Source organism: Flavobacterium sp. I-STPP5a, assembly GCF_009764685.1.
In the GTDB taxonomy this organism is placed as follows: Bacteria; Bacteroidota; Bacteroidia; order Flavobacteriales; family Flavobacteriaceae; genus Flavobacterium.
Genome location: NZ_VHLM01000071.1, coordinates 1 through 57,671 on the forward strand (window position 1 = coordinate 1; position 57,671 = coordinate 57,671).

Here is a 57,671-nt window from a genome sequence, read left to right on the forward strand (position 1 = left end):
TAGAGTTACTTACTTAAAAAACACTTATATTTATAGTAAATACAAGGATATGGAAAGTATATTTCAGGGGGAGAATATTTTAGAGTTCATAAAGACATTCCCAGACGACCAAAGTTGCCGTGAATTTATAGCCAATGAGAAGTGGAAAGACGGCTATAGATGTAAACGTTGCGAGAATACGAAGTATGTTTATTTTGAAAAACACAATAAAAGAGAGTGTACCAAATGTAGATATAAAGAGAGTGCAACGGCAGGAACTCTTTTTCATAGAGTTAAATTTGGAATTCAAAAAGCATTTTGTATTGCCTTTGAAATGACTTGTACAACCAAATCAATATCCTCAACTCAAGCGGCAAAACGCTATGGAATAACTCAAAAGACTTCTTGGTTGTTTATGCAAAAAGTAAGACTTGCGATGAAGTCCTCAAAACAGTATCCAATGACAGGAAATGTACAAGTTGATGAATTTGTAGTTGGCGGAAAAGAAACAGGAAAACAAGGTAGAAGTTACGATAGCAAAAAGGCAAAAGTTGCTTGTGCTGTTGAGCTGACAGATGAAGGAAAGATAAAAAGAGGTTATGCAAATGTTATTGATGATTATTCTGCAAAGTCAATAAAACCATTATTTGACGAGCATATAAGTAAAGATGCGAATATTAAAACAGACCAATGGACAGCTTACAAAATAATAGCAAAGAGCTATAACATCGTCCAAGAAAAAAGCGTTCCTGGGAAAAACTTCAAAGAAATGCACACTATTATTCATCAGGTAAAAACTGCAATAAGAACGATTCAATCACACGTCAAAAAGGAACATCTCCAAAAATATTTAGATGAATATTTTTATCGACTGAACAGGTCAATTTACAAAGATTCTATTTTTGATAATATATTCAAACGATTAGTCTCACATCCGCATCAGGGTTGGAAGCAAATCGTAGTCATTAAGTAAGTAACTCGAAAAGATTATTATGAATACACTACAGAAATCCTCCTGCCACAACTAGAGACAGGAACTTATTTAGTGTATCTAGAAAGTGATTCCTTTGATGCAAATGAAAAAGCCTTTGCATTTAAAACTCTAACTGTTACTAATATTGCTGTATTGGCCACGCATAAAAATAATATGCAGTGGTACCAAGTTTTAGACAGAAAGACAGGGAAACCTCTTGAAAATGTTTCTGTTAAATCACCACGTGAAACACTAACCACTAACAAGAAGGGAATTGCAATTGCACCAAAAGAAAAAGAAAATGACAATGATGAAATTATAGAATTCTCCTTAAAGAATGACACTTTATCATTAGAAAAACAATATGTTTACAATACCTATGATTACGAAATTAAAGATGATGCCCCAGAGGCAATGGTAGAATTCTTTATGGACCGCGCTATTTACAGACCTGGACAAACTGTATACTACAAAGGGATTGCATTCCAAAAAAACAATAATAACTCTCAAGTTGTATCCAAAACTAGTTTTCATATTCGACTAAAAAATGCAAACTATGAAACCTTTAAAGAATTTGACGTCACTACAAATGAATTTGGTTCTTTTTCTGGAGAATTTAATATTCCAAAAACAGGTTTAACAGGTGAATTTAGAATAGAGGCAGAAGAACCCGATGATTATGAAAAAGATGTAATTTATGACACCATAAAAGACGAACATCCATTTTGGGATGTTGTAGAATTCAACCACAGTGTTAATACATTTAAAGTTGAAGAATACAAACGTCCCAAATTTGAAGTAACTTTTGAACCGTTTACCAAAACGTATCAAGTCAATCAAAATATTTTGGCAACAGGTCAAGCCAAAGCTTTTTCGGGGAGTTCAATATCAGATGCTATCGTTAAATACGAAGTAAAACTTCAAACTTTTTCTAGTAGAAATTCGTACTATAATGATTATACTAATGAAATAAGCTCCATCCTTATTGGCGAAACTAAAACCGATGCTTCAGGCAAATTCGAAATCAATTTCATAGCCAATCCCTCAAACAACATAAGCAAAGAAGAGCTTCCACTTTTTAAATACCTCATCCATGCAACTGTTACTGACATTAATGGTGAAACTCACACAACTCAAACAGAAGTGATTGTTGGATACCATACTTTAAAGTTAACAGCATCAGTACAGCCAAGTATAAAAACTAATGATAAAAATCAAATCACATTAAACAGCACCAATCTTAACAACGCATTTATTCCCACGCAAGGAGAGATTAAACTCTATTATGTAAGTCCGTTTGCCACTAAATTTAAACCTAGAATTTTTAGTCAACCAGAAATTGTGTCTATTCCTGATGAAGAATTTGAAAGACTTTTTCCTTATGAATTGAACGAAAAACAAAATGCAGTAAAGCCTGCCGAAACCTTAGTTTTCTCTACAAAAGTAAATACCGAAAAAGATAAAAAACTACTTTTAGATTTCATTTCTGATTATAAATCTGGTAATTACAGAGTAGTTTTTTCAGCTATAGACATCTTTAATAATCCAATAGAAACGAGTTCAAATTTTCAAATCATTCAAAGTAAAGACAAATTTGATTCTAGTAAATTATTTACGGCAAAACAACTTAATGAAGATCCAAAAAAAGATGGATTTGTACTAGTAAAACTATCCTCTACTATACCTGATCTGTACATCAACACAACAGGAAACTACCATGGCGATATCTATTTTGAAGATGTGTTTCATTTAGAAAACAACGAAACTATTATCAAAATTCCTCTAAAAAATGAATTCGAAAATGAAATCTGTATTGGTTTTGAATCTGTATTTGAAAATAACACTTCCCAAGACCGTTTAGAGATTTACTTACAAAAGGTGGAACCTAGTTTAAATTTCTCCGTAGAAAGTTTTAGAAATAAAATCCAGCCAGGAAGTAATGAAAATTGGTCTTTCCAATTAAAATCATCAAATACCCTTCAAGAAGCTGAAATTTTAGCCTCAATGTATGACAGCTCTCTTGACCAGTTTACAAAGAAAAACTGGAGTGACTTAAAAATAAATGACTACTACTCGAATTCATTGCGCTTCAAAAACAGTTTGGGTTTTGATAAAGAATACATTACACTTTTAAATTTAAATCCCTTTTTAAATCGCATTACTTTTGATATTGAAAACACGAATTTAATGTGGTTTGGTTTTGACTTTAATGACTCCTTTACTTCAAAAAATATTGACGAATACCGCAAGCAAATCAACAATAAAAGTAAAAAACCACTGAATGCCAAAATGATTTCGGGTTATGTTTTTGATAAAGACGAACCTCTTCCTGGAGTTGTAATCCAAATTGACGGAACAAATCGAGGTACACAATCAGATTTTGATGGATATTATCAGATTGAAGCTGCACAAGGCGAAGAATTAAACTTCTCCTATATTGGTTTTGAGGTAAAAAAAATTACCGTAACCACAAAGGTAATTGATGTTCAACTTGAAGAGTCAAGCTCAAGTTTACAGGAAGTAGTGATCACGGGATATGGCAGTCAAAAACGTAAAGCGTCAACTGGTGTGGCCGCAGTTGTTGAAGAAGCACCAGACAACGCCATTTACGCTACCGCAGGAATAGACAAACAGCTAGCCGGAACCGTAAAAGGTTTACAAGTATCAGGAGCAGCAAATAAAATAATTATTAGAGGTGCGAACAGTACATCTGCATCCATTGACGCACTTTGTATCGTTGACGGAGTAACCATGACCATGGAGCAAATAAAAGCAATTGCACCAAATGACATTATTGACATCGAAGTTTTAAAAGCCGACAAAGCCATCGCATTATATGGCGAAAAAGGCAAAAATGGTGTTATCATCATCACTACCAAAAAAGTACTTGAAGCCTTAACACAAGTAAAAGCAAGAAAAAATCTTTCTGAAACTGCTTTCTTTTACCCACATCTAAAAACCGATGACAAAGGGAAACTGAGCTTCAGTTTTAGCGCACCAGAGGCTTTAACCAGTTGGAAACTACGTTTGTTAGCTCATAACAAAGCCGCTGTTTCAGGGTATTTAGAAAAAATGATCGTTACTCAAAAAGAACTGATGATTACCCCTAATTTTCCTCGTTTTTTTCGAGAAAGAGATTCAATCGTGATTACAGCCAAAATTGCAAACATCACCAATGAAACTAAAAAAGGATTGGCTGTTTTACAACTTTTTGATGCCACTACCATGCAAGCAGTTGATGTTAAAATGGCAAATAATAACACCGTCAAAAACTTCACTATTGCAGCATTTGGAAACACATCTGTAAATTGGAAAATCTATATTCCTGAAGGTTTACAAGGAGTTCAATATAAAATAGTAGCAAAAGCAGGAGACTTTTCAGATGGCGAGGAAAACATTGTACCCGTTTTAACGAACAACATGCTTGTCGCAGAGAGCATTCCGGTTTGGGTTAGAGACAATTCAAAGAAAGAGTATTCACTTGAAAATTTAAAAAACAATACCTCAACCACGTTAAAAAACCATCAATTTACCTTTGAGTACACCTCAAATCCTACTTGGCTCGCCATACAATCCTTGCCGTACTTAATGGAATACGAACACGAATGTGCTGAGCAAACTTTTGCACGTTTCTATTCGAATGCTTTAGCGTCAGAAATTATTTCAAGCAACCCAAAAATTGAAAGTCTTTTTAAAACTTGGTCAGAAAATAAAAAAATTAACTCCAAACTGGAGAAGAATGAAGAATTAAAGTCGATAATCCTAGCCGAAACGCCATGGATCAATGACGCAAAAAGTGATGCTGAAAAAAAGAAAAACTTAGCTTTACTTTTTGATTTAGAAAAAATGAAAAATGCACAAGAAATTGCTTTTTCCAAATTAAAACAGAAACAAAAACCTTCCGGAGGCTTTGGCTGGTTTGACGGCGGAACTGAAAGCGAATACATTACAAGACATATCTTAGCAGGTCTAGGGCATTTAACAAAATTAAGCACAACGACTAACAGTACTGAAAAAATAGCACAAATTGCTAAAACAGGTATTCCATACTTAGACCAAAAGTTTTTAGAGCAACATAAGAATAGAATAACAGCATCAACTCCATCAGAAAAAATAATTTGGCACAATCCGTACTCTGAATTGCATTACCTCTATACGCGTAGTTTTTATGTAGAGCAGCAACCTCTTTCTGATACAATAAAGAAAGCCACAAAATGGTATATAGAAACTGCAAAAAAAGATTGGCTTTCCTATTCCTTGTACGAAAAAGGTTTGGCAGCAATAACATTAAATCGATTTGGTGAAAAAGATACCGCCAAAAAAATAATCGAAAGCTTAAAAGAAACAGCCTCTAACAATGAAGATTGGGGCATGTACTGGATTGCTAACAAAGCAGGCTGGTATTGGCATCAAGCACCTATTGAAACACAAGCTTTGCTCATTGAGGCTTTCGCCGAAGTGACAAACGACAAGAAAGCAGTAGACGAAATGAAAGTTTGGTTGCTAAAGAACAAACAAGTAAAGCATTGGCCTACCACAAAAGCAACTACCGAGGCAGTGTACGCACTACTAATGCAAGGAACTGATTGGTTGAGTGTAAAAGACAATACTGTGATCAAAATTGGTGACGAAAAAATACTTACCAAAAAACTTTCCGAAAACGTAAAAGAGGCCGAAACTGGATATGTGAAACTCAACTGGAAATCAGATGAAATCAAAAAAGAAATGGGAACTATTAGCATTCAAAACAAATCGAACGTTCCTGGATTTGGCGGGATTTATTGGCAATATTTTGAAGAATTAGATCAAATAAAAAATAATTCGGGAGGTATTTTATCGGTTGCAAAAGAATTGTTTATCAAAAAAAACACAGCTAATGGTGATGTTTTACAAAAAATAAATGCAGCAATTCCATTACAAATTGGAGATTTAGTTACCGTAAGATTAATCATTACGGCAAAGGAAGACATGGAATTTGTTCATTTAAAAGACCTAAGAGCCTCTTGTTTTGAACCCGTAAATGTACTATCTGAATACCAATACAAAGGAGGATTAGGATTTTACAACAGTACAAAAGATGCTGCCACGCATTTCTTTTTTGACTCCATAAACAAAGGAACCTATGTATTAGAATATGATATTCGCGTCAATAATGCGGGAGTATTTTCAAATGGAATTACAACTATTCAAAGTATGTACGCCCCAGAATTCAGTAGTCATACTAAAGGGATTCGTATAAAAGTTAAAAAATAAATTATATCCACAAAAAAATCCGCTTCAATTTCTTGAAGCGGATTTACTATTTTAAAAAGTGAAACTAGTCGTTCAACATTTTCCACAATTTGTCTTTTAATTCTGTAAGTCCTTGTTGCGCTACAGAAGATATAAACATATACGGAATATCTTGAAAAGACGCATCCAATTCTGTTTTCAATTCTGCTTTTAATTCATCATCCAGCATGTCGCATTTAGAAATAACTAATAAACGCTCTTTATCTAGCATTTCTGGGTTGTACTTGGTCAACTCATTCACAAGAATATCATATTCTCCTTTGATATCTGGTGTATCAACAGGAACTAAAAATAACAATGTAGAGTTACGCTCAATGTGTCTTAAAAAATAATGTCCAAGACCTTTACCTTCAGCAGCTCCTTCAATTATTCCAGGAATATCAGCAATAACAAAAGATTGAAAATCTCTGTAAGCCACAATTCCTAAATTAGGTTTTAAAGTTGTAAAAGGATAATCAGCAATTTTTGGCTTGGCCGAAGTCAAAACAGATAATAAAGTTGATTTACCTGCATTAGGAAAACCAACTAAACCTACATCAGCAAGTACCTTCAATTCTAAAATAACATCCATTTCTACTCCTGGTAAACCAGGTTGAGAATAACGTGGTGTTTGATTGGTTGAGCTTCTAAAATGCCAGTTTCCTAATCCACCTTTTCCACCGCGTGAAAGTATCTGTTTTTCTCCCTCTTCGGTAATTTCAAATAGAATCTCTCCTGTTTCCTTATCTTTTACAACAGTACCAAGTGGCACCTCAATGTATTTATCATCTCCATCAGCTCCAGTACTCCTATCTCCACTTCCATCTCCACCATTTCCTGCTTTGATATGTCTTGCAAATTTGAGATGAAACAGCGTCCATAATGCTTTATTACCTACTAGATAAACATGTCCACCTCTTCCTCCATCACCACCATCTGGCCCACCATATTGTATGAACTTTTCTCTATGCAAGTGCGTAGATCCTTTTCCACCTTTTCCAGATGAAACATATATTTTAACGTAATCTACAAAATTTCCCTCAGTCATTTTTTTTAGTATTCAGTTACAGTTCTAGTTTAATATTTCTCATATTAAAAACTAGGACTTAAAACTATTTTAATCTTTTAAGGCTTTCACCATTACTTTATCAATTTTCACACCATCCATATCGATAACCTCCAATTCAAATTTTTGCCAAATCAATTTCTCACCTTGTTTGGGTATGTGTGACAATTCAGTCATTATTAAACCACTTAGCGTAGTTACTTCATAATCATTTATTAATTCGTCTAATTCAAAATAAGTCAAGAAATCATGCAACGAGTAATGTCCATCTACTAACCACGAACCATCTTCTCTTTCTATCAATTGAAAATCATCCTTATAGAAATCAGAAGCATCACCTACCAATGCTTCAAGGATATCATTCAATGTTATTACCCCTTGAAAAACACCATATTCATCAGATACAAATGCATAATGAATCCCTGATTTCTTAAAATTTTCTAGCGCGACATAAGCGGTTGTTTGCTCCATCATAAAAGGAGCTTCGGTCATGATTGATGCTAAATTAAACTCATCGTTTTCAAAATGAGCAAAAATATTTTTTAAGTTAACCACACCTACTATGTCATCGTAATTTTCATTAAAAACGGGATAAATAGAATGCAACTCTTTAAGCATAAACTCTCTAACCTTTTCTTTATCTGCATGAAGTGGTAAAAAAACAACCGACTTGCGATGTGTCATTAAAGAATTGATTTTTCGGTCACCAATATGAAAAACACGCTCCACAATATCTTGTTCAATTTCTTGAACTTCTCCGCCCTCAGTTCCCTCCTTAATGATAGCTTTTATTTCTTCCTCGGTTACTTTTCCATCAGCTGTTGGTTTAATTTGCAAAACATCTAATAAAAAATCTGTAGATGTAGTAAGAAGCCAAATAAAAGGAGCTGTCACAATAGATACCATTTTCATTGGCAAAGCAACTGCCTTAGCAATACCTTCTGGATGGTTTAGTCCTATTCGTTTGGGTAACAATTCTCCTAAAACCAAAGAGAAAAAAGTCAATACTACCACAACTAAACCTACTGCAACTGGATGAGCATAGGGTTTTAGAAATTCAAAACCACTTACAAAAATTTCTACATCTTGAGTGATCTTATCACCACTGTAAATACCCGTTAAAATTCCAATCAGAGTAATACCTATTTGTACCGTTGATAAAAATTTATTGGGAGAATTTGCAAGGTCCAATGCTATTTTAGCACTTTTATTGCCTTTTTTTGCTGCTGTCTCTAATCGGTTTTTTCGAGCTGAAATCAATGCTATTTCTGACATTGAGAACACTCCGTTTAGTAATATCAGAAAAAATATTATTAGTATTTCCAATTTTTTAATGGATTCGTTTATATCTCTTGTTCTGCGTATTTCGAATTATAAATTATAAATTATCAATAACTGCACTTACTCTTTCCGTAATTTCAGCAATGGAACCAATCCCGTCTACGATGAAAAATTTATCTTGATTTTTATAAAAATCCATCAAAGGAGCGGTTTTTTCATTGTATTCTTGGTATCTGTTTCTGATTTTTTCTTCGTCTTGATCATCAACTCTACCGCTTGTTTTTCCTCTTTCAAGTAAACGCTGAATTAAAATCTCATCGTCAGCCTCAAGCGCAATAGTAGCTGCAACTTTTGACCCAATAGATTCTAAAAAAACATCTAATGCTTCTGCTTGAGAAAGTGTTCTTGGATACCCGTCAAATAAAACACCATTTGTATCTGGATGTTTATTTACTTCATCAATTAGCATTTTAGTAGTTAATTCATCAGGTACAAGATCCCCAGCATCCATGTAAACACGAGCTTGTTTGCCTAACTCGGTATCATTTTTTAAATTAAATCTAAAAACATCACCTGTTGAAATGTGAGTTAACTTGTATTTTTCTTTTAAAAACTCTGCTTGAGTTCCTTTTCCAGCTCCTGGTTTGCCAAATAAAACGATATTAATCATGTTGTTTTGTAGTTATTCTTTTAATTTATATACTTCAGGTAAGTTTCTTCCAAGTCCGTCATAATCTAAACCGTATCCTACAATAAATTTATTAGGAATTCGAATTCCGATGTAATCAATTTTGATGTCTTTCTGGTATGCTTCAGGCTTAAAAAAAAGTGTTGCAATTTTAAAATGTTTGACATTTTGTTTTTTAAACAATTCTTTTAATTCAACCAAAGTATTCCCCGTATCTACTATATCCTCAATAATAACCACAGATCTACCGGTAAAATCTTGATTAATTCCTATCAATTGCTTTACCTCATTCGTTGAAGAAGTACCCTCATACGAAGCCATTTTTATAAACGAAACCTCACATGGTTTTTTATATTGTTTTACAAAGTCAGCTACTACCATAAAAGCACCGTTAAGCACTCCTACAAAAATAGGCGTTTCATCAGCAAAATCTGCCTCAACTTGTGATACCATTTTAGCTATAGCAAAATCAATTTCTTTTGCCGAAATAAATGGAACAAATTGTTTATCGTGAAGTTGTATCATTATTTTTGTATTTAAAATAATGGGCAAAGATAGCAATTTCTCACTTTACATCTTAGAATAATTGTTACAAGAATAGGTATACTTTAAAAATTAAAATAATTCATTTATGGTAAATCAAGAGTTATATCAAAAAATACAAGAAAGCACGGCTCATGTGGCTAGTAAAGAAGTAAATTCTCATTACATCTTGAGCAATCCAGACTTGATGCCAGATTTTTTTAAAATTGTTCTTTCAACATCAGACAAAAATCATCACAAAGCTTGTTGGATCTTAGAAATGATTTTAGAAAAAGACTTGCATCTACTTTTCAATTATTTAGATCAATTTTGTGAGACCTTACATTTATATACAAACTACAGTGCCTTGAGATCCATATCAAAAATTTGCATGTTTCTATCACTGCATGCTTCCCTTACCGAAAAGCAAGAAAAACTCTTGATAGAAAGTAGCTATGACTGGCTCATAGATCCTGATGGAAAAGTAGCCACAAAGGCTTATGCCATAAGAACACTTTACCAAATGGGTAAAAAAAACTCAGAAGTACATGCTAATCTGGCCAGAATACTAACTGATGATTACACTAAATATTCATCTGCGTACAAAGCCGTTTCCAGAGAAATCATGAAGAAAATTGCTTAGTATTTTTCGGTTTGACCATTAACAAGTATCTTTGCAGGACATACAACTACTACTTACAAATAACCGCAACACGTTATTTGTAAAGAAATAAAACAACAACACAATGAACTACTTTTCATCTGATTTTAAATTAGGAATTCTAGGAGGTGGACAATTAGGCAAAATGCTATTGACCGATACTCGAAAGTTTGACATACAAACCTTGGTTTTAGAACCAAATGAAGAATCACCTGCAAGATACAGTTGCAATGCTTTTTACCAAGGAAGTTTAATGGATTATGATACCGTTTATCAATTTGGAAAAATGGCAAATCTATTAACTATTGAAATTGAAAATGTAAACTTAGATGCTTTAGACGCACTAGAATCTGAAGGTTTACCAATATTCCCATCGCCAAAAACATTGCGAATGATTCAGAATAAAGGTCGTCAAAAAGATTTTTATGTCGAAAACAACATTCCAACTTCACCTCATCAACGTTTTGTAGATTTAAATGATTTGAGAAAATCATTAGAGAAAGACGAATTAGAATTTCCTTTTGTATGGAAATGTGCTCAATTTGGCTATGATGGAAACGGTGTAAAAGTGTGCCGTTCAGCAATAGACTTAGTAAAATTACCAGATGTTGAATGCATCGCTGAACAAATGATTCCGTTCAAAAATGAGTTGGCAGTTATTGTTGTTCGCTCTGCTTCGGGCGAAGTAAAAACATATCCAGTGGTTGAAATGGAATTTCATCCCGAGGCCAATCAAGTTGAATATGTAATTTGTCCCGCACGAATTGATTCGGAAGTTGCCCAAAAAGCAATCGAAATAGCACTAAAAGTTTCTGAAGCGTTTGATCACGTTGGATTATTAGCTGTAGAAATGTTTCAAACCGAAGACGATGAAATTTTAGTCAATGAAGTCGCTCCAAGACCACACAATTCAGGGCATTATTCTATTGAAGCAAGTTACACCTCTCAATTTGAAAATCATTTACGCGCCATTTTAGACTTACCTTTAGGAAATACGGATAGCAAAGTCGCCGGAATTATGGTAAATTTGGTTGGCGAAGAAGGTTTTTCGGGTCAAGTAGTTTACGAAAACATCGAAAAAATAATGGCAATTGATGGCGTTACACCTCACATTTACGGCAAAAGAGAAACAAGACCTTTCCGAAAAATGGGTCATGTTACGATTGTGAATGGAAATATGGTTGAAGCGAGGAGAATTGCGGAGGAGGTTAAGAATAGTATTAGAGTGATTTCATAAATTAAAAGATTGAAAAATTGAAAGATTGAAAAATTGGTTTGCAACAAAATTTAAAATTCCACTCTAAAATCTTTAAATTCTTAAATCTTTAAATCTTTAAATCTTTAAATCTTTAAATCTTTAAATAAAAAATAATGAAAGTAGCCATCATAATGGGAAGCATTTCGGATATGCCAGTAATGCAAGAAGCCATCGACATATTAAAAGGATTTGACATCGAAACTGAAGTTGATATCGTTTCGGCACACAGAACACCTGAAAAATTATTTGATTTCAGTAAAAATGCCCACAAGCGTGGTATCTCAGTAATTATTGCTGGTGCTGGTGGCGCGGCGCATTTACCCGGAATGGTTGCTTCTATGTCACCGCTTCCTGTTATTGGCGTTCCTGTAAAATCGAGCAATTCTATTGATGGTTGGGATTCGGTTTTGTCAATACTTCAAATGCCTGGTGGCGTTCCAGTAGCAACAGTTGCGCTTAACGGAGCCAAAAATGCCGGAATCCTTGCCGCGCAAATCATCGGTAGTCACGATCAATGTATGTTAGACAAAATCATTTTTTATAAAGAAGGATTAAAACAAGCTGTTGACAAAGCGGCATCTGAATTAAAAAAATAATTATCTTTAATAAAAAGACAACTATGAATATTCAAACTTCAAAAATTGAGTTAGCCAAAGTTATTTTGGATATTGAAAACCCAAAATTGATTGAAGAAATTATTCATTTGATTCAGTCTAAATCTACTTTAACCGAAAAACAAAAGAATGCCATCGATGAAGCCATTTTTTCTTTAGAAAACAAGGAAGGGATTGCTCATGACTTGGTCATGGAGGAAACAAGAAATCGATATTCGAAATATTTCAAATAGTGATTGTTATTTGGTCGCCACAAGCTAAAAAAGACTATTGGCAAAACATTGATTATCATGAAGTTGAATGGTCATTTCAAGATGTTGTAAATTTTATAGACAAAGTAGACTATACAATTGCCTTATTATTACAGAACAACATTGAATTTATTTCTACAAATTACAAAAACGTAAACAAAGTTGTAATTACGAAACAAATAACACTTTATTACAAAATAAATACTAATACCATCGAATTACTCCGATTTTGGAATACGTACCAAGATTTAGAAAATTTTAAACTTTAAAACGTAAGGACAGTTCCGACTTGTCCCTTCAAATAAAATTATGAAAACACTAACCTCAACATTCAATACCAAACACAATACAGCCCCATTTTCGGCAATAAAACTAGAAGATTACAAACCTGCTTTTATTGAAAACATCGCTGCCGCAAAAGCTGAAATTGATGCCATCATTACAAATTCTGATACACCAACGTTTGAAAACACGATTATTACTTTAGATTTTGCTGGTGAACAATTGGATAGATTATCTTCGATTTTCTTCAATTTGAATTCGGCTGAAACTTGTGACGAAATGCAAAAAATCGCTCAAGAGGTTTCTCCGTTGTTGACCGAATTTAGTAATGATATTGCTTTAAACGAAGATTTATTCAAACGAGTTAAAGCCGTTTATGATCAAAAAGATTCGTTGACATTAACCACGGAGCAAGCCACTTTATTAGACAAAAAATTCAAAGGATTTTCTAGAAATGGAGCTTTGTTGAATGAAATAGACAAGTTAAAATTACGTGAAATCGATACCGAATTAGCTAAAATCAAATTAACGTACGGCGAAAATGTTTTGGCTGAAACCAATAATTATCAATTGCATATTACTAACGAAGATGATTTAAAAGGCTTACCGGATGGTGCCAAAGAAATGGCCGCAAGTTTGGCAAAATCAAAAGAATTGGAAGGTTGGGTTTTCACTCTTGATTTCCCGAGTTACTTGCCTTTTGTAACCTATGTTGACAATCGTGAATTACGAAAAGAAATTGCCATTGCTGCCGGAAAAAAATCATTTCAAGACAACGAATTCGACAATAAAGAGAACGTAAAACGTATTGTTGAATTACGTCATAAACGCGCTAATTTATTGGGATACAAATCACATTCTGATTTTGTTTTAGAAGAACGAATGGCTCAAAATCCTGAAAAAGTGCTGTCTTTTTTAAATGATTTGTTAGAAAAAGCAAAACCAGCAGCCCAAAAAGAATTTGCTCAATTAACCGCTTTCGCAAAAGAATTAGACGGAATTGATCAATTAGAAAAATGGGATGGCGCTTACTATTCAGAAAAATTAAAACAAAAATTATTCAACTTTGATGATGAGATTTTAAAACCTTATTTCAAATTGGAAAATGTTTTAAATGGAGCTTTCACTATTGCTGAAAAACTATTCGGAATTACTTTTAAAGAAGTTTTTGATATTGACAAATACCACGAAGATGTTCAAACTTTTGAAGTGTTGGATTTTGAAGGACAATTAGTTGCTGTTTTCTACGCTGATTTTTTTCCAAGAAAAGGAAAACGTAATGGCGCTTGGATGACATCATATAAATCGCAAGCTGTGAAAAATTTAATTAATGAAAGACCACACGTTTCTATCGTTTGTAATTTCACACCGCCAACAGAGACTAAACCATCTTTATTAACTTTCAATGAAGTAACGACCTTATTCCACGAATTCGGTCATGCGTTACATGGAATGTTAGCCAATACGACTTATCCGAGTTTGTCTGGAACTTCGGTTTATTGGGATTTTGTAGAATTGCCAAGTCAAGTGATGGAAAACTGGTGTTACGAACCGGAAGCATTGGCTTTGTTTGCAAAACATTATGAAACGGGTGAAGTTATCCCTCAAGAATACGTAGAAAAAATCAAAGAAAGTGCGAGTTTCTTAGAAGGCATGGCAACTTTGAGACAGATCAGTTTTGGGCTTTTAGATATGACCTATCATGGGAAATCGCAAGCGATTGAAGATGTAAAAGCTTTTGAAAAACAAGCAATGGCAGGCACTAGTTTGTATCCTGATGTTGCTGAGAATTGCATGAGCACCTCGTTTTCACATATTTTTCAAGGCGGTTATTCCTCAGGATATTACAGTTACAAATGGGCCGAAGTTCTAGATGCTGATGCTTTTGCTTATTTTCAGGAAAAAGGAATTTTCAATAAAGAAGTTGCTACAAAATTCAAAGACAACGTACTTTCAAAAGGTGGCACCGAATTACCGATGGAATTGTACAAACGTTTTAGAGGTCAGGAACCAAAAGCAGATGCGTTGTTGAAGCGTGCTGGGTTGCTATAGTTCAATGTTAAAACACATAGTAAGTTATAAAAGGAAGTCGAGGTAGTAATATCTCGACTTTTTTTAATTGGTTTTGCGTTAGGGATTGCAGTGAAAAGCCCACAGCAAGGAGGAACGACGCAGCGAGGACTTGCAACGAAAAGCCCGACCTGAAAGGGAACGCCCAAAAGGAAAATAAACTTTCATTTTTTATTGAAAGTTCAAAAACATTAATTATCTTTACACTATGACAATGAGCATTTATGCGATTTGCATTTGACCGTTTGAAAAACAATAAAATCCACAAATGAAATTCAAAGAAGTAAAAAATAAATTCGTTCAAACTTGGGGTGCATTAGGCAGTCAATGGGGAATTAACAAAACCATGGCCCAAATTCACGCGCTTTTAATGGTTTCACACGAAGCCGTTTCGATGGAAGACATTATGGAGGAATTGCAAATTTCTCGCGGCAATGCATCAATGAATTTACGTGCCTTGATGGATTGGGGAATTGTTTACAAAGAATACAAAGCGGGCGAACGACGCGAATTTTTTACAGCTGAAAAAGATTTAGACGAACTGGCTGTGAAAATTGCGAGAGAACGAAGCAAACGCGAAATCAAACCTGCGTTGAAGGTTTTAAAAGAAGTTTCTTCCATAACAGCAGACAATACTGCCGCCGAAAAACATTTTGTAGATCAAACTACTAAATTGTATGATTTTGTTCTAAAAGCAGATAATGTTTTAGACAAAATGACCGAGTATAAAGACAATTGGCTAGCAAAATTGGTTGTTAAAATAATGAAATAGTTTTTTAAACATTGTAAAAATAACATCGCAAAAACTATTCAATGAGACCACTAAAAAACAATAACAAAGAACAAATCAAATAAAAAAAATTTAATTGAAACTTTCATTTTTTTCTGAAAGTTTAAAAATAAAACTAAAAATTATGAGCTTCTTAACCGCAGAATGGAATGATTTAGCAATGTTCAATTACGAAATCGATCCGAAAATTTTAGAAAGTTATGTTCCAAAAGGAACTGAACTCGATTTATGGAACGGCAAATGCTACATCAGTTTAATCGGCTTTATGTTTGAAAACGTGAAAGTACTAGGAATTAAAGTTCCGTTTCATGTCAATTTTGAGGAGGTCAATTTACGCTTTTATGTAAAAAGATTCGAAAATGGAATTTGGAAACGCGGTGTTGTTTTCGTTAAAGAAATTGTTCCAAAGCACGCTATTACAATTGTTGCCAATACCTTATACAACGAGCATTACCAAACCTTGAAAATGCGTCATTCAAGAACTGAAAACGAAACTTCAAAAACTTTTCAATATGAATGGTTCAAGGATGCAAAATGGAATTCCATCTCCATGACAACAGAAAAAAATCCGATTCCGATTGAAGTTAATTCAGAAGCCGAGTTTATTACTGAACATTATTTTGGGTACACCAACTACAATAAAGAAAAATCAATTGAATATGCTGTTTCGCACCCAAGATGGGAACAACTAAAAGTAATTGAATCGAAAATTGACGTTGATTTTGAGAGTATTTACGGCAAGGATTTTAAATTTTTACAAGACCTAAAACCTACCTCTGAATTTCTTGCAATTGGTTCAAAAATAACGATTGAAGGTAAAAAAACGATACGATGAAAACCTTAACTAACCAAACCTTATTATATGACGAAGATTGTCCGCTTTGTCGCGTGTATACTTCTGGATTTATAAAAGCTGGAATGTTGGACGAAAATGGCAAGAAACCATACTGTCAATTATCAGATGAGGAACAAAACTTTATTGATGTCCAACGCGCCTCAAACGAAATCGCATTAGTTAATAACGAAAACAAAACTGTAATTTATGGAATTGACAGTTTGCTAAAAGTAATCGGATTTTCATTTCCGTGGATGGAGACAATCGGAAATCTAAAACCAATAAAGTTTTTTCTGAAAAATTATATTCCTTCATTTCTTATAATCGTAAAATAATCATTCCGAGTAAGAGTAATAAAGAAATCAAGTTGCAATGTATTCCTGATTTTAATTATCAGTATCGAATTTTGTACAATTTGTTTGCAACGACAATTACAACATTTGTCTTGTATAATTTTTCAGATTCTATTAGCATTTTACCGAATTCTACTATTACAAGAGAACTTATTCTTGTATTTGGTCAAATAGTTTTTCAAAGTTTATTTTTGATAAAATTTGACAAGAAAACAATCTTGAATTACATTGGAAACTTAATGACTGTTTCGTTAATGGGCTCTTTATTATTACTTCCTATATTGATTCTGAATTTAATTTTTAATGTCTCAGATTCATTAACTTTAGGTTGGTTTGGAATAACAGTTTTACTAATGTTTGTAGAACATTCACGAAGAATCAAATTATTGGAATTGCCTTTTTATTTATCAATAACTTGGGTTATTTATCGAATAATTGCCTTGGTAATCATATTAAATTTAAACTAATGAAAAAGTTAATAATTGCAGCAGGAACAGGTTTTTTAGGTCAGGTTTTAGTAACACATTTTAAAGATAAATTTGATCAAATTGTAATTCTAACTCGAGGAAAATCTACAAGTATTGATTCCATAAAATATGTGAATTGGGATGCCAAAACGCTTTCTGGTTGGGAAAATGAATTAGAAAACGCTTCCGTTTTAATAAATCTTACAGGAAAATCTGTCGATTGCAGATATACCGCAGCCAACAAAAAAGAGATTTACGATTCTAGAATTGACAGCACAAAAATATTGAATGAAGCGGTTTTAAATTGTAAAAATCCACCAAAACATTGGCTAAATTCATCAACATCCACAATTTATAGATTTTCATTAGATAAACAAATGGATGAAGTTACTGGTGAAACTGGCGACGATTTCTCGATGAACATCGCAAAAAGTTGGGAGAAAGTATTTTTTGAAACAGAAACTCCAAAAACTTTGAAAACTGCTTTACGAACTTCGATAGTTTTAGGAAAAAATGGCGGCGCTTTTGTTCCGATAAAAATGCTTGCGCAATTTGGACTTGGTGGAAAACAAGGAAAAGGAAATCAATTTATTAGTTGGATTCATGAAAAAGATTTTGCAAGAGCAATTGAATTTGTTGTCGAAAAAGAGCTAGTAGGAGTTGTAAACATTGTTTCTCCAAAACCAAGCACTAATTCTGACTTCATGACAACTCTTAGAAAAACAATTGAAATACCATTTGGCATACCAACAAATAAATTATTGCTAGAAATCGGATCTTTTTTCATCAGAACGGAAACAGAATTAGTTTTAAAAAGTCGCAATGTAATTCCGAGAAGCTTACAGGAAAATGGTTTTACATTTGAATATGAAACTTTAGAAAAAACATTTAAAAACTTAACCGAAAAATGACAACCATACAACTAACAACCAAAATAAACGCACCAATTGAAATCATTTTCGATTTATCAAGAAACATTGATGTCCATCAACAATCCACTGCAAAATCAAATGAAACCGCTATTGATGGAATAACTTCGGGTTTAATCAATTTAAACGAAACCGTAACCTGGCGTGGCAAACATTTTGGCGTTTATCTGAAACATAAAAGTTTAATATCAGCAATGGAAATTCCAACCTACTTTGTGGATGAAATGCTCGAAGGAAAGTTTAAATCTTTTAAACATCAGCATACTTTCATTCAAAAAAACGGATTTGTGATCATGGAAGATAAAATTCAATACGAAACACCATATGGTATTTTTGGAAAACTTTTTGACCTGTTATTATTAAAAAACCATTTAAGCACGTTCATTGCTGAAAGGAATTCTTTTATCAAAAAACTAGCTGAAAACCATCAAAAATAACCACCAAAATATAGGAATACTTTCTACCCAAAAAGAAGCGTAATATCTGGAACGATTCTGATTTGCGTATACTAAAAATAATACTGTCGTGATTGCCAATCCTGTTTTTAAAGCTAAAAATTCGATTCTAAAATCATTCGATAAAAATTCTAACAGTACAAATAAAAACATCAATACAACTCCTACTCTCTTTGTATGTGGCACCCCAATTTGTTGTGGAACGGTTTTTAAATGTGGGTCATCCCATTTTAAATCAACTATTTCAAAAATTAAAATCAAAACAAAAATCAGTATGTAACGTTGTATTGTAACTAAAAAAACAAAACTTGTAACTACTGTATTATTGTTAACTATGGGTAAAAAAAGCGTCACTCCTACCCAACATAAAGCCACAATATAAATTTTAATTCCAGCCCAGTTTCGGGCATTTTTCTTATTCGGAAAGAAAGGCAATGTATAGAGCAAAACGATGAATAGAAAAACAAGACCAATAATTTGTGTGAATCTTTCTAATTGAAAAAAATAATAACCCGTGGCTATCAATGATAGAAAACTGATGAATGCAATCCATTGGATCTGAGCATTAACTTTTACTATTTTATCTCTAACCAAAGCATCATATCTTACAAAATTATAGCCCACTATGGTTCCAAAAAAAGTAAAGAATGCTACACTAGTGTTATAAGAAATGTGGAACATACTGTAGGTGAGATGAACCAGCGCAAAACAAGATAATGCCACGTGAATGCTGCTATTGATGTAAAACTCAAAAATGTTTTTAAAATATCGCATTAGACAAAATTAATCAATGTGTTAATAAGAAAGGCTTTTAGTTGAAAAATTCATAGAAAATCAACTTAAAAAAGGTTATTTATAGCATATTAATATTTAATTTTACAGCCTTAAATTAAGAAACACACAACCCATTAGACATACAATGAAAACAGACGCTTTTGCTTTAAGACACATTGGACCTAGAGAGAATGATTTAACGCACATGTTAAAAACAATTGGTGCCGACTCACTAGATCAATTGATTGATGAAACCATTCCGAGTGACATCCGATTAAAAGCTGATTTGGACTTAGAACCTGCCATGACAGAGTACGAGTTTGCAAACCACATTTTTAACTTAGGAAACAAAAATAAAGTATTCAAATCATATATAGGATTAGGATACAATGCTGCTATTATTCCTGCTGTAATTCAAAGAAACATTTTTGAAAATCCAGGATGGTATACGGCATACACACCTTACCAAGCAGAGATTGCTCAAGGTCGTTTAGAAGCTATTTTAAATTTCCAAACTACAGTAATCGAACTTACGGGAATGGAAATTGCAAACGCATCTTTACTTGATGAAAGTACAGCTGCAGCCGAGGCAATGGCGCTTTTATTCGATGTTCGTTCTCGTGACCAAAAGAAAAACAATGTTAATAAATTCTTCGTATCTGAAGAAATTTTACCACAAACTCTTTCAGTATTGCAAACTCGTTCTACTCCTATTGGTGTTGAGCTTGTAGTAGGAAACCATGAAGATTTTGATTTCTCAAAAGATTTCTATGGTGCTATTTTGCAATATCCAGGTAAATTTGGTCAAGTAAATGATTATGCTGGTTTTATTGCCAAGGCAAAACTCAATGAAATTAAAGTTGCAGTTGCTGCTGATATATTGAGTTTGGTAAAACTGACTCCTCCAGGAGAAATGGGAGCCGATGTTGTACTAGGAACTACACAACGTTTCGGAATTCCATTAGGATATGGTGGTCCTCATGCCGCTTATTTCGCTACAAAAGAAGAATACAAACGCTCTATGCCAGGTAGAATCATCGGGGTAACTGTTGATACTGATGGAAATCGTGCTTTACGTATGGCTTTGCAAACGAGAGAACAACATATCAAACGTGACAAGGCAACATCAAATATTTGTACTGCTCAAGTATTATTGTCTGTAATGGCTGGAATGTATGCTGTTTACCATGGTCCAAAAGGATTGCAATACATAGCTGATAAAGTTCATGCTTCGGCAGTAACATTGGCAAACGAAATAGAAAGGTTAGGCTTGTACCAAACCAACACTTCGTTTTTTGACACTATCGTTATCAAAACTGATTCTCAAAAAATTAGAGAAATAGCAGAATCAAAAGAAGTAAATTTCTTTTATGCTGACGAAAATACTGTTTCAATTTCTTTAAACGAAACAACAAGCATTGCTGATTTGAATACCATCGTTTCTATATTTGCTGAAGCTACTGGAAAACCAGCTACAACAATTTCAGAATTAGCAACCGAAAATCAAATTCCGTCTCAATTAGAAAGAGCATCTACGTTTTTAACACATGATGTTTTCAATAAACACCATTCTGAAACGGCTTTGATGCGTTATATTAAAATGTTAGAGCGAAAAGATTTAGCATTAAACCATTCCATGATTTCACTAGGATCTTGCACCATGAAATTGAATGCAGCCTCTGAAATGTTGCCTTTAAGTATGGCACAATGGAACAACATTCACCCGTTTGCGCCATTAGATCAGGCGCAAGGATACCAAGAAATGCTTGCTAAACTAGAGCAACAACTTAATGTAGTAACTGGATTTGCAGGAACTACATTGCAACCAAATTCTGGTGCTCAAGGCGAATATGCAGGTTTAATGGTTATTCGTGCCTACCACCAATCTCGTGGTGATCACCACCGTAATATTGCTTTGATCCCATCATCTGCTCACGGAACCAACCCGGCTTCTGCAGCTATGGCGGGAATGAAAGTAGTGGTTACTAAAACTCTTGAAAACGGAAACATTGACATTGATGATTTACGTGAAAAAGCAATTCTTCATAAAGATAATCTGTCTTGCTTGATGGTTACTTATCCTTCAACGCATGGTGTTTTTGAAAGTGCTATTAAAGAAATTACCCAATTGATTCACGATAATGGTGGACAAGTATATATGGATGGTGCCAATATGAATGCACAAGTAGGATTGACAAATCCTGCAACCATTGGTGCTGATGTTTGTCACTTAAATTTACACAAAACGTTTGCAATACCTCACGGTGGTGGTGGTCCAGGTGTAGGCCCTATTTGCGTTGCACCACAATTGGTTCCATTTTTACCAACAAATCCGGTAATACCTACAGGTGGCGAAAATGCGATAACAGCAATTTCTGCTGCACCTTGGGGTTCTGCTTTGGTTTGTTTGATTTCTTACGGATACATTTGCATGCTAGGTGCTGAAGGTTTGAAAAAATCTACTGAGTACGCTATTTTAAATGCAAACTACATCAAAGAAAAGCTAAACGGTCATTTTGATACCCTTTATTCTGGAGAAATGGGTCGCGCTGCACACGAAATGATTTTAGAGTGTCGTCCGTTTAAAGAAAAAGGAATTGAAGTAACTGATATTGCAAAACGTTTGATGGATTATGGTTTCCATGCTCCTACCGTTTCATTCCCAGTTGCAGGAACACTTATGATTGAACCTACTGAAAGTGAAAACTTAGAGGAACTGGATCGTTTTTGTGATGCTATGATTTCTATTCGTAAAGAAATTGAAGTAGCAACATTGGAGAATCCAAACAACGTATTGAAAAATGCACCGCACACCTTGACAATGGTAACTTCTGACACTTGGATTTATCCTTATACACGTGAGCAAGCTGCATTCCCATTAGAGTATATTGCTGATAATAAATTTTGGCCAACTGTACGTCGTGCGGATGAAGCTTACGGAGATAGAAACCTAGTATGCTCTTGCGCTCCAATTGAAGCGTATATGGAAAGTTAGTTTTTTAAAAAATCATATATTGCAATGCCTCGAATTATTTCGAGGCATTTTTTTTACCACTACTTTTCAAAATCACTCTTTGAAACAAAACAAGTATAGGCAATCAAAAAAGAGTTGCATGAACACACTTATTTAGCAAATAATTATCACAACGGTTTTCTTGATATCCAATTGAATTATCATTTTTTTTGCCAATTATCTACTATTTCATAATTATATGCACGCATAGTAAATTTTGTGACTATTCTAAATTATTATTGTTTAAATTAGCGTCAAATTTTGGAAAATTAACACAATGAAAATAAAAATAGCTGGAATAGGAAGCTATATTCCTGAGAAAAAAGTAAGCAATACTGACTTTGGCGAACATGTATTTTTGAATGAAGATGGAACTCCTTTTGGCTATCCTAACCAAGTTGTTATTAAAAAATTTAAAGGTATTACCGGAATTGAACACAGACGATATGCCGAAGATCATCTCAATTCATCAGACTTAGCCTTTTTTGCCTGCGAAAAAGCAATAGCAAACGCATCAATTGATCCAGAAACTATTGATTATATCATTTTTGCACACAACTTTGGTGATGTAAAATATGGCACAAACCAATCGGATATGCTACCTAGCTTAGCCACACGTGTTAAAAATAAACTGCAAATAAAGAATCCAAAATGTGTTGCTTACGACATCCTTTTTGGATGCCCAGGCTGGATTGAAGGCGTTTTACAAGCAAATGCATTCATCAAATCTGGAATGGCAAAACGATGTTTAGTAGTAGGTTCCGAAACACTTTCTAGAGTTGTAGACGTACATGATAGAGACTCCATGATCTATTCAGACGGAGCTGGTGCTGCCATTATCGAAGCTTCGGATGATGAAACTGGAATGTTAGCCTATGAAAGTGCCACCTACTCCATAGACGAGTCACACTATTTATTTTTTGGCAAATCATACAATATTGATTTAGATCCAGATACACGCTATATCAAAATGTACGGTCGCAAAATCTATGAATTTGCGTTAAACAATGTTCCCATAGCTATGAAAACCTGCCTTGAGACCAGTGGAATAGACATTGACGACGTGAAAAAAATCTTGATTCACCAAGCCAACGAAAAAATGGACGAAGCCATTATTCAACGCTTCTATAAATTATTTGACAAAACAGTACCTAAGGACATCATGCCAATGAGCATCCATGAATTAGGAAACAGCAGCGTAGCAACCGTACCTACTCTTTTTGACTTGCTAATTCGCGGTCAAATAGAAAATCAATCCATTCAAAAAGGTGACATCCTTCTCTTTGCCTCTGTAGGCGCAGGAATGAACATCAACGCTTTCGTATACCGCTACTAGTATTTATTAGTCCCCAGTCCTAAGTCCCTAGTATATTTTTTTTTATCAAAGATTATCTACTAGGGACCAAGTACTAAAAACTAGGGACTAAAAAACTAAGGACTAGGGACTATAGACTATAGACTAAGGACTAAGGACTAAAAACTAAGGACTAAAAACTAAAGACTAAGGACTAGGAACTAAAAACTAGGGACTAAAAAACAAGAAGCTAATCCGGCTGTCCACTGCAATTCCTCCTTATAAAACTTGTTTTTCTAAGGGGCAATAAAGCTTCTGTTAGTCGCTTTTTGCCCCTTGAAAAACTACATTTTATACGTGCGGGATTTTCGTTGCCATCCGGGCTAAAAAACAGTGCCCAAAACACATTTATTACTATATTTGTACCTGCGTGCCACAGTGGCAAAATCAAAAAAACATGTACGAAAAAACATTTCCTAATAAAAGATTCAAACATACCTTAGAATTTTTAAAACAACACGTTACCACCTCAGAAACCATCTTTGATTTAGGAGTACCTAATCCGTTTTCTAAAATCATGGAAGAAAATGGATACCAAGTAAAAAACACCAAAGGAGAAGATTTAGATAACGACCAAACGGCATTGCAAACCGAAACTTATTCTGTTTTTACTGCCTTCGAAATATTCGAGCATTTATTAAATCCATATACTGTTCTAGAAAATGTAAACTGCAACAAATTAATCATTTCTATTCCGTTACGTCTTTGGTTTTCACCAGCGTACCGCAGCAAAACCGATATGTGGGACAGGCATTACCATGAGTTTGAAGATTGGCAATTAGATTGGTTATTAGAAAAAACCGGTTGGAAAATCACCGCTCGAGAAAAATTCACACATCCAGTAAAAAAAATTGGTTTTAGACCTTTATTACGCTATTTCACCCCGAGATATTATATGGTTTGCGCTGTTAGAGAAAATAAATAATTGAATAAAGAAAACAGATTTTTCTAATGAGATATTATATCGTAATTCCATCACATAACGAAGAAGCATTGATTTCTTTGACACTTCAATCCTTAGTGGAGCAAACTGTTTTACCAGCTAAAATTGTGGTGGTAAATGATAATTCTACTGATAATACAGCTGCTGTTGTCAATTCATTTATCAGTAAACATCCTTTTATTTCATTGGTTAACAAAACTTCAGATGCTGTTCATTTACCCGGAAGTAAAGTGATTCAAGCCTTTCAAACAGGATTTAATACTTTAGATGAAAACTATGATTTAATTGTAAAAATCGATGCCGACCTAATATTTCCTGCTAATTATTTCGAAACCATTATAAAACATTTCCAGACCGATGAAAGAATTGGAATGGCAGGTGGATTTTGCTACATCGAAAAAAACGGTGAATGGATACTTGAAAACTTAACAGACAAAGATCATATTCGTGGCGCATTAAAAGCCTATAGAAAAGAAACCTTTCAACAAATTGGCGGACTAAAACCAGCCATGGGTTGGGATACAGTGGACGAATTGTTATGCAAATTTTACAACTGGAAAGTTGTAACTAATGCAAGTTTACATGTTAAACATTTAAAACCAACTGGAGCTAACTACAATCAAAAAGCACGTTACAAGCAAGGCGAAGCTTTTTATACACTTGGTTATGGGTTTGTCATCACAGCGATTGCTTCGATAAAACTAGCGATGATGAAAAAAAAACCACTTCTTTTTGTAGACTACATGTCGGGTTTTTGGAAAGCAAAAAAATCAAAAACACCTTTATTAGTTACTGCTGAACAAGCAAAATTCATACGCAGTTACCGATTGAAAAAAATGAAAGAAAAACTGTTTTAATTTTTACAGCAGGAAACTATTAATTCACTTGACACGCAAAATGCTTACAATTTTGTAATTTAGCCCATATTCATAAACTATGATGCTCATTCGATATATAACGCAAATAGGAAGATACTTCCTGATGCTTAAAGAAATTTTCAACAAACAGACGAAATGGTCTGTAATGAAAAAATTGATTTTTAAAGAAATTGATGATTTAATCATTGACTCACTTGGAATTGTTGCTTTTATTTCCTTTTTCGTGGGAGGTGTAGTGGCTATTCAAACTGCATTGAACCTTACAAACCCACTAATTCCAAAATACCTTATTGGCTTTGCCACAAGACAATCTGTGATCCTTGAGTTTGCTCCTACCTTCATATCTGTTATTATGGCTGGAAAAATGGGTTCCTTTATTACATCAAGTATAGGAACGATGCGTGTTACAGAACAAATTGATGCGCTAGAGGTAATGGGTGTAAACTCCTTAAATTACCTTGTTTTTCCAAAAATTATAGCCTTATTACTCTACCCTTTTGTCATAGGAATTGCTATGTTTTTAGGTATTTTAGGGGGTTGGATGGCTGGTGTTTACGGCGGATTTATATCTAGTGACGAATTTATAAACGGGACTCAAATGGAATTCATTCCGTTTCACATTACGTACGCTTTTATAAAAACTTTAATTTTCGCTATGTTACTTGCTACAATTCCCTCTTTTCATGGCTATTATATGAAAGGCGGAGCGCTCGAAGTAGGAAAAGCAAGTACAGTGTCATTTGTATGGACATCTGTTTGTATCATACTTATCAATTATATATTAACACAATTGTTACTAGGGTCATGATAGAAGTAAAAAACGTAGAAAAATCATTTAACGGAAATAAAATTCTAAAAGGGATCTCGACTGTTTTTGAAACAGGAAAGACCAACCTTATCATAGGACAAAGTGGATCTGGAAAAACTGTTTTACTCAAAAGTCTTTTAGGAATTCATACACCCGAGACAGGACAAATTTGTTTTGATGGTCGTGTGTACTCTGAACTTGAAGCTGATGAAAAAAGAGAATTGCGTACCGAAATTGGAATGGTTTTTCAAGGAAGTGCCCTTTTTGATTCTATGACCGTAGCCGAAAATGTAGCATTCCCTTTGAGAATGTTTACCAAAGACAATACTGCAAAAATTAAGGAACGTGTTGATTTTGTTTTAGACAGAGTTGCATTGGTTAAAGCTCATAACAAACTGCCATCTGAAATATCTGGTGGAATGCAAAAACGTGTCGCCATAGCTCGTGCTATTGTAAACAATCCTAAATACTTATTTTGTGACGAACCTAATTCAGGATTAGACCCAAATACAGCAATTTTGATTGACAACCTAATCAAAGAAATCACCGAAGAGTACAACATCACAACTGTAATAAATACTCATGACATGAATTCAGTTATGGAAATTGGTGAGAAAATTTTGTTCTTAAAAGATGGTTTAAAAGCTTGGGAAGGTACCAAAGAAGAAATTTTCAGAACTGATAATGAAGCTGTAGTTGCTTTTGTATACTCCTCAAACTTGTTCAAAAAAGTGAGAGAAGCCTACTTGAAGGAATAAATAATTAGGATTGTAAAACTTCCACCTCAGCATTTGGATTAAAAAGATAGAGTTTACCAGAACTTATTTCGAGACATTCAAAACGCTTTGTTCTTACTGCTATTTTCTTGAAAATTTTTCCATTTTTGATTCGGAAAACACTTCCATACGGAATTTCAAAAACATAATTTTTATCGTTTTGATTGTCGTACTGTTTCAAGGCTAATGCCAAAGTAGTATCGGTATCGCTAGTGGCACTTGGATTTCTAAAATGTCTTGCTAGCAAGGGTAATAGATGATTGGGATAAATTTCTGGCCGAATATAAGGCACCATCAATTGCTGAAAAGTATGTTTCCATTCTTGACCATGCGGTTTAATATTGCGACCATATTTCTCAAAAGCTACAAGATGAGCAATTTCGTGAATAAGAGTCATAAGGAACCTATATTTATTTAAACTCCCATTAACTGTTATTTCATGTTTACCACTTAGCCCTTTCCTGTAATCGCCATGACGTGTAGCTCGTTCATTCACAATTTTCAAATGAACACCATGTGTCACAATCAATTCAAATGCAGGTTTAACGGCATGATCAGGCAGAAATTTAGCAAGCGTTTCTATCAAAATAATTCTGAATTATGGATTTGTAGAAGAAACTTGCAGTACTTTACCGTTAAAATACTTATTGCCATTTAAAGTGAAATCAAAAATATAATTTGCCATTTCATTTGCTTGAATAGGCGCTTGATATCCTGGAAAAGCTTCTTCCAGCATTTCAGTCTGAACAGAACCAAGCGCAAGAACATTAAATGATATTCCTTGCTCTTTATACTCCTCAGCTAATAATTCAGACAAAGTGATAACAGCTCCTTTACTCGAACTATATGCGGCTAAGCCAGCAAATTTTAAGCTTCCTTGAATGCCTCCCATAGAACTTATGGTTACAACATGACTCCCTTTTTGTAAGTAGGGCAAACAAATGCGAGTTAAATTAGCAACTCCAAAAACATTGACTTTATAAATATTTTCAAAATCTTCTTGAGTAGTTTCAATAAAAGGCTTCAATAATAAACTTCCTGCGTTATGGATAACGGCATCAACTTGTTTCCAAGACTTGGCAAGAAACTCATTTACTTTATTCAACTCCAATTCATTTGATAAATCTACCGAAAGACAGCTAATGTTTTCATTACCTAATAAAATTTGCGGAATGTTTCTAGAAATGGCCAATACGTGATGACCCGCTTTCGCAAACTGCAATGCCAATTCAAACCCAATGCCTCTACTAGTTCCAGTAATAATGATATTTTTCATAGGACAAAAATAAACAAAAACAGCAAAAAAGTACTGCTTTACCCCGAGATTATTGTCACAATAAAAATTAAAATTCGTATTATTACGTGTAGTTTTAAATCAAAACATGAACCTTTGAATTCTAAAAATATGACACAGAATCTATCCTATGAAATAGCCCAAATAAGTGATGTTGACGGAGTGCTGGCCTTACAAGAATTATACCTCGTTGCAAACCTAACTGAAACTGAAAAAGCTAATGGATTTGTTACGACTCCTTTTACAGTTTCACAATTGAATGAAGTTATTGAAAAACAAGAACTATTTATTGCTAAAGACCGTGGCGAAATTATTGGGTACATTTTTGCCGGAAGTTGGGATTTTTTCAAACAATGGCCCATTTTCGAATACATGAGTTCACTACTTCCGGAATTACACTTTTTAGATTATACTTTTACACTAACAAATAGTTTTCAATACGGCCCCATTTGCATCCATAAAGAATATCGCGGAAGTGGATTAATAACACCACTTTTTGAATTCATGAGAACACACATGATTGAAAAATATCCGCTAGCTTTGACTTTTATAAACAAAATAAACATCCCATCTACAAAAGCACATACGCAAAAACTGAATTGGTCAATCATTAGCGAATTTCAATTCAACAATAATGACTATTACATTCTTGCGTATGATATGAATCAAGCCCTTACGTAACTATTTGAGCATGATGATTTCGTGAGAAGTAGTATTTGCCATTTGTGTCACAGCAGGTAATAATTCTTGAATAAACGAGGTCATGTGAGGAACATCCATTGCTTTGAAATCATCAGAAACGTGGTGATAGAATTCAAAATTTTCGAAATCAAATGTACTTACGGATTGACATGGAACTTTAAAAACATCATAAAAAGAAAAATTATCAGATCTGTAAAACAATTGGTACTCGGCTTCTTTTGGTAAAAAACCAATGGTTTGTTTTCCAGTATACTCATTTATTTTAGCCGCCATGTTAGACTTATCAAAACCAGTAATGTAGGCTAGATAATCTCTTTTCATAGGAACCCCAATCATTTCGATATTAAATTGAGTGTACAAGTTGAAATTTTGTGCTTTTAGTTTTTTAGCCAAATGCTTAGATCCTAACAACCCCTTTTCCTCTCCCGCAAAAAAGACAAACAGAATACTACGCTTGTTGTTTTTTGTTATGCTAAAGTATTTCGCCATTTCAGCAACTGCAGTGGTACCTGAAGCATCATCATTGGCACCGTTGTTAATAAAATCACCGTTAACACCTTTTTTTGTAATACCAATGTGGTCGTAATGCGCACTAAGAAGTATAAATTCATTTTTCAAAACAGGATCACTACCTTCAAGATATCCTACAACATTAAATGCAGTTTCTTTAAAAGTAGATAAGGTATCTCTATACGATTTATAGTAAGGCTTAACATTATTAGCCTTAAAAAATTGTTCTAAATAATCTGCAGCTTTCACTATGCCGGGTTGCCCTGTTTCTCGCCCCTCTAATTCATCTGAGGATAAAAATTGTAAAGTAGCAGCTACTTCTTTTTCATTTACTTGATAAACCGCTTCGATACTTTTATGCGGCAAAGTCCCGTTAGTTTGAGCAAAGACTGCTGCAGTTGAAAAGCATAAAAGAAAAATTTTAGGAAGCGATATGAAAATATTTTTCATAGATATTATTGTTTAGTTATTAGCGAAATTTAAAAATTTTATGATGGCATTTTTTTTGAGAAATACTTTTTGTAGACTTTTGCAATTTGAAAAAGAGCTAAAACAACAAAAAACAACGGAAAAAGTACTGGTACTACAAACGTTGAAAAACTTGTTGTGCGTTGCGCCAAAAGACTTAAAAGCAGTATCAAAGTAAGCATTCCTGCAAATGTCCCAGCCAAAGTTCCTGCAATATAATACAGTTTGAATCTTTTTGCAACCAAAATATAATTCCCATTCATTAAATAGAGATTCCATCCTGTCCAAAATGGAACTTGAACAAAATTTATGGCACTCAACCCGAAACCAATTAAAAAAGGAGAAAAAGCAGCATATTTTTCTAGAACTGAAGGGCTATTTAACGATGTATTCCCGCCAAAATAAAAAGTACAGGCCAGAATTAAGAGAAACAAAATGGCGAAAAAATCAATAACCTTCATTAATTTCTTATTGGAAACAAGTTGTTTTGCAAAAAGTAATGTAAAATAAATAACAAACATTTCTACCACTAGAACGCCAAACAAAAATAAAACCAGACTACTTATTCCAAGTTTCGAATAGATTTCAAAACCAATCAAATTTAGATAACCTAATGGAATCGAACCAATAAAGCTGACCAAAAAACCAACAAAAATATTTTTTATGGCTCTCATGGAATCAGAAATTTATAATTTTTTTACTTTGTTCTAAGTGCATTCTATACTCCTTCATGCCCTCTTTATGTTCTAAATAAGGAACGCCATTTTTATGATTTGCCACACTTATTTCATACATATACGTAATGTGACGCGCTAATTCTTTCCAAGCAAAAAATAGTGAATGTTTCGGGTCATAAATATGAGTTGGCTCACTCCCAGCTCCATTTAATTCCACCACAGCAAAATTAATTCCTAGTTCTAATTCTTCGATGGAATTGTACATGATATCCAGTCTGCCAAAATAAAAACCTGGGATTTGCAAGCACATTTCGTTAATCGTTTTAGTCAATTCTGGAGTTATCCAATGACTACCATCTAAAAATTTTGCACCTCGAGCATGATTGCCGTAGGGTACTAAATTCAACTTCTCGCCTTTTGGTAAGATTTCGAATAATTTTTTACCATACTCTTTTTTCAAGACATTCAATTGGAGTTCATATCGCGGATTCTCCTTGATTAACTCTTGAACTGTTGAAAAACCATCTGCAGTAATAATCAAGAACTCTTTAGATACTATTCCAGTAATTCTTCCTGATTTTTCATTAGGATAGCGCACATAAAAAATACCTACCTCATTTGAAAAAGGTATTAAATCTTGAACCAAGTAATTGAAATTTGCTTTTTCAGCATATTCTTTTAAATCCTGAACCGTGTTAATTTTTTTGACTCCAGATCCTCGCAGTCCAATATCTGGTTTTGCAATAAACGGATACTTAATTGCTGAACTTTCAACCGTTTTTATAACATTTTCTACCCCTGTTCCTTCTTTTATTAATTCCGTTTTTGGATAATACTGTTGCGGTATCAAATCATAAATTTCTTTCTTAGACTCCATCATAAACCCACCGTTTTTTATAGTTGGATTAGAAGCATTAAAGAAAAAAATAGATTTTACCTTGATCGAATAGTAAGACCACAAAAAATAAATAGGAATATAAACAATCTGGAAAGGCCAATATTCCCAATGGGTAATTTTATGAAAAAATAATTTCAAAATGTGGTATTTAGATGGTGATAAATGAGGTTGAAAAATCGAGTTGCTCTACCAAATCATAATGTAAGATACTAACTTTATTTTGATGTACTACAGCTTGAGTAATACTTAAGGTTTTCATCTCGTTATTTCGATTGATTACTAAACCGTTTTCCTCATTTCCTTCCTGCGTATGCCTATGAAAATCATATAGTTTTTCTTTTGAAACAACATCGGTTTCACTCATAAAGGTATGAAACCAAGCCGACCGTTGTTCCCTCACCAAAGCTGGATACAAAGTAGATGAAGACCAAATGTGATTTTTATTGGTATCTAAAACTAAAGTTTGCTTATTATGTCCATCCCAACGCAATTGAAAAAGCTCCTGATCTTGAAATAACACTAACGTGAATGGCTCTATCGACTCCAAATCAATTCCAACCCAAAAATCTTTTGGCGACGCGCTACTCATCACTTCTAAAACAATCAGGCCACGGCTTTTTCGATATGGTAATTGGACTTCATGTTTTTCTGCAGCACCATTTAGCAAAACCAAAATAGTTCCATCAGCTTTGGTCACAAACCAAGTTCCTCCTGCTTTCGGGTCTTTTGGGAAAATAAGATTTTGTCCGTTTACTGTATAACTTTTTGGAGGAATGGCACTAGGTCTTATTGTTTTCTCGTCCCGGTTCGAAGTAATGATAACACTATCGTTCGTTGCTACAAAACTTACTGTACACATTGATTTCTATATTCTATGGTTGATCTTGCAACACCAAAATTTGGATCAATCGTAACGGTTTCACATTGTAATATTGCAACTTTTATAAGTGCCTGGTGGTGAATACAGTGTTCTAAATTATATAACAATTCTCTATTATAGTTGCTTTCGATTCGGATTTCTTCGCCGTCAATAATTTGCAATAAGGTTATGTTTTTATTTTCCTTCTCCAAATTTTTCTGAACAGCCCTAATATTTTCTATTGCAAAAGTAGTATCCGTTTGAATAAGGGTGTTACGCTCTCTTTTATCATAGTTTACAACTCCTAAATTATATTGATTTTCAAGACATTGAAACATTTCAATAATATGTCTCGTATGTTCGCCAATAGTAGCATCGCTTAATTCTGTACAAGAATTCGAATATTCTTTTTGTGACAATTGACCTAGCAAATCTATCAGTTCGTTTAAACTATAATGTATCGAAGTTATTAGCATAAAATTGTATTAATTGGGCGTTACATCGGTTTTAAAAAAGAAATCTAAAATCACAACACAACAAAGAAAGGCAATTAGTATCAAATTAAAAAGAGTCCCAAAATCATTTCGATACAATAAAAATCTAAAAAAAACTTAAAAATATAACTGATACCATAAAAAAACCCTTTTTAACATCTGTAAAAAGGTTTTTTTTTTAAAATATTTAATTCCAGGATTAAACTAATCCTCTTGAAATCACGATTCGTTGGATCTCTGAAGTTCCTTCATATATTTGTGTAATCTTAGAATCACGCATCATACGTTCTACATGATATTCAGCAACGTAACCATTTCCTCCGTGAATTTGAACTGCTTCATTAGCAACTTCAAGAGCAATTTCCGAAGCATATAATTTTGCCATTGCTCCAGAGTGCGCAATATCTTTACCTTCATCTTTTTCACAAGCAGCTTTCATTACTAATAATTTAGCAGCAGTAACTTTTACATACATATCCGCTAATTTAAAGGCAATCGCTTGATGATTAAAAATTTCTTTACCAAAGGCTTTTCTTTCTTTTGAATATTTTAATGCTATTTCATAAGCTCCAGTAGCGATACCTAGCGCTTGAGATGCAATACCTATTCTACCTCCGTTTAACACGTTCATAGCAAAAGCAAACCCAAAACCATCAGCACCTATTCTATTTTCTTTAGGAACCTTAACATCTGTAAACATTAAGGAGTGCGTATCACTACCACGAATACCCATTTTCTTTTCTTTCGGTCCAATATCAAAACCAGCCCAACCTTTTTCTACAATAAAAGCATTGATCCCTTTGTGTCCTTTTTCAATATCCGTTTGTGCAATTACTAGATACGTAGAAGCAGTACCTCCATTTGTAATCCAGTTTTTAGTACCATTTAATAAGTAATGATCTCCTTTATCTATTGCTGTTGTTTTTTGAGAAGTTGCATCACTTCCTGCTTCTGGCTCAGACAAACAAAAAGCACCTATTACTTCTCCTTTGGCTAAAGGCACAAGGTATTTCATTTTTTGTTCTTCTGAACAATATTTCTCCATACCTGCACAAACTAATGAATTGTTTACAGACATAATTACAGCTGCAGACGCATCTACTTTTGCTATTTCGGTCATTGCCAATACATATGAAATGCTATCTAAACCTGACCCACCGTACTTAGGATCAACCATCATTCCCATGAAACCCAAATCGGCCATCATCTTCACTTGCTCAGTAGGAAATTTTGAATGTTCATCACGCTCAATCACTCCTGGTAATAATTCTGCAACTGCAAAATCTCTAGCAGCTTGTTGAATCATTAAATGCTCTTCGGTTAGATTAAAATCCATATTTTTATTGTAAATTAATTGTTCATAAATTTGCCTCCAAAAGTAATTATTAAATATCAGATTTCAAACGATTTCGCAATTTTAGCCAATGTTTAAAGAAAAATACAATATTATAGGTGTTATGTCAGGCACATCGCTTGATGGCATAGATTTGGCAAACATCGTTTTTACTACTAAAAACAATATTTGGGAATTTGAAATTTTAGAAACCCAAACTGTTTCATACTCACCAGACTGGTTAAACAAATTAAAAGGTGCGGTTTCATTCTCAGCTGAAAAACTAATTCCTTTAAATGAAGACTACACACAACTTCTGGGCAAAGTAATATTAGAATTCATTGTTAAAAACAACCTTAAAGCTATTGATGCTGTTTGTTCCCACGGGCATACTATTTTACATCAGCCAGACAAGGGCATAACTTTGCAAATTGGAAATTTACCCCATATAGCATCTATCGTAAAACAAAAAGTGGTTTGTGATTTTAGAGTTCAAGATGTTGCACTTGGAGGTCAGGGCGCACCTCTTGTACCCATTGGAGACCGTATTTTATTTAGCGAATATGATTATTGCCTCAATTTAGGTGGATTTTCAAATCTTTCCTTTGAAACAAACCGAGAAAGAATAGCCTATGATATTTGCCCTGTAAACACAGTGTTCAACCATTATTCAAATTTACTAGGATTGCCTTATGACAACAAAGGAGCTATTGCAAAGAATGGTTCTCTACAAATCAATTTGTTAAAAGAATTAAACGCATTAGAATTTTACCAAAAAAAACATCCCAAATCACTCGGTTTTGAATTTGTCAAAGAAATAATTATTCCATTGATAGACCAATATGAAATATCAATTGAAGACAAATTACACACCTTTACACAACATATTGCCACACAAATAGCAAATACATTACCTCAAAAAACAGGGACGTTATTTATTACTGGCGGTGGAGCATACCATGATTTTCTTATAGAATCGATACAAAAAGAATTACCATTTACTAGCATTATAATTCCTTCTCCTAAAATTATCGAATTTAAAGAGGCTTTAATCTTTGGAATACTGGGCCTCTTGCGATTAGAAAACAAGATCAATGTATTAAAAAGTGTGACAGGCGCAAAAAAAAATCATAGTTCTGGAAGTATTTATGAATAAATAAATATTTTTCATTAATTTTAGTATAAATTAAAACAAAAATAATAATTTGAGAGCGAGTTTTTGGCTTAATATTATTATAATGATTTTTTTCACTTATATTTGCACACTTTTTTGAACCCAAAATTTTATTTAAATACCACATTATGAAAAAATTACTATTCGTATTCGCCTTAATGAGTGCCTTACATTTCAACACTGCTAACGCACAAAAAAATTTCACAGTAAATGGAGTTGATATTCCTAGAACAATTGAATTTAAAGGAGTAACCCTAGCACTTAACGGAGTGGGACAACGCTCTAAATTTTTTACAGATTTATACATTCAAGCTTTGTATTTGACTAAGTTCAGTCAAGATGCACACCAAATTCTTGAAAGTGGAAATGAAATGGCGGTTTCGCTGCACATTACATCTGGATTAATATCTTCAAAAAAACTATCTAAAGCGCTTGAAAAAGGGATGGAAAAATCTGTTGGAGAATCTGGAGTTCTAAAATTTGCCAAAGAGCTGCAAGAACTTGAAGCTTTATTAAGCACCGAAGAAACTAAAGCTGGTGATGTTTTTGAGCTAACTTTTAATCCGCAAGATGAATCATTATGGATTACTAAAAACAAAATCTACAAAGGTAAAATTAAAGGTATTGAATTCAAAAAAGCATTTTACGGAATTTGGTTATCTGAGAACCCAGTTGACAAAACATTGAAAGAAGATTTATTAGGAAAAGAATAACTAAAAATCTTTATTCTTTTTTTTGCATAATAAACTAGTAGCAAAATTGCTTTTTTTATATTTGCAGAAATAAACATATCGCAAAAAATGAAAGATTTATTAAAGAAATTTGAAAATAAAGAGCCTGAAATTGTTTTTAACTGGAAAGATTCTGAAACCGAAGCCGAAGGCTGGACTGTGATAAACTCTCTTCGCGGAGGTGCAGCAGGTGGCGGAACAAGAATGAGAAAAGGCCTTGACATGAATGAGGTATTATCACTTGCCAAAACAATGGAAGTTAAATTTTCGGTTTCTGGACCTGCTATTGGCGGAGCAAAATCTGGAATAAATTTTGACCCAAACGACCCAAGAAAAAAAGGAGTATTACAGCGCTGGTACAAAGCGGTTTCGCCTTTATTAAAAAGTTATTACGGTACAGGTGGCGATTTGAACGTAGACGAAATTCACGAAGTAATCCCCATGACTGAGGAATGTGGCGTTTGGCACCCGCAAGAAGGTGTGTTCAACGGTCATTTCAAACCTACCGAAGCAGACAAAATTAACAGAATAGGTCAGTTGCGTCAAGGTGTTGTAAAAGTAATTGAGAACCCAAAATTCTCTCCAGACGTTTCTAAAAAATATACTGTTGCTGACATGATTACTGGTTACGGCGTAGCCGAAGCCGTACGTAACTTTTATGCCATTTATGGAGGAGATGTAAAAGGAAAGAAAGCTATTGTTCAAGGTTTTGGTAATGTAGGTTCTGCAGCTGCTTTTTATTTAGCAGAAATGGGCGCCAAAGTAATTGGAATTATTGATAGAGATGGCGGACTAATCAATGAAGAAGGATTTTCTTTTGAAGAAATAAGAGCTTTATTTTTAGCCAAAGACGGAAACAAACTGGTTGCCGAAAACATGATTCCTTTTGAAGAAATCAACCAAAAGATTTGGACAATCGGGGCTGAGATATTTACTCCATGCGCTGCATCAAGATTGGTGACTCAATCTCAAATTGATAGTTTAATTTCTCATGGTCTTGAAGTAATTTCATGTGGTGCAAATGTTCCTTTTGCTGACAAAGAAATCTTTTTTGGTCCAATTATGGAAGATGTAGATCACAAAGTGAGCTTAATTCCTGACTTTATTTCTAATTGCGGTATGGCACGTGTATTTGCTTATTTCATGGAAAAGAAAGTTCAAATGACTGATGAAGCTATCTTTCAAGACACTTCAGAAATCATTAAAAAAGCTATCGAGAAAGCGTATGCACTCAATCCTAGCAAAACAAACATTAGCGCAACTGCATTTGAAATTGCACTAAAACAGCTTACTTAATACAAGCTATCATAATTACACTTATACAGATGGGAATTAGTAGTCATAAAAGCTACTAATTCCCATTTTACTTTTAAAAACCTCCAATTTATATTTGCACACTCGCTTTTTACTCTTGACAATTTTTAGTAATTTTCAGCGTTTTTAATTTTACACTTTTACAAACAAAACAAAAATGAGTTCCACCATTTCATCTAATCAAAAGAAATCTTTAATCATTACAACTCTTTTGTATGCGGCAATGTTGTTAATTTTATTTTTTATCCGATTTTGGCCTCCTGCAAATACAGATGAACTTGCTGGCGGTGGTGGCGGTGGCGGAGTTACAGTCAATTTTGGAGATAGTGATCTTGGGTCTGGTGCTGATTATCAAAGTGAAGTACTAGAGGTAACCAACCAATCTAAGCAAACTCCAGTAAATACTGCACCTGACGAAGCTATATTATCACAAGAAAACAGTACAGATGAAAGCGTTGTTATTCCTACAAAAGAAAAAACAAAGAAACCTACACTAGTTGTCAAAGAAGAAACAAAACCCGTAGTTGCAAAACCAAAAGTTTCGAATACTACAAATGATGCATTATCTAGTATTCTTAAAGGTTCAAACAAAGGTGGCGATGGTGATGACAAAACAGCCGGAAACAAAGGAAAAGCAAACGGTAGCTTAAACTCTGGAGAATATTATGGATCTGGTGGTTCTGGTGGTGGAACAGGCGGAGGAAACGGAACTGGAACTGGTATAGGAACTGGGAGCGGCTATGGATCTGGAAGTGGAGGCGGATCTGGAAGTGGTTCTGGTGGTGGCGTTGGCTATTCTTTAGGAAACAGAAAAGCGGTTGCTAAGCCTGCTCCTAAATATACGTGCAACGAACAAGGCAAAGTAGTAGTAGAAGTAGCCGTTGACCGCAACGGCAGAACAATAAGCGCCATTGCAGGTGTAAAAGGAACTACAAATACGGCAAAATGCTTGCTAGATCAAGCTAGAATTGCTGCCATGAACACTAAGTGGGACGCAAGCAGTGACGCTCCTGAGAAACAAGTAGGTAAGATTGTTTATAATTTCAATTTGAATTAGTAGGTTAGTTTATACCAAAATTCCATTATAAAAATAGGCTTCAAATATACGTGAGGCCGCGTGAGGGATAGCAGCAAGTACCGAAGTACTGCGAATAGCCCGACCAGAATAAAAAAAGGGGCCAATCACTATAATGTTGATTAGCCCCTTTTATTTATTGTGGTCACGCCCAAAAATAACAACTTTTAAAAACGTGCCCTAGTATTTATTTAGGACTGGTAGCAATCACAAATTTTAGATTGTTCCTCACTCCTATTTGCAAGACATCGACTAAATCTTGTACTTGTAAGTTAAACGGAATTCTTACAATAACGGTTTGATCTTTTGCCGAACCCATTTTTGACATTAGTGTAGTCTCGAGTTCTTCGAATGAAACAGGCTCTTTGTCAATATAGAATTTTTTATCCTCAGTGACTGATAAACTGATGTATTGCTTGTTTGTTTTTTCATTTGATTGTGCCTTTGGCAAGGTCATCTTGATTACATTTGGATTAGCAAGTGTTGAAATAATCAAGAAAAACAGCAGTAAAAAAAACATGATGTCGCTTAACGAAGAAGTCGCGACCTCAGCATGGAATCTTCTTTTTCTTTTTATAGACATGTTATGATCTTTGAATAATATTTACAAACTCAAGCACTTGTTTTTGGATTTTTAATGCAAAATTATCAATTTTCCCGTTCAACAAGTGGTATCCACTGTAGGCAACAATCCCTACTATTAAACCCGCTCCACTACTAATCATTTTTTCGTACAATCCGCCAGAAATGTTCCCAATACTAATATTCTCAGTTACTGATATGCTGTAGAAAATTTTAATAACTCCAGAAATTGTCCCAATAAAACCTAAGGTAGGCGCGATACCCGCAATAAGTCCCAAATGGCCCAAGTGCTTTTCCATTTCGCCAATTTCAATATCGGCTGCACGATCCATATTCGATTCGATTTCACTAATTGGCCTACCAATAACAAGAATACCTTCTTTAATTATATTTCCTGATGCGGAGTTGTTACGCTCTGCGCTTGATCTAGCAAAATCTAAATTACCTGAGTTTAAATGATCCCGAACATCACGAAGCAACAAGTTATCTACTTTTGAAGCTTTACTGATGTATAAATAGCGTTCTACAATGAGGTAAAAGGTATAAAACAATAAAATCCCAATAGGAATTAGCCATATTCCTCCTTTTAATAAAAATCCTAAAGTAGAAACCTCAGTGTTAGGAGCAATTTTTTCAATAACTACATTTGATGCAGCATTAGTAAGGGTGTCCGCTTGTAATTGTATAAAACTAAACATATAATATTATTGTATTTTAATCATTAATTCTAAAATTTATTTCAATTTTGCAATAAAGATACTTTTCGATGTAGTATTAAACTAAAAAAATTGAAAAATATTTTAAACAATCCCTTTTTACCATCAAAATGAATTATCAAGACACTATAAATTGGATGTTTAATCAACTCCCAATGTATCAACTTCAAGGCGCACTGGCTTACAAGAAAGATTTAACAAATGCTCATATTCTTGTTGCACACCTAAACCATCCAGAGAAGCAGTTAAAATGCATACATGTTGCTGGAACAAACGGCAAAGGATCTACCTCTCACATGCTAGCATCTGTTTTACAAGAAGCGGGATATACAGTAGGCTTGTACACGTCGCCACATTTAAAGGATTTTAGAGAACGTATTAAAATAAACGGAATCGAAATATCTGAAAAATTTGTTGAAGATTTCATAACGGAGCATCAGCTTTTTTTTGAAGCAAATGACATGAGTTTTTTCGAGATGACCGTAGGATTAGCATTTGATTATTTTGCTACTTCAAAAGTTGACATTGCTATTATTGAAGTAGGAATGGGCGGAAGACTAGATGCAACCAATATTATCACCCCATTGGTTTCGGTTGTGACCAATATAGGACTGGATCACACCCAATTTTTGGGCAATACACTTGAAGCAATTGCTTTTGAGAAAGCGGGAATTATAAAGCCAAATATTCCCGTGATTATTGGAGAGTACGCCTCTGAAACAAAACCCGTTTTCTTGACCAAAGCCAAAGAAGGCAATTCAGAAATTTATTTTGCCTCTGATTTAATTACAGAAAACTATCCTTCAGACCTGATTGGTGATTATCAAATACACAATAAAAAGACGGTATTACAAACCATAGAGGTTTTGAATAAGCAAACTGAATTTGAAATTACTCCTCAAAATACGCAAGCTGGTTTGTTACACGTGGTAAAAAACACAGGACTTCAAGGCAGGTGGCAGCAAATACACACAGCTCCAAAAGTAATTTGCGATACTGCTCATAATAAAAACGGACTTGAAATCGTATTAAAGCAAATTCAAAACGAGAAATTTAACACATTACACTTTGTTTTAGGCGTAGTAAATGATAAAGATCTAGAAGAAATCTTGCCTTTGTTTCCAAAAAATGCAAAATATTATTTTTGTAAGCCCAATATTCCTCGTGGACTAGAAGCATCAATCTTACAACAAAAAGCCGCTTTATTTGCACTTCAAGGCGAAGTATACAATTCTGTTTCAGAAGCTTATCAAAAAGCATTACGAAATGCAGTTGAGACCGACTTCATTTACATTGGTGGCAGTACCTTTGTAGTTGCAGAAATTTTGTAATTTTTTTTGTTTTTTAGTTGCATATCCAAAAAACAGTCTTATATTTGCACTCGCAATAAGGAAATGAAAATTAGCGAATTGCACTAGGGCGATTAGCTCAGCTGGTTCAGAGCACCTCGTTTACACCGAGGGGGTCGGGGGTTCGAACCCCTCATCGCCCACAAAACTTCTCAAGAAATTGAGAAGTTTTTTTTTGCACTAAACTGAACACTAACTTTCGGTTTAGCCGTGAATGGTTTCACTTGTTCCATAGTTCACAATTATCGAAGTTTCAAAGGCAATCCATTCCTTCCAGCGCTTATCCACATCTACATGATCCGCATATTTTTTGGCAAATCCTAAAAAAGTCGTGTAATGTCCCGCTTCACTAATCATTAAATCTCTATAAAATTTAGCCAACTCTGCATCAGCAATGTTTTCCGAAAGCACTTTGAAACGCTCACAACTTCTAGCTTCAATCATAGCCGAAAACAACAAACGCTCACACAAAGCATCATTCCTACTTCCATCTTTTTTCATGAACTTAAACAATTCATTCACATAATGATCCTTGCGCTCGCGCCCTAACGAAAGCCCTTTCTTTTTTATCAGGTCATGCACCATTTGCAAATGCTCTAATTCTTCCCTAGCAATAATCATCAATTCAGTTACCAGTTCTTCTTTTTCTGAATTTTGAGTAATCAAACTTATTGCGTTCGATGCTGCTTTTTGTTCACACCAAGCGTGGTCTGTCAATATTTCCTCAATATTTGACTCTACTATATTCACCCATCTTGGGTCCGTAACTAATTTTAGTCCTAACATTTCAATATCATTTAATGTACTACAAAATTAGTGATTTATTGCATAGACACATCCATCAAGATCAGATTGAACCTTTAATAAAACAAAAATAATTAGGGCGTGCCACCAAAAAAAATGGCCTAGCAACATTCTACTTAGCCATTTTTTTTGCTGTCGGGCTATCCGCTTCAAGTCCTCATTGCGTCTTTGCTACGCGACAACGCCATTGCGGGCTATACGCTACTATCCCTCACGTGGCGTCTAACCTGAAATACAAGCCTTTATATTCATCAGAATTTACAAGTCTCTAAAGCTACAATACCACATTAAATTAGTATTTTGCAACCGTAATTTTCATCTCTCAAAAAAGTGCAATCACTCTTAATTATTGGTTTTGTATGGCCTGAACCCAACTCCTCAGCTGCAGGTGGAAGAATGCTACAATTAATTTCGCTTTATCAAAAACAAGGATTTAAAATCACCTTTGCCTCTCCTGCACAAGACAGCGCTTTTAGTACGGATCTTGAGTCCCTAAACGTTGACAAGAAAACAATCCTTCTCAACTCGTCTACTTTTGATGCGTTTATCAAAGAACTAAATCCGGCTGTAGTACTCTTTGATCGCTTTATGATTGAAGAACAATTTGGCTGGCGTGTTGCCGAAAATTGCCCTGATGCTATCCGAATATTAGATACCGAGGATTTACATTGTTTACGTCTTGCCAGACAAAAAGCTTTCAAAGAAAACCGAATATACACAACCCAAGATTTGCTTGTTGAAGAAGTTGCCAAACGAGAAATTGCTAGTATTTTGCGCTGCGATATCTCCTTAATGATTTCTCAATATGAAATTGAAATTCTAACCACCACATTCAAAATTGACCAGGCGTTGCTTTTATACCTGCCTCTTTTACTTGAGTCAGAGGCAATTTTAAATGCAACTACAACACCATCCTTTGAGAACAGAAGTGATTTTACTTTTATTGGTAATTTTTTACACGAACCCAATTGGAATGCGGTTCAGTATTTAAAACAAACCATTTGGCCCTTGATTAAAAAACAAGTACCTGAAGCCGTTTGCAAAATTTATGGTGCCTATCCATCCCAAAAAGTGCTGCAACTGCACAACACAAAAGAAGGATTCTTAATTTTAGGTCGCGCAGAGGATGCACAAGAAGTAGTAAAACAGGCCCGAGTTGTTCTAGCCCCCTTGCGTTTTGGCGCAGGAATAAAAGGGAAATTACTCGAAGCCATGCAATGCGGTACACCTAGCGTAACTACTACAATTGGCGCCGAATCGATGCATGGTGATTTGCCATGGAATGGTTTTATCCAAGACAATCCCGAACTTTTTGCCAACCAAGCAGTGTTGTTGTATCAAAACAAAAAAACGTGGCTAGCCTCTCAAGAAAACGGATTTGAAATAATCAAGCAACGTTATGCAAGAACATTATTTGAAACTGATTTCAATGAGCAAATGCAAAACATACAGAAAAATCTAGAACAACACCGTTTGAACAATTTTATGGGTGCATTGCTACAGCATCATACCTTGAAAAGTACCATGTACATGTCAAAATGGATTGCCGAGAAAAATAAAAACTAAAACGAAATTTGCTTCTATAGTAATTTATTTCAATCTGTATTTATTCCATAACAGCAATAGCTTCAATTTCAATGAGCCAATCTCTATTACCCAATACAGAGACGCCAACAAGAGTACTTGCTGGATAATTCTCATTTCCTAAAAATTCGTTTCTAATTTTTCTAAAAATCGGTAAATCGGTTTCTGGATTAAAATTTACGATATAGGTATTCATTTTAACCACATCCTTAAACGTAGCATTGCATTTATGCAATTGCTGTTCTAAGTTTTGAAAAGTGGCAATTAATTGGGCTTCTAGGGTATCCCCAATGCCAATTTGCCCTGAAATATAAAGAGTTTTGAAATCACCCGTTTTTACCAGTACTGTTTGCGAAAAACCTTCACTGGGATCAATGTATTCTTTTTGAATCATTTTGGAGCATATTAAGTCGGTACAAAATTAATAGTTTATCTATTGAAAGTCCTTTAAAAAAACATTTTTTAAACAAGTGATACCGCAACATGAAAACTACTTTGTTTGTCTTTCGTTTTCAAAAATACGTAGACTACTACACCATTTTCTCTATTAAGATCTCGTGCGCATGAAGGATAGGAGCGGCATCCTTTTATGAAGCGGTAGCGTAATAAAAGATATAGCGTATAGCCAGACGCAGCTGTAACGCTAGTGGAAGCAGGGACATGCCCAAAAACACAAAACCCATCAGCTTTAAAAAAAAGTGATGGGTTTTGTTATTAAACTGAATCCGTGTTTATGCTAGCATGGTCACTGGATTTTCAATGTATTGTTTTAAAGTTTGCAAGAACTGTGCTCCAGTTGCTCCATCGATGGTACGGTGGTCACAAGCAAGAGATAACATCATAGTGTTTCCTACTACAATTTGTCCATTTTTAACAACCGGTTTCTCAACAATTGCACCTACAGATAGGATTGCAGAATTAGGCTGATTGATAATTGAATTGAATTCAACAATACCAAACATTCCTAAATTAGAAACAGTAAAAGTACTTCCTTCCATTTCTGCAGGTAATAGCTTTTTGTTTTTTGCTCTTCCGGCAAGATCTCGTACACTACCCCCTATTTGAGACAAACTCATAGCATCTGTAAATTTCAATACAGGAACTACTAGACCATCCTCAACCGCTACAGCAACTCCAATATTCACATGGTGATTGATTGTAATGGCATCCTCTTTCCATTGTGAATTTATTTTTGGATGCTTTTTCAAAGCCATTGCACAAGCTTTGATTACCATATCGTTAAAAGACACTTTTGTATCAGGCACTGTGTTAATCACTGCTCTTGAAGCCATTGCATCATCCATAGCTACTTCGATTACTAAGTTGTAATGCGGAGCAGTAAATAAGGATTCGGCCAATCGTTTTGCAATAATCTTGCGCATTTGAGAATTCTTGATTTCCTCTGTAAATATTTCTCCAGTAGGAACAAACACTTTTGGTGCAGCAGGTGCAACAACAGTTTCTGCTTTTGCAGACGGCGCATCAGCAGTTGGTTTAGCAACAGCTGATGTAAAGTTTTCGATATCGCTTTTTACGATTCTACCATTTTCACCCGAACCCTTAACTTGATTCAACTGAATTCCCTTATCACTTGCAATTTTCTTTGCTAATGGCGAAGCCAAAATACGTTGCCCATCAGCTGCAGCTTCTTGAGCAACTGGCTCAGTCGCTGCCGTTGTTGTTACAACTTCTTCTTTAACTTCTGCAGCAGGAGCAGCTGTCGTTGCTCCGCCTGCTTTATAATTTGTAGCAATTCCAGCAACATCGGTTCCTGCGGGACCTATAATTGCCAAAAGACTATCAACAGGAGCTGTATTTCCTTCTTCAATACCTACATATAATAATGTACCTGCATTGAAAGACTCAAACTCCATTGTTGCTTTATCTGTTTCAATTTCAGCAAGAATATCACCTTCGGCAACTGCATCTCCTACTTTTTTCAACCAGGTTGCAACAGTTCCTTCGGTCATTGTATCACTTAAACGAGGCATCGTTATTACCACTACTCCTTTTGGTAAAGAAGTCGCTACTACAGATGATTCTTTTGCAGTTTCTGGAACAGCCACCGCTTCTGAATCAGGTTTTACTTCGTCTGCAGCTGGAGTTGCCTCTGCTGGTTTTCCTGCAAGTAATGCTGAAATATCTTCGCCTTCTTTTCCTATGATGGCTAATAATGAATCTACTGCTGCTGTTTCACCAGCAGGTATACCTATATGTAAAAGAGTACCTTCGTTGAAAGACTCAAATTCCATTGTTGCTTTATCGGTTTCAATTTCGGCAAGAATATCTCCTTCGCTTACTTTATCACCTACTTTTTTTAGCCAAGTCGCTACCGTTCCTTCCGTCATCGTATCGCTCAAACGAGGCATTGTAATAATTGTTGCCATAATTGATTTATAGTTTATGAGGTATAAAAGGATAGTTTTCTTGTTCGTAGACTACGTCGTACAATTGTTGAATTGGTGGGTAATCAGACTCTTCGGCAAATCTAGCACACTCTTCAACCAAATCTTTCACTCTTTGATCAATAGCTTCTATTTCTTCGCTTGTCGCGTAGTTATGACCTTTAATCACATCTAAAACTTGTGTAATTGGATCTATTTTTTTGTATTCTTCAACTTCTTCTTTAGAACGGTATAATTGCGCATCCGACATAGAGTGACCTCTGTAACGGTATGTTTTCATTTCTAAGAATGTTGGTCCATCACCACGACGTGCTCTATCAATTGCTTCTGTCATTGCTTCAGCAACTTTTACGGGATTCATTCCATCTACGGGTCCGCATGGCATTTCGTAACCCAAACCTAGTTTCCAGATATCCGTATGATTTGCTGTTCTTTCTACAGAGGTTCCCATAGCGTATCCATTGTTTTCAACAATAAAAACTACAGGTAATTTCCATAGCATAGCCATATTAAAAGCTTCGTGTAAAGAACCTTGACGTGCAGCTCCATCCCCAAAATAGGTCATAGTCACACCGCCAGTATTAAAATATTTATCTGCAAATGCTAAACCAGCACCTACTGGAATTTGACCTCCTACAATACCGTGACCTCCATAAAAACGGTGCTCTTTTGAGAAAATGTGCATAGAACCACCCATTCCCTTTGAAGTACCTGTAACTTTACCAAGTAACTCTGCCATTACACGCTTAGGATCCACACCCATACCTATTGGCTGTACGTGATTTCTATAAGCGGTAATCATTTTGTCTTTAGTCAAATCCATAGCGTGAAGCGCTCCTGCTAATACTGCTTCTTGACCATTGTATAAATGTAAAAAACCTCTAACTTTTTGTTGAATGTATAATGCCGCTAGTTTATCCTCAAACTTTCTCCAAAATAGCATGTCTTCATACCATTTTACATATACTTCTTTTGTAACTTCTTTCATCTGAATTTTTCTTTTGCTTAAGTGTTATTGTTGAATCAATTTGAACCTATAACGCAAAATAGTTTCCTCCCACAAATTTGCGAAACGCAAAAATAAGACATTCCGCGTAAGAACTAAAATATAATGGCTAGTTTTTGGGAATTTTAAAGGAATTTTTTATCGAACATAAATGGCAATAAATTTTTCAAGGAGTCTGATTTGTAAACCAAACCTATTTCACCCATAAAATAAATTTCTATAGGCATTTCTTGTTTGATTTCATATTCTGCAATTGATTGCCTGCACGATCCACAAGGTGGAATTGGCGCAGTGGTTTGATTGGTATCTGACGCAGCTGTTATAGCCATTTTTAAAACTTTCGCATCGGGATACTTTGCACCAGCATAAAAAATAGCTACACGCTCTGCACACAATCCTGATGGATAAGCAGCATTTTCTTGATTTGAACCTACAATTACCTCCCCATTATCTAATAAAATTGCGACTCCCACTCTAAATTTTGAATACGGTGCATAAGCATTTTTACGCACTTCAACGGCCTGCTGCATTAAACCTTGAACTTCTATTGGCATGTCTTGTGTAGTCTCGAATGCTGTAAATTGTGTTGAAATTATTATTTCTTTCATATTTGTAAGGGAAAAAAAATCCAAATTACACTTTTAAAAAAAGGTGCAATTTGGATTATCAGTAAGTAATTATTCTAAATTTTTAATATTCATCGTATTGATCTCCAAAATTAAATGTCAAGGAGAATCGTAATGTATTTTCTAGTGGGTTTCTCACTTTAGATGCTGAAAATAAATAAGATACATCTACCTTGATAGTACTGTACTTAAATCCTGCTCCTAATGAAAAAAATTGTCGTGCACCTTTTTGAGGACTTTCATGAAAATAACCCAATCTCATGGCAAATGAATCTTGATAAAGATACTCTGCACCTACGGCATAGGTTACTTCTTTCAATTCTTCGCTCATTCCGTCTGGTGCATCACCAAATGATTTAAAAATGCCCGAAGTCCACCCTATAGACCTGTAGTTTTCTAAATTTTGATTTGCTTCCTCAGGTGTAGTCAGTCCATCACCATTTAAGTCGTTTTTTTGAAAAGTAGGAACTAGCAATTTATTGAATTCTACATTAAGAGCTACTTTATTAAAATCGTCTAATATAAAATCAAATCCAGTACCTAACTTTAAATTAGCGGGGATAAAATTATTATTAACATCATCATTGTCATAACTAATTTTTGGTCCTAAATTTTGAAAATTAAATCCAGCTCTCCAACGTCCGTTAAAGTCAGAATAGGCAATTTCTTCTGATTGAAAAAAACCTGCTACGTCTACTGCAAAAGTATTAGCAGCAGTTGCATCATTAGCATCCGAAGCTACCTTTAAGTTAGAATTGACAAATCGTCCTCCTACAGCCATCGAAAATTTCTCACTCAATTTTAAGGAGTACGATAAGTCAACCGCAAATTCATTTGGCGAGACAATTCTAGGTTCGTCAATTGCGTCGTTACGTAATTCGATTTCGCCAAGACCAAAATAGCGAATACTTCCAGCAAAAGCACTTTTTTCATTCAACTTGTTATAGTAGGTAAGCTGACCTAATGAAATATCATTTACCAAATCAGTCAAATAAGGCGTGTAACTTACCGAAAATCCCTGAGCATCTTTAGAAAATGCATATTTTGCAGGATTCCATTGTTGCGAGAAAGCATCTGCTGATGTTGCTACTCCCATATCAGCCATACCTGCTGCTCTAGCATCGGCAGCGACCAATAAAAATGGTACACCTGGATTTATTGTTCTGTCTTGTGCGGATGTGATATTCATGCAAAAAAGCATTGCAAGAATCGGAATTATGTTTTTCATTACTAGGCTCCTATTTATTAAACAAATATAGTACATTATTAAAGTATTACAAGTTTTTCGAATTTTTCTGCTTTTTTATTAGTCACATTCGATTTTACGGTTAGTTTGTACACATAAACTCCTTTTCCTAACTTATCGCCAAAATCATCTCTTCCATTCCAAGTGAGTTCTTTTGATAAGAAACCGTCAGTATTCACAATTTGATTTTTAGTCCAAACAATTTTTCCAGTCACCGTCATCACTTGAACTTGAACTTCTAGCGGTTCAAATGGTTTGTTGTGAGTAAACCAAAACTCAGTATAGTTTACAAATGGGTTGGGATAATTAAGCACATTACTCAAGGTTAGCGTATCATTACCCACAACCACAAACTGTATTTCGGCAATTATAGGGTTATTATAAACATCCCAAGCTTTGAAACTGATCGTATGTATACCAGGCTTAAGGTTTCGAAGAGGAAAACGTAGTGTTCCATTAGTAAAATCATCCAAATCCGCTTGGTAATAATCGTTCAATATAAAAGGATTATTCACATCACCATCTAAAACAGCAACAATATCATGACCTATTCCGCTTGCCGTGTTGATTCCGCTTTCATCACTTAATTTTGCAAGTAAAAAAGGAGATTCATTCGTATTTCCGCCAGATACAAAATTTTCATCGTTCATATACAAGTGTACTGTAGGACTTGCTGTATCAAGTGGGGCATTTTCATTGATCCCACCTATTTTAATATTGCTATCAAAACCATTTTCATTTTGTAAAGCGTCTTTCTTTTTGGCATAAAAACTAATTCTTCCGTTTGCAACAGGCATCCTTATGTCTCTTGGTACAATAAAACTGTATTCAAATTGTCCATTTACGACACTAGCGCTTCCGCGAAAAATAGTTTCGCCCAGTACATTAAAGTTGATGGGTGGACTATTGCCGTCATTATTAAGCGTGGTTCTGTTGCGCATTTTATCAAAAATCACCGAGGTAACTTCACCATTATAATTTGAAATAATATTATTGTTTTCATCACTAACTTCACCAGTAATTTTTATTTTTGACAAAGACTTAAAATCTTCTATCGTCTGACTTACAGGAACATCATTAACTTTTGTCAATCTAATTTTGGGTCGAGGAATAGCAAGCATTAAAGCAGGGTCACCGATGTAAAAAACAACATTTGTTGCCGAGTTAGGATTACTATTTTTCGAAATCCTAAGAGCTTCAGCTATAGATGTGTATTGATTAGAACCGTAAGAAAGCAAGTTTTTTGTAAACGTATCATTAAAAGTTTCAGCGCTAAACTGACCAATAGATCTTATAGTGGTAATCATAGCTATGGCACCGCCTTTTGGGTTCCAATACGTAAACTCTCCTGCAGTAGGCCGGGAAGGGTTGTCGAATCTTGAAAACTCACAAGTGATGGTTATAAATAAAGGATATCTGAATTGATTGCTTAAATTTTGACCATCCGATTTTTCCCAAATACGCTCAACCGACAGTCCGTCTTCACCACCATGCCCTAGGTAATTAAAAACCAATGCTCCTTTTTCAAAAGCGTTAAAAAAATCTGTTCTAGCTTTTGGATATCGAGCACCACCTGCAGCTGCCTCCTGTATGTATGAATCTAGAAGAATTTTATTGACATTAAAAAATGGTTTTTCAGCAGCTATCGTATTCGCTAGATTATTTTGTTTGTTTTGCAAATTGGCATCGGATAACACATCTGAATCATCTGAAATCAGCACGAAATTATTTCGCCAGCTACCGTACGATTCTGAGTTGTGATATTCCAAAACTTTATTAATCATTTCATTTGCTTGTTTAGCATTATTAACAAGCATTCTTCCTACAGCAATATCAATACCACCAAAAGAAGAAGTAATATTACCTTCGTTAGCATCCATCAAGCCGTAAAAATCATCCGACGCATAAGAAGATTCCCCAGAACTGCTGCTATTTAAAGCATGATATATAGGTACAACATTAGTATTGTTTGGAATTCTATTTTTGTAGTCATACGAAGAATCTCCAAAAAGATTAATATATTTAAGCCTTTTGTCAGTGCTTGAAGCGTTCTGATAAATGTATTTAATGCAATTTCTGATTGCTGCAATATCTTGCTTTCCCGACGAAAACTCGTTGTAAATTAACTCCAGCGGAATTACTTTTACATTTAAGCCCGAATTTGAGCGATGAAAATTAGCCAATGTCTCTGCTTGCGGCACGAGTACAGCTGGCGAAATAATTACATAATCTATATCTTGAAAATTCCCTGACCTGTTCAAAAATAGTGTTCCTTTTAAATTTTGATTAGAAACTCGTGTTTGCACATCTTTCAAAGGCGTAAAAAACTCTGCATCTACAAGCGCAACATATTTTTTAATTTCACCTAAATTGGCTTTAAAATCAATCGTATTTTGATTGGAATTCACAACCGTTTTAACGTTATAAATATCCGTTACGTCCCAAATTTGCGAAATCCCAGCAGCGTTTGAAACCGTATAATTCACAACTCCACTGGTAGCGTTACCAGCATCGTATTGAAACTGAAATTGCTTTCCATATCCTTGAAGTTTCCTTTTTGCTACAAGTCGAATTTGATCTAAAAATCCTTTAGAACCCGGAACACCATTGTTATTATAATTGAGTTTTATTTTAACACTTTCAGCACCATTTATTGTGGTGTTACTAGGCAAATTAGCTACAAAAAACTCCGTGCTTGATGTATTACTAAGTGCTGGAAAAGAGAGTGTAGCAAGAACACTACCGTTTGCAGTTACATTAAAAGACGTCGATGTAAATGCAGCCGAAGCGGCAGTCAACATGACTTTTATAGGAACTGAGGTGTCAACATTTGGGAAATTAAATTCGAATTCTTGCTCGTTTTTAATTTCAAATGACTCCCCAAACCATTGCCTGCCCAATTTACCAATATTTGTTATATCCTTTTCATAGTATTGATAATCATCAAATGTATTTAACTTTAACGTAGGAGCTCCTGTGGGTTGTACCAAGGGACTAATTCTCTTACCATTTTCACCTTGAATACTAACGTAATAATAGGATTTAGAATCATATAAATTAATATTGGTCCGACTTTCTTCGTTCCATGTATCTGTTCCTTCACCATAAAAAAGTACATAGTCCGAGTCATCAAACGTGCCGTCATTTTCTCCAATAACTTGAATGGTATTTTCCATTAAATCATCTGGGTATACTATGCTATTGCTTAAAGGCAACATCCTGCCACCATTTCCGAATATTTTAATTTTCCTTGCGTCTACATTTTTAAAATCAATACCTAGTTGCTCTAAAAACTTTTTAGACAGTTTATAAACTCCCGATTTTTCTATATAAAACTTGTACCAATTACCATTAGACAATAAAGAATTAGTAATACCGGACGCAGTTTTAAAACTACGATTAGCTAAAGGTGCGTTGCTACTAATAGAATAACTAAAAGAAATAATTTTTTTAAAACCAAATTCGTCCTTCACTATGGGTGAAAAAATAATCTGAGCAGTCACTAGATCTCGTGCTGAAGAAATAACTAACTCAAAATCAATTTTTGAAGGTATATTTTTTAGATTTAAATCCCCTAAAAGTTCTTTATCTATAGATTCATAAACTACAGAACTAACTTGTAATTTACCTTCTTGAAAACTTAAATTACTAGAGACTTTGCAATGAGCTTTAAGAGACTGATTAGCATCATCATAATAAAACTCATCTCCTGAAAAATAAGGGATGACTACGTAATTTGCACCATAATACATCTCTTTTTTCTCAAACCAATTCAACTTTACTTCACTATTTATTTGCGAAAAACTAAATCCTGGAATAAAGACTACAAGAAACAAAAGTATTTTTCTCATTCTTTTTTTAACGTATTATTTTAAATCCTAGTATTTATTGGTAAAAATAAATCAAAACATATCGTTTTAAATAATAATTATTATAAATTTGCGTTGTGATATATAAATTAATGTTAAAACTGAGTTTTACATTACTATGTAATTTCGATATTTGACATTAAATAGTATAGAACAGCACTAAATTATTACCTACTAAATAATATGAAAGCAAACAAAATTATGGGCCTACAAGTGTTACTATCAATCATATTGATTGTTGGTTTCTCAAGTTGTAGTAAAAAATCCAGCTCTAAAAACACATCAAGAGCAACCGGTTGGAACATGGATAGCAAGAAAGGAGCTAGCAAAAAGAAACAAGAAGCTGGACCAGGATTGGTTTTTGTTGAAGGAGGTACATTTACCATGGGTAAAGTTGAGGATGACGTAATGCACGACTGGAACAACTCACCAACACAACAGCACGTGCAGTCTTTTTACATGGATGAAACAGAAGTTACGAATTCGATGTATCTTGACTACTTAGAATGGTTAAAAAGTGTATATCCTCCAACTGAAGAAAATTACAAAAACATATACGAAGGTGCTTCCCCTGACACATTAGTATGGAGAAATAGATTAGGTTATAATGAAACAATGACTAACAATTACTTGAGACATCCATCTTATGCTGAATATCCAGTTGTAGGTGTAAACTGGATTCAAGCCGTTGAGTTTAGCAATTGGAGAACACAACGTGTTAACGAAGCATTGTTAGAGAAAAATGGCTATTTGAAGAAAAATGCCAAGACAAATGACGTATCAGCGGATAGTAATTTTGACACTGAAGCTTATTTAAACTCGCCAACATCTGCATACGGTGGAGATGAGACGATTGTTCTGAAAGGGAGAAATGCTAAAAAGCAAACCAAGAGTGGTAAAAATGGTGCTGTCATTGAACCTAAAAATGTATACGCTCAAAGATCATCTGGAATTTTATTACCAGAATACAGACTACCAACAGAGGCAGAATGGGAATATGCTGCTGCCGCAGATGCTGGACAAAGAGAATACAACATTTATAAAGGACAGAAAAAATACCCATGGTCAGGTGGTTATACTCGTTCGGGCAAAAGACAGTCTAAAGGTGATCAACTTGCAAATTTCAAACAAGGTAATGGAGATTACGGCGGAATTGCAGGATGGTCTGATGATGGTGCTGATATCACTAACGAAGTTAAAAAATATCCTGCTAATGATTTCGGATTATACGACATGGCAGGTAATGTTGCCGAATGGGTTCAAGATGTTTACAGACCTATAGTAGATAATGAAGCAAATGATTTCAACTACTTTAGAGGTAATTTATATACCAAGAACATGATTGGCGCCGATGGTAAAATTGTTATTGTAACTAAAGAAAACATTAAATACGACACCTTAAGCAATGGTAAAATAGTAGCTAGAAATTTACCAGGTCAAATTACACAAGTTCCAGTTGATGAACAAGAAACTTATTTAAGACAAAACTTTGACAAAAGCAATAACATCAACTACAGAGATGGAGATAAACAATCTACCAGATATTATGATTTTGGTGAGTCGGAAGATGATAAAGCAAAATCAGAAAGAACTATGTACAACTCTCCTAAACACAATGTAACAACAGATAGCTTAGGAAAAATGGTTCGTAAATTTGATAGATCAAGCAAAAGAACTACTTTAATAAACGATCAATCTAGAGTTTACAAAGGAGGATCATGGAGAGATAGAGCCTATTGGCTAGATCCAGCTCAAAGACGTTATTTTCCTCAAGATATGGCAACAGACTATATTGGTTTTAGATGTGCAATGTCAAGAGTTGGTCCAAAAGCTGATAAGAAAAGATCCGTTAGAAATAAATAATCACCCTTTATAATATGTACAGTAATAGCCCTTTTTAGGGCTATTATTTTTTAAATTAATTCATATGAATATACAGCAAATTCATAGTTTGTTTTTAAAATGCAGCTCAATTTCAATTGATACCCGAAAAATTGAAAAAAACTGCATGTTTATAGCCTTGAAAGGAGAACGTTTTGATGCTAATACATTTGCAAAAGAAGCATTGCAAAATGGGGCCGCATACGTAATAATTGACAATTCCGAATACTTTATCGACGACAGAACGATTCTCGTCCTAGATAGCTTAAAAGCACTTCAAGAACTATCACAATACCACAGAATTTTTTTAGGCTTACCCATTATTGCTCTTACTGGAAGCAATGGTAAAACAACTACAAAAGAACTTATTTCAAAAGTTCTTGCTATGAAATATAATGTAAAATCAACAGTTGGCAATCTAAACAATCACATTGGCGTTCCATTAACCTTACTTTCTTTTACAAATAAAACCGAAATAGGTATTGTAGAAATGGGAGCTAACCATCAAAAAGAAATTGCTTTTCTTTGCGAGATAGCTAAACCTGATTATGGTTATATTACAAATTTCGGGAAAGCCCATCTTGAGGGGTTTGGCGGTATCGAAGGAGTTATAAAAGGGAAAAGTGAAATGTATGATTACTTGCAAAGAAATAACAAAGTTGTGTTCGTAAATCTTGATGATCCTATTCAAGTTAAACGATCTAGTGCTATTAAAACTTTTTCATTTGGAACACAAAGCCCACGAGCAAATATATTTATTCATTCCGTAACTGCAAATCCACTAGTTACAGTAAGCTATCACGAAATCAATATCAACTCCCATTTGATAGGTTTATATAACGCAAACAATTTGAACGCTGCAATTACAGCAGGTAATTTTTTTAAAGTGCCTGATGCAGATATTAAAAAAGCACTTGAAAATTACATTCCTGAAAACAATAGATCCCAGTTAATTACAAAAAACACGAATTCAATTATTTTAGATGCCTACAATGCTAATCCCAGCAGCATGAAAGTAGCCATCGGAAACTTCTTACAACTAGAAAACCCGACTAAAATTTTAGTTTTGGGAGATATGTTTGAATTAGGCACAGATAGTCAAAACGAGCATGAAAACATTGTTAAAATGTTATCCATTTCAGACAATATAAACTGCTATTTCATAGGCAAATCCTTTTACAACACTAAGATCAATACGAGCAATTTCTCGTTTTTTGATACATTTGAAAATTTTTCAAAAGCATTTTCACAGATAAACTTAAAAAACACGTCCATTTTGATTAAAGGATCTCGAGGAATGGCATTGGAACGAACTTTAGATTTAATATAAACTTGAGCTATATATAATGAAAATTGTTAAAGATATTATTTTACATCTAGTCACATTCTCATAAACTAGATGAAAAAGTACAAAATTATTTTAAAGTCTTACATAACTATCCAATACTAAAAAATCAACAAAAAAGCACAGAACTTAGCATTTTTGATTTAGCAATACAAATAATACTTTATAGAACTGTTTTCTTTCAGTGTTTAGGCTCAACAAGAAGAAATACTTCATCTATACTTAAAAGAAATCAATTCTATTCCTAAAGGGTATATACAGAATAAATTAAGCCCTAAAAGGCTCATTGATGAATTAACAGTTCAAGACTTTCCCATTCGAGGTCATCAAGTATATCTGCATATCACACTCAGAAGATGGCTCAACGAAGATACTGGACAAGTAGTTTATAGAGATTGGAACTTAGCAACAGATGAGACTCGGGCAACACAGGAGTTTGCGTCTTTTTTAAAAGAAATCAATAAAATCCAGACCAAACGATTGTAATGCAATTGCTTCTTTCTATGGAGTTAGCGGCAAAAATCTGCAACATCAATACAAAGATTTTCTCAGTGATTTTAAAACCTGGGATCAACTGCCTCACGCCAAGCAATGGCCAATTTTTCCACAAAACGTAGGTAAACATTTATCGATTGACGAAACTTCATTCTTCAATGGGGAACTCTATACGATCTTAACCAACAAAGCAGGTAAAGGAAGAAAAGGAACTATCGTAGCTATGCTTGCAGGAACTAAAGCCGATACTATAATTGCTATTCTTGAAAAAATCCCTCTCAAGGCACGTAATCAAGTCACAGAAATTACCCTAGATATGGCAGCAAATATGGGACTCGTTGCTAGGAAATGTTTTCCAAATGCTACGCGAGTTACAGACCGCTTTACTCATATCTTTCATTTTAATTTTGGTATTCGTGATACCGCTACGCTAAATTCATGTTCAAAAATTAGCATTGGATGCTTTACAAGAAATCAGAATCAAATACCGTTGGCAAGCAATAGATCAAGAAAATGAAGCTATAGAAAAAGCTAAAAAAGGCACCAAAAAGTTTGAACCTAAAGTACTATCTAATGGAGACACACTTAAACAGCTACTAGCTCGCAGCCGCTATTTACTCTATAAAAACAAATCTAAATGGTCCGAAAACCAAATAGAACGTGCCACGCTATTATTTGAATTATATCCCGATATCGAAAAAGCATATAATTAGCTACAGAGTTGAGAAATACCTTCGAGACGACAACAGATAAAATCATTGGACTCTCAAGATTAGCTAAATGGCATGAAAAAGTAAGTCAATCTGGATTTAAGTCTTTCAATACAATCTCAAGATCTATAATAAATCATTACCAAACCATACTAAACTATTTTGATAACAGAAGCACAAAAGCATCTGCAGAGTCGTTCAACGCTAAAATAAAAGCTTTTAGAACACAATTT

General features: G+C 34.4%; 50 protein-coding genes, 1 tRNA gene and 1 pseudogene (1 of these 52 running past the window's edge). 30 read left to right on the top strand and 22 right to left on the bottom strand.

The genetic code is table 11. The annotated features are described in order from the left end of the window. Nucleotides 1-49 precede the first annotated feature (49 nt). Together FJV36_RS12940 and FJV36_RS12945 are read left to right on the top strand one after the other, a co-directional pair. Nucleotides 50-952 carry an IS1595 family transposase gene (locus tag FJV36_RS12940; protein WP_158728025.1) on the top strand — a complete coding sequence of 301 codons (903 nt, stop codon included), beginning with the start codon at nt 50-52 and terminating at the stop codon, nt 950-952. Nucleotides 953-1,024: 72 nt separating this feature from the next. Further along, entirely contained in the window at nt 1,025-6,205 is a 5,181-nt protein-coding gene (locus tag FJV36_RS12945; protein WP_158981190.1) for an MG2 domain-containing protein, read from the top strand. 64 nt (nt 6,206-6,269) lie between these two features. On the opposite strand, the gene obgE is transcribed toward FJV36_RS12945, so the two are convergent. The 4 genes from obgE to hpt form a co-directional block, all read right to left on the bottom strand. Continuing rightward, nucleotides 6,270-7,271, bottom strand: coding sequence for a GTPase ObgE (gene obgE / locus FJV36_RS12950; protein WP_158729259.1), 1,002 nt, complete (start codon nt 7,269-7,271; stop codon nt 6,270-6,272). Between the two features lie 69 nt (nt 7,272-7,340). Then, complete coding sequence (locus tag FJV36_RS12955) at nt 7,341-8,615, bottom strand: hemolysin family protein (RefSeq protein WP_158729258.1); 1,275 nt, start codon at nt 8,613-8,615, stop codon at nt 7,341-7,343. Between the two features lie 52 nt (nt 8,616-8,667). Continuing rightward, complete coding sequence (locus tag FJV36_RS16530) at nt 8,668-9,240, bottom strand: adenylate kinase (protein WP_158729257.1); 573 nt, start codon at nt 9,238-9,240, stop codon at nt 8,668-8,670. A 12-nt stretch (nt 9,241-9,252) separates the two neighbouring features. After that, nucleotides 9,253-9,783, bottom strand: coding sequence for a hypoxanthine phosphoribosyltransferase (gene hpt / locus FJV36_RS16535; RefSeq protein ID WP_086454167.1), 531 nt, complete (start codon nt 9,781-9,783; stop codon nt 9,253-9,255). Nucleotides 9,784-9,889: 106 nt separating this feature from the next. Here hpt and FJV36_RS12970 point away from each other — a divergent pair, with 106 nt between their 5' ends. From FJV36_RS12970 to FJV36_RS13020, 11 genes are all read left to right on the top strand, one after another. Further along, nucleotides 9,890-10,423, top strand: a complete 534-nt coding sequence (locus FJV36_RS12970; RefSeq protein WP_158729256.1) for a hypothetical protein — start codon at nt 9,890-9,892, stop codon at nt 10,421-10,423. 103 nt (nt 10,424-10,526) lie between these two features. Then, the gene (locus FJV36_RS12975; RefSeq protein ID WP_158729255.1) at nt 10,527-11,678 is read left to right on the top strand and encodes a 5-(carboxyamino)imidazole ribonucleotide synthase; all 1,152 of its coding nucleotides are present in this window, start codon (nt 10,527-10,529) and stop codon (nt 11,676-11,678) included. 131 nt (nt 11,679-11,809) lie between these two features. Further along, on the top strand, nt 11,810-12,295 hold the full coding sequence (gene purE, locus FJV36_RS12980; protein WP_199250910.1) for a 5-(carboxyamino)imidazole ribonucleotide mutase: 486 nt from the start codon (nt 11,810-11,812) through the stop codon (nt 12,293-12,295). A 23-nt stretch (nt 12,296-12,318) separates the two neighbouring features. After that, entirely contained in the window at nt 12,319-12,546 is a 228-nt protein-coding gene (locus tag FJV36_RS12985) for a hypothetical protein (RefSeq protein WP_158729253.1), read from the top strand. Then, the gene (locus FJV36_RS12990) at nt 12,546-12,833 is read left to right on the top strand and encodes a type II toxin-antitoxin system RelE/ParE family toxin (RefSeq protein ID WP_158729252.1); all 288 of its coding nucleotides are present in this window, start codon (nt 12,546-12,548) and stop codon (nt 12,831-12,833) included. The genes FJV36_RS12985 and FJV36_RS12990 overlap by 1 nt, the downstream gene beginning before the upstream one ends. A gap of 40 nt (nt 12,834-12,873) precedes the next feature. Next, nucleotides 12,874-14,898, top strand: a complete 2,025-nt coding sequence (locus tag FJV36_RS12995) for a M3 family metallopeptidase (protein ID WP_158729251.1) — start codon at nt 12,874-12,876, stop codon at nt 14,896-14,898. 286 nt (nt 14,899-15,184) lie between these two features. Then, nucleotides 15,185-15,688 (top strand): GbsR/MarR family transcriptional regulator, encoded by a 504-nt coding sequence (locus tag FJV36_RS13000; RefSeq protein WP_158729250.1) that lies wholly within the window; start codon nt 15,185-15,187, stop codon nt 15,686-15,688. Between the two features lie 142 nt (nt 15,689-15,830). Beyond that, the gene (locus FJV36_RS13005; RefSeq protein ID WP_158729249.1) at nt 15,831-16,541 is read left to right on the top strand and encodes a YqjF family protein; all 711 of its coding nucleotides are present in this window, start codon (nt 15,831-15,833) and stop codon (nt 16,539-16,541) included. Further along, a complete protein-coding gene (locus FJV36_RS16540; RefSeq protein WP_233264575.1) occupies nt 16,538-16,876 on the top strand; it encodes a hypothetical protein in 339 nt (112 codons plus the stop codon). The genes FJV36_RS13005 and FJV36_RS16540 overlap by 4 nt, the downstream gene beginning before the upstream one ends. 484 nt (nt 16,877-17,360) lie before the next feature. Beyond that, nucleotides 17,361-18,272 carry a TIGR01777 family oxidoreductase gene (locus tag FJV36_RS13015; protein WP_158729248.1) on the top strand — a complete coding sequence of 304 codons (912 nt, stop codon included), beginning with the start codon at nt 17,361-17,363 and terminating at the stop codon, nt 18,270-18,272. Continuing rightward, nucleotides 18,269-18,727 carry an SRPBCC family protein gene (locus FJV36_RS13020; protein WP_158729247.1) on the top strand — a complete coding sequence of 153 codons (459 nt, stop codon included), beginning with the start codon at nt 18,269-18,271 and terminating at the stop codon, nt 18,725-18,727. The genes FJV36_RS13015 and FJV36_RS13020 overlap by 4 nt, the downstream gene beginning before the upstream one ends. On the opposite strand, the gene FJV36_RS13025 is transcribed toward FJV36_RS13020, so the two are convergent. Next, the gene (locus FJV36_RS13025; RefSeq protein WP_158729246.1) at nt 18,704-19,519 is read right to left on the bottom strand and encodes a hypothetical protein; all 816 of its coding nucleotides are present in this window, start codon (nt 19,517-19,519) and stop codon (nt 18,704-18,706) included. The two genes, FJV36_RS13020 and FJV36_RS13025, sit on opposite strands and share 24 nt — an antisense overlap. Nucleotides 19,520-19,664: 145 nt before the next feature. On the opposite strand from FJV36_RS13025, the gene gcvP reads away from it, so the two are divergent. From gcvP to FJV36_RS13055, 6 genes are all read left to right on the top strand, one after another. After that, on the top strand, nt 19,665-22,514 hold the full coding sequence (gcvP, locus tag FJV36_RS13030; RefSeq protein WP_158729245.1) for an aminomethyl-transferring glycine dehydrogenase: 2,850 nt from the start codon (nt 19,665-19,667) through the stop codon (nt 22,512-22,514). Between the two features lie 295 nt (nt 22,515-22,809). After that, nucleotides 22,810-23,868, top strand: coding sequence for a 3-oxoacyl-ACP synthase III family protein (locus FJV36_RS13035; protein ID WP_158729244.1), 1,059 nt, complete (start codon nt 22,810-22,812; stop codon nt 23,866-23,868). Between the two features lie 415 nt (nt 23,869-24,283). Continuing rightward, a complete protein-coding gene (locus tag FJV36_RS13040) occupies nt 24,284-24,811 on the top strand; it encodes a methyltransferase (RefSeq protein WP_158729243.1) in 528 nt (175 codons plus the stop codon). A gap of 26 nt (nt 24,812-24,837) precedes the next feature. After that, entirely contained in the window at nt 24,838-25,686 is an 849-nt protein-coding gene (locus tag FJV36_RS13045) for a glycosyltransferase family 2 protein (protein ID WP_158729242.1), read from the top strand. Between the two features lie 79 nt (nt 25,687-25,765). Beyond that, nucleotides 25,766-26,515, top strand: a complete 750-nt coding sequence (locus FJV36_RS13050) for an ABC transporter permease (RefSeq protein WP_158729241.1) — start codon at nt 25,766-25,768, stop codon at nt 26,513-26,515. After that, nucleotides 26,512-27,273 (top strand): ABC transporter ATP-binding protein, encoded by a 762-nt coding sequence (locus FJV36_RS13055; protein ID WP_158729240.1) that lies wholly within the window; start codon nt 26,512-26,514, stop codon nt 27,271-27,273. Before FJV36_RS13050 ends, FJV36_RS13055 begins: the two co-directional genes overlap by 4 nt. 4 nt (nt 27,274-27,277) lie before the next feature. Here the strand turns inward: FJV36_RS13055 and FJV36_RS13060 are convergent, their stop codons facing one another. Further along, nucleotides 27,278-27,877: a SprT-like domain-containing protein gene (locus FJV36_RS13060; protein ID WP_158729239.1), complete on the bottom strand. Its 600-nt coding sequence runs from the start codon at nt 27,875-27,877 to the stop codon at nt 27,278-27,280. A 12-nt stretch (nt 27,878-27,889) separates the two neighbouring features. Beyond that, nucleotides 27,890-28,567, bottom strand: a complete 678-nt coding sequence (locus tag FJV36_RS13065; protein WP_158729238.1) for an SDR family oxidoreductase — start codon at nt 28,565-28,567, stop codon at nt 27,890-27,892. Nucleotides 28,568-28,696: 129 nt separating this feature from the next. Between FJV36_RS13065 and FJV36_RS13070 the strand changes: the two genes are divergently transcribed. After that, nucleotides 28,697-29,266 carry a GNAT family acetyltransferase gene (locus tag FJV36_RS13070; RefSeq protein ID WP_158729237.1) on the top strand — a complete coding sequence of 190 codons (570 nt, stop codon included), beginning with the start codon at nt 28,697-28,699 and terminating at the stop codon, nt 29,264-29,266. Here FJV36_RS13070 and FJV36_RS13075 read toward each other — a convergent pair whose 3' ends face one another. The 6 genes from FJV36_RS13075 to FJV36_RS13100 all read right to left on the bottom strand — a co-directional run bounded on the left by FJV36_RS13075 (nt 29,267) and on the right by FJV36_RS13100 (nt 34,529). After that, nucleotides 29,267-30,247 (bottom strand): M28 family peptidase, encoded by a 981-nt coding sequence (locus FJV36_RS13075; protein ID WP_158729236.1) that lies wholly within the window; start codon nt 30,245-30,247, stop codon nt 29,267-29,269. Between the two features lie 38 nt (nt 30,248-30,285). Next, entirely contained in the window at nt 30,286-30,939 is a 654-nt protein-coding gene (locus tag FJV36_RS13080) for a hypothetical protein (protein ID WP_158729235.1), read from the bottom strand. Between the two features lie 4 nt (nt 30,940-30,943). After that, the gene (locus FJV36_RS13085; RefSeq protein WP_158981192.1) at nt 30,944-31,978 is read right to left on the bottom strand and encodes a D-alanine--D-alanine ligase; all 1,035 of its coding nucleotides are present in this window, start codon (nt 31,976-31,978) and stop codon (nt 30,944-30,946) included. Nucleotides 31,979-31,988: 10 nt separating this feature from the next. Then, nucleotides 31,989-32,699 (bottom strand): NRDE family protein, encoded by a 711-nt coding sequence (locus FJV36_RS13090; RefSeq protein WP_158981194.1) that lies wholly within the window; start codon nt 32,697-32,699, stop codon nt 31,989-31,991. After that, on the bottom strand, nt 32,687-33,175 hold the full coding sequence (locus FJV36_RS13095) for a DinB family protein (RefSeq protein WP_158981196.1): 489 nt from the start codon (nt 33,173-33,175) through the stop codon (nt 32,687-32,689). Before FJV36_RS13095 ends, FJV36_RS13090 begins: the two co-directional genes overlap by 13 nt. 217 nt (nt 33,176-33,392) lie before the next feature. Further along, nucleotides 33,393-34,529, bottom strand: coding sequence for an acyl-CoA dehydrogenase family protein (locus FJV36_RS13100; RefSeq protein ID WP_158981198.1), 1,137 nt, complete (start codon nt 34,527-34,529; stop codon nt 33,393-33,395). An 88-nt stretch (nt 34,530-34,617) separates the two neighbouring features. Between FJV36_RS13100 and FJV36_RS13105 the strand changes: the two genes are divergently transcribed. The 4 genes from FJV36_RS13105 (at nt 34,618) to FJV36_RS13120 (ending at nt 38,802) form a co-directional block, all read left to right on the top strand. Then, complete coding sequence (locus FJV36_RS13105; RefSeq protein ID WP_158981200.1) at nt 34,618-35,682, top strand: anhydro-N-acetylmuramic acid kinase; 1,065 nt, start codon at nt 34,618-34,620, stop codon at nt 35,680-35,682. A 146-nt stretch (nt 35,683-35,828) separates the two neighbouring features. Then, entirely contained in the window at nt 35,829-36,413 is a 585-nt protein-coding gene (locus FJV36_RS13110; protein WP_158981203.1) for a chalcone isomerase family protein, read from the top strand. 87 nt (nt 36,414-36,500) lie between these two features. After that, nucleotides 36,501-37,727, top strand: a complete 1,227-nt coding sequence (locus tag FJV36_RS13115; protein ID WP_158729224.1) for a Glu/Leu/Phe/Val dehydrogenase dimerization domain-containing protein — start codon at nt 36,501-36,503, stop codon at nt 37,725-37,727. Nucleotides 37,728-37,902: 175 nt separating this feature from the next. After that, nucleotides 37,903-38,802, top strand: a complete 900-nt coding sequence (locus tag FJV36_RS13120; RefSeq protein WP_158729223.1) for an energy transducer TonB — start codon at nt 37,903-37,905, stop codon at nt 38,800-38,802. A 205-nt stretch (nt 38,803-39,007) separates the two neighbouring features. Here FJV36_RS13120 and FJV36_RS13125 read toward each other — a convergent pair whose 3' ends face one another. Together FJV36_RS13125 and FJV36_RS13130 are read right to left on the bottom strand one after the other, a co-directional pair. Then, nucleotides 39,008-39,403 (bottom strand): biopolymer transporter ExbD, encoded by a 396-nt coding sequence (locus FJV36_RS13125; protein WP_144894004.1) that lies wholly within the window; start codon nt 39,401-39,403, stop codon nt 39,008-39,010. A 1-nt stretch (nt 39,404) separates the two neighbouring features. After that, the gene (locus FJV36_RS13130; RefSeq protein ID WP_158729222.1) at nt 39,405-40,100 is read right to left on the bottom strand and encodes a MotA/TolQ/ExbB proton channel family protein; all 696 of its coding nucleotides are present in this window, start codon (nt 40,098-40,100) and stop codon (nt 39,405-39,407) included. 128 nt (nt 40,101-40,228) lie between these two features. On the opposite strand from FJV36_RS13130, the gene FJV36_RS13135 reads away from it, so the two are divergent. Together FJV36_RS13135 and FJV36_RS13140 are read left to right on the top strand one after the other, a co-directional pair. Then, nucleotides 40,229-41,449 carry a folylpolyglutamate synthase/dihydrofolate synthase family protein gene (locus tag FJV36_RS13135; RefSeq protein ID WP_158729221.1) on the top strand — a complete coding sequence of 407 codons (1,221 nt, stop codon included), beginning with the start codon at nt 40,229-40,231 and terminating at the stop codon, nt 41,447-41,449. A gap of 86 nt (nt 41,450-41,535) precedes the next feature. Continuing rightward, nucleotides 41,536-41,610: transfer RNA gene (locus FJV36_RS13140), tRNA-Val, on the top strand. A gap of 61 nt (nt 41,611-41,671) precedes the next feature. Here FJV36_RS13140 and FJV36_RS13145 read toward each other — a convergent pair. Next, nucleotides 41,672-42,253, bottom strand: a complete 582-nt coding sequence (locus tag FJV36_RS13145; protein WP_086454570.1) for a tRNA-(ms[2]io[6]A)-hydroxylase — start codon at nt 42,251-42,253, stop codon at nt 41,672-41,674. A gap of 348 nt (nt 42,254-42,601) precedes the next feature. On the opposite strand from FJV36_RS13145, the gene FJV36_RS13150 reads away from it, so the two are divergent. Then, the gene (locus FJV36_RS13150) at nt 42,602-43,837 is read left to right on the top strand and encodes a glycosyltransferase family 4 protein (RefSeq protein ID WP_233264574.1); all 1,236 of its coding nucleotides are present in this window, start codon (nt 42,602-42,604) and stop codon (nt 43,835-43,837) included. 40 nt (nt 43,838-43,877) lie between these two features. Here the strand turns inward: FJV36_RS13150 and FJV36_RS13155 are convergent, their stop codons facing one another. The 6 genes from FJV36_RS13155 to porU all read right to left on the bottom strand — a co-directional run bounded on the left by FJV36_RS13155 (nt 43,878) and on the right by porU (nt 52,989). Beyond that, nucleotides 43,878-44,249: a RidA family protein gene (locus FJV36_RS13155; RefSeq protein ID WP_158729220.1), complete on the bottom strand. Its 372-nt coding sequence runs from the start codon at nt 44,247-44,249 to the stop codon at nt 43,878-43,880. Between the two features lie 337 nt (nt 44,250-44,586). Beyond that, nucleotides 44,587-46,242: a pyruvate dehydrogenase complex dihydrolipoamide acetyltransferase gene (locus FJV36_RS13160; RefSeq protein ID WP_158729219.1), complete on the bottom strand. Its 1,656-nt coding sequence runs from the start codon at nt 46,240-46,242 to the stop codon at nt 44,587-44,589. A 7-nt stretch (nt 46,243-46,249) separates the two neighbouring features. After that, nucleotides 46,250-47,248, bottom strand: coding sequence for a pyruvate dehydrogenase (acetyl-transferring) E1 component subunit alpha (pdhA, locus tag FJV36_RS13165; RefSeq protein WP_158729218.1), 999 nt, complete (start codon nt 47,246-47,248; stop codon nt 46,250-46,252). Nucleotides 47,249-47,391: 143 nt separating this feature from the next. Next, entirely contained in the window at nt 47,392-47,874 is a 483-nt protein-coding gene (gene cdd, locus FJV36_RS13170) for a cytidine deaminase (protein ID WP_158729217.1), read from the bottom strand. Between the two features lie 82 nt (nt 47,875-47,956). Next, complete coding sequence (gene porV / locus FJV36_RS13175; protein ID WP_158729216.1) at nt 47,957-49,120, bottom strand: type IX secretion system outer membrane channel protein PorV; 1,164 nt, start codon at nt 49,118-49,120, stop codon at nt 47,957-47,959. A 38-nt stretch (nt 49,121-49,158) separates the two neighbouring features. After that, the gene (gene porU / locus FJV36_RS13180) at nt 49,159-52,989 is read right to left on the bottom strand and encodes a type IX secretion system sortase PorU (RefSeq protein WP_158729215.1); all 3,831 of its coding nucleotides are present in this window, start codon (nt 52,987-52,989) and stop codon (nt 49,159-49,161) included. Nucleotides 52,990-53,190: 201 nt separating this feature from the next. Here porU and gldJ point away from each other — a divergent pair, with 201 nt between their 5' ends. From gldJ to FJV36_RS13195, 3 genes and pseudogenes are all read left to right on the top strand, one after another. Continuing rightward, nucleotides 53,191-54,870 carry a gliding motility lipoprotein GldJ gene (gene gldJ / locus FJV36_RS13185; RefSeq protein ID WP_158729214.1) on the top strand — a complete coding sequence of 560 codons (1,680 nt, stop codon included), beginning with the start codon at nt 53,191-53,193 and terminating at the stop codon, nt 54,868-54,870. Nucleotides 54,871-54,934: 64 nt separating this feature from the next. Beyond that, entirely contained in the window at nt 54,935-56,218 is a 1,284-nt protein-coding gene (murF, locus tag FJV36_RS13190) for a UDP-N-acetylmuramoyl-tripeptide--D-alanyl-D-alanine ligase (RefSeq protein ID WP_158729213.1), read from the top strand. 538 nt (nt 56,219-56,756) lie between these two features. Then, a pseudogene (locus FJV36_RS13195) lies at nt 56,757-57,671 on the top strand (transposase); it runs 57 nt beyond the window's last position.

What these genes read in the sequence shown, in the direction of transcription:
- FJV36_RS12940 (WP_158728025.1), top strand. Translation starts at nt 50, where the DNA reads ATGGAAAGTATATTTCAGGGGGAGAATATTTTAGAGTTCATAAAGACA.
- obgE (WP_158729259.1), bottom strand. Translation starts at nt 7,271, where the DNA reads ATGACTGAGGGAAATTTTGTAGATTACGTTAAAATATATGTTTCATCT.
- FJV36_RS16530 (WP_158729257.1), bottom strand. Translation starts at nt 9,240, where the DNA reads ATGATTAATATCGTTTTATTTGGCAAACCAGGAGCTGGAAAAGGAACT.
- hpt (WP_086454167.1), bottom strand. Translation starts at nt 9,783, where the DNA reads ATGATACAACTTCACGATAAACAATTTGTTCCATTTATTTCGGCAAAA.
- FJV36_RS12970 (WP_158729256.1), top strand. Translation starts at nt 9,890, where the DNA reads ATGGTAAATCAAGAGTTATATCAAAAAATACAAGAAAGCACGGCTCAT.
- FJV36_RS12975 (WP_158729255.1), top strand. Translation starts at nt 10,527, where the DNA reads ATGAACTACTTTTCATCTGATTTTAAATTAGGAATTCTAGGAGGTGGA.
- FJV36_RS12985 (WP_158729253.1), top strand. Translation starts at nt 12,319, where the DNA reads ATGAATATTCAAACTTCAAAAATTGAGTTAGCCAAAGTTATTTTGGAT.
- FJV36_RS12995 (WP_158729251.1), top strand. Translation starts at nt 12,874, where the DNA reads ATGAAAACACTAACCTCAACATTCAATACCAAACACAATACAGCCCCA.
- FJV36_RS13000 (WP_158729250.1), top strand. Translation starts at nt 15,185, where the DNA reads ATGAAATTCAAAGAAGTAAAAAATAAATTCGTTCAAACTTGGGGTGCA.
- FJV36_RS13005 (WP_158729249.1), top strand. Translation starts at nt 15,831, where the DNA reads ATGAGCTTCTTAACCGCAGAATGGAATGATTTAGCAATGTTCAATTAC.
- FJV36_RS16540 (WP_233264575.1), top strand. Translation starts at nt 16,538, where the DNA reads ATGAAAACCTTAACTAACCAAACCTTATTATATGACGAAGATTGTCCG.
- FJV36_RS13015 (WP_158729248.1), top strand. Translation starts at nt 17,361, where the DNA reads ATGAAAAAGTTAATAATTGCAGCAGGAACAGGTTTTTTAGGTCAGGTT.
- FJV36_RS13020 (WP_158729247.1), top strand. Translation starts at nt 18,269, where the DNA reads ATGACAACCATACAACTAACAACCAAAATAAACGCACCAATTGAAATC.
- FJV36_RS13025 (WP_158729246.1), bottom strand. Translation starts at nt 19,519, where the DNA reads ATGCGATATTTTAAAAACATTTTTGAGTTTTACATCAATAGCAGCATT.
- gcvP (WP_158729245.1), top strand. Translation starts at nt 19,665, where the DNA reads ATGAAAACAGACGCTTTTGCTTTAAGACACATTGGACCTAGAGAGAAT.
- FJV36_RS13035 (WP_158729244.1), top strand. Translation starts at nt 22,810, where the DNA reads ATGAAAATAAAAATAGCTGGAATAGGAAGCTATATTCCTGAGAAAAAA.
- FJV36_RS13040 (WP_158729243.1), top strand. Translation starts at nt 24,284, where the DNA reads ATGTACGAAAAAACATTTCCTAATAAAAGATTCAAACATACCTTAGAA.
- FJV36_RS13045 (WP_158729242.1), top strand. Translation starts at nt 24,838, where the DNA reads ATGAGATATTATATCGTAATTCCATCACATAACGAAGAAGCATTGATT.
- FJV36_RS13050 (WP_158729241.1), top strand. Translation starts at nt 25,766, where the DNA reads ATGATGCTCATTCGATATATAACGCAAATAGGAAGATACTTCCTGATG.
- FJV36_RS13055 (WP_158729240.1), top strand. Translation starts at nt 26,512, where the DNA reads ATGATAGAAGTAAAAAACGTAGAAAAATCATTTAACGGAAATAAAATT.
- FJV36_RS13065 (WP_158729238.1), bottom strand. Translation starts at nt 28,567, where the DNA reads ATGAAAAATATCATTATTACTGGAACTAGTAGAGGCATTGGGTTTGAA.
- FJV36_RS13070 (WP_158729237.1), top strand. Translation starts at nt 28,697, where the DNA reads ATGACACAGAATCTATCCTATGAAATAGCCCAAATAAGTGATGTTGAC.
- FJV36_RS13075 (WP_158729236.1), bottom strand. Translation starts at nt 30,247, where the DNA reads ATGAAAAATATTTTCATATCGCTTCCTAAAATTTTTCTTTTATGCTTT.
- FJV36_RS13080 (WP_158729235.1), bottom strand. Translation starts at nt 30,939, where the DNA reads ATGAGAGCCATAAAAAATATTTTTGTTGGTTTTTTGGTCAGCTTTATT.
- FJV36_RS13090 (WP_158981194.1), bottom strand. Translation starts at nt 32,699, where the DNA reads ATGTGTACAGTAAGTTTTGTAGCAACGAACGATAGTGTTATCATTACT.
- FJV36_RS13095 (WP_158981196.1), bottom strand. Translation starts at nt 33,175, where the DNA reads ATGCTAATAACTTCGATACATTATAGTTTAAACGAACTGATAGATTTG.
- FJV36_RS13100 (WP_158981198.1), bottom strand. Translation starts at nt 34,529, where the DNA reads ATGGATTTTAATCTAACCGAAGAGCATTTAATGATTCAACAAGCTGCT.
- FJV36_RS13105 (WP_158981200.1), top strand. Translation starts at nt 34,618, where the DNA reads ATGTTTAAAGAAAAATACAATATTATAGGTGTTATGTCAGGCACATCG.
- FJV36_RS13110 (WP_158981203.1), top strand. Translation starts at nt 35,829, where the DNA reads ATGAAAAAATTACTATTCGTATTCGCCTTAATGAGTGCCTTACATTTC.
- FJV36_RS13115 (WP_158729224.1), top strand. Translation starts at nt 36,501, where the DNA reads ATGAAAGATTTATTAAAGAAATTTGAAAATAAAGAGCCTGAAATTGTT.
- FJV36_RS13120 (WP_158729223.1), top strand. Translation starts at nt 37,903, where the DNA reads ATGAGTTCCACCATTTCATCTAATCAAAAGAAATCTTTAATCATTACA.
- FJV36_RS13125 (WP_144894004.1), bottom strand. Translation starts at nt 39,403, where the DNA reads ATGTCTATAAAAAGAAAAAGAAGATTCCATGCTGAGGTCGCGACTTCT.
- FJV36_RS13130 (WP_158729222.1), bottom strand. Translation starts at nt 40,100, where the DNA reads ATGTTTAGTTTTATACAATTACAAGCGGACACCCTTACTAATGCTGCA.
- FJV36_RS13135 (WP_158729221.1), top strand. Translation starts at nt 40,229, where the DNA reads ATGAATTATCAAGACACTATAAATTGGATGTTTAATCAACTCCCAATG.
- FJV36_RS13145 (WP_086454570.1), bottom strand. Translation starts at nt 42,253, where the DNA reads ATGTTAGGACTAAAATTAGTTACGGACCCAAGATGGGTGAATATAGTA.
- FJV36_RS13155 (WP_158729220.1), bottom strand. Translation starts at nt 44,249, where the DNA reads ATGATTCAAAAAGAATACATTGATCCCAGTGAAGGTTTTTCGCAAACA.
- FJV36_RS13160 (WP_158729219.1), bottom strand. Translation starts at nt 46,242, where the DNA reads ATGGCAACAATTATTACAATGCCTCGTTTGAGCGATACGATGACGGAA.
- pdhA (WP_158729218.1), bottom strand. Translation starts at nt 47,248, where the DNA reads ATGAAAGAAGTTACAAAAGAAGTATATGTAAAATGGTATGAAGACATG.
- cdd (WP_158729217.1), bottom strand. Translation starts at nt 47,874, where the DNA reads ATGAAAGAAATAATAATTTCAACACAATTTACAGCATTCGAGACTACA.
- porV (WP_158729216.1), bottom strand. Translation starts at nt 49,120, where the DNA reads ATGAAAAACATAATTCCGATTCTTGCAATGCTTTTTTGCATGAATATC.
- porU (WP_158729215.1), bottom strand. Translation starts at nt 52,989, where the DNA reads ATGAGAAAAATACTTTTGTTTCTTGTAGTCTTTATTCCAGGATTTAGT.
- gldJ (WP_158729214.1), top strand. Translation starts at nt 53,191, where the DNA reads ATGAAAGCAAACAAAATTATGGGCCTACAAGTGTTACTATCAATCATA.
- murF (WP_158729213.1), top strand. Translation starts at nt 54,935, where the DNA reads ATGAATATACAGCAAATTCATAGTTTGTTTTTAAAATGCAGCTCAATT.